Here is a 57,671-nt window from a genome sequence, read left to right as displayed (position 1 = left end):
AGCGCCGAACGATAAATCCGGCGGCACTCAGGGCCGTCTCGGCCAACACCAGATCGCTCGCCACACCGACCGGTGCTAATCCAATCCCACCGGCTTTCGTGACAGTAATCGTCGTTGGGCCGGTCGCATCAACTGAGGTGGTAATCGCACCGGAAATGATCCGGTCGGCGCCGAATACTGCCGCCAACGTCTCTTCATGACCGATCCCGTTTTGCAACGTGAGGATAGCAGCCGGATTCAGAGCTTGCAAGGACGGAATCGCGCCGGCGGTGTCGTACCCCTTGACACAGACTATCGCCAACGCCGGTCGGTGAAACGCCGATGATAATTCGGCCACCGAGCCGGCGACAGTGAGATCCGTCAATGTACACGCACCAACCCCGCTGACCGATAGTGGATGAGCGCGCAGTGCTTCGACACCCTTTGGCCGTGTCAGCAGCGCTACCGGTGGGATGTTGGCCGCTTGCGCTAACCGCGACAGGACGAGCAGCCCAATCGCACCACCACCGACGATTACGATAGCCATGCATGCCTCCAACGCGGCTTGACCATAATCCGGCGCCCGCCGGATGAACTCTTTCAACAACGGTGTAGTATACCTGAAAACAACCGGCAGACGGCACCGTTTTTTCGTGGTAGCATGATCGTGCTGGATTTGGATTGAGAAGGAAACCGAGCTATGACAATTCCACCACAAGTTGGCGATCAAGCCCCCGATTTTACCTTGCCGAACGAAGCCGGCGAACCGGTTTCGCTCAGCCAGTTTCGCGGAAAGCGCGTCATTCTCTATTTTTACCCGAAAGACGATACGCCCGGCTGTACATCACAGGCGTGCGGGTTTCGCGATTCGTACCCGCAGATCGAAGAGCAGAATGCGGTTGTGATCGGGATTAGTCCTGACAGTACCAAATCACACACGAAGTTTAAGACTAAGCACAATTTACCGTTCATCTTGCTCGCCGATGAAGAACATCGCGTGGCCGAAGCGTATGGTGTGTGGGGCGAGAAGTCGATGATGGGCAAGAAGTATATGGGCATTATCCGTTCCCACTTCGTGATCGATGAAGAGGGGCGTATTGTACAAGCCGAAGTGAAAGTTAGCCCTGCCGATAGCGTCAAACGAGCTTTAGCTGCGTTGGGTATAAAACCGTAAAACGGCTTCCCCTCAGATCGTACTTCGCCCCTGTCGGCGATATTCTTCCGGTGAGTGACCGGTCTCCTTACGAAACACGCGACTAAAATAACTGCTGCTCGAAAAGCCGACTTCTAGCGCGATATTGGTAATGCTCTTATCGCTCTCGAGCAGCAGTCGGCGTGCCTGCAACACCCGATAGCGGTTGAGATAATCAATCGGCGTGGTGCCGAGTTCTTGCCGAAAACAGTGGGTAAGATAGTCTTCACTCATGCCGACGTAACGCGCAATATCTTGCCGGGTGAGCGGGTGGTCGTAATGGCTGTGGATATACGCCATGGCCTTACGTACCAGTGTCTGCGCCTGATCACTGAGCCGTCGGCGACGTTCGAGCGCAGCTTGTAAGCGGGCGAGAGTCTCGTGCACACTGAACACACCTTTGCTCAGTACCGCAGTTACCCCTTGATTGAGACGAGCCATATCCTCTTCGCTGAGAACACGTCCGGTAATCACGATTACCGGAATCTCTCGCATCTGCTTATGGTTCCGCATTGCCACCAGCACGTCAAACCCGTCCATCTCGGGCATCATCAGATCAAGCAACACCAAATCGACACGCTGCTGTTCCATCAATTCCAGCGCTTCGCGCCCCGAACGTGCCCGCAAGACCAGTTTTGCGATACCGTGGGCCTGTATCAGGCGCGCATGCAGATCGAGCGTATCGGGATCGTCATCAACCACGAGGATGATCTGGGGCGTACCGATGGTACCGGTAACTCGCCAGTACTGATCGAGCGCACGCGACAGATCGGCCAACTCAATCGGCTTGGTCAGGTAGTTAAACTCCATCACTGCACCATGTTGCTCGGTCATGGCGTAACACAAGAGCGGCAAATCGCGTGTCGTTGGGTTGGCTTTCAACACTTGGATCGTCTGCCACCATGCCCGCTCACCTTGGGTGGCATGCAAAACGACCGCACTGTAGCTACGGTGGAGCAGTTCATTCAACCATGCAGCACTCGCGTCAATGGAAAAGACGGTCACGGTAAAGCCTCGCTGTTCGAGGTAACGCTGCAACGGTTCATCGTGGTCGGCAGAAAGGAGCAACACACGCGGCTGGACAGGCAACGCCGGTGGATTGGGTCGTCGACGTGGTGCAGGGGCGGTGATAGTCGGCAAGCGGAAGAAAAACTCTGTACCTTCACTCTCAATGCCACTCGAACGCACTCCAATCTCCCCACCGTGCATCGCGACCAACCGTTTACAGATTGCCAACCCCAGGCCGATCCCACCATAACCCTGACTGACACTCCGTTCGGAACGCTGAAACTCCTCGAAGATACGCGCCTGTTCGGTAGGCGGCAGACCAATGCCGGTATCACGCACAGTAACGGTAACCGCATCGGTTTCAGGGGTCACAATCAGGCCAACACGACCGCGAGCAGTAAACTTTATCGCATTGACAACGAGATTAAGCCCGATCTGTTGGAGGCGGGTCCGATCACCCCAAACCCACGGCCCTTCGGCAGGAATCGAGTCGTACCACGTCAACTGTTTATCGGCAGCCATTTGCCGACCGGCATCGGCCACTACTCGCATCACTTCACCGAGATCAACTATCTCACAGTTTAGCCGCAATTGGCCGGCATCGCTGCTTGCCAAATCAAGCACATCGCTAATCAACCGACCGAGATGTCGAGCATTAGCATAGATGCGTTTGAGATCATCACGGATCGATGACGGTAATGGGTTTCCACTCTGAGTAATCTCGCGCAGAAGGAGATCACTCATCCCGACGATCAGATTCAGCGGTGTCTGCAATTCGTGACTTACCATTGACAGAAAGCGACTTTTGAGTTGATTAGCCTCTTCGGCCAGCCGCTGTCCCTCGCTCGCCGCTCGGTAAAGCCGAGCAGTGTTGAGAGCGGCATTGATTTGTTGGGTAATGGTGCCGTAGAGGTCAAGGCGTGATGCATCAAACGTCACAAAACCCGCCTCACTGCCCGTCCCACCAAGTGGGATCAAGGCAAGCTGGAACGATTGGCGAGTCGGTAACCACTGACGAGGCGGAAAGGCCCGGCTGCGAATGCGCACAACGGGTTGCTGCGACGCCGTCACGGCGCGCAACCGACACCATGCCACTGAATCACTATCTTCGGCCTCAAAGAAGCCAATCCAGAGCAAGGGAATATTGAGTTCGGGGAGATGGTGGGCCAAAATTTCGTAAATATCACTTTCAGCCAGCGTATGTAACAAGCGTGCGGTCAATCGCCCTACCCGATTGTTGGTCTGTTGTTGCCGATTAAAATACTGCCAATACTGCCAACGCATGGCCGCACTTGTCGTCACCCGAGCTTCGTCGAGTAACTCAAAGGCAAGTGGTTGCAACGTCGGATCGAACATCCGCGGCACAAGATCGCGCAAGAAGGAAATAGCAATTTGCCAATCATGGGTGTCATCGCCGGCAGCAGCGACTTGCTTGAGCACCTGTGCCAACTCGGTACGAAAGGCAACCGAACGAGCAGATTGCACACTCTGCCTGAATGCCGTGATAAGCTGTTGGCAAAGTCGAGACACCTCGCTTGCTGTGAACCCATGCATTTTAGGTACCAGCATCGTGCTCATCGCTTGGGCGGCTTGTGCAGGCAAATTGGTCACAGTCGGTTCAGTTGGGTGATGAGCAATCATCTCCAGCGTATCGGCCAATACAGCACTCTGGCTACACCCACATGACTCACGGACGATCAAGCGAGTAGGCACTTGCACCAATTCGGGCAACGGTTCACGCTCACGTATATGGCGCACCATCAGCTCAAGCGCCTGATAGCCTAATTTGAAGAGAGGGATCCGTACCGTCGTCAGGGCCGGTTCTTGCAACAATCCCTCGATCCGATCATCAAAGCCGATGATAGCAATATCGTGCGGCACTTGCTTACCGGCTTCACGCAGAGCTGTGATGGCTCCAATTGCCGACTCGTCATTACTCGCCAACACCGCGGTGAACGGTACGCCGGTTGCCAATAATCGGTGCATCGCTTCATAACCACCGGTAAAGACATGCCGACCAAACACGATCAGCCGCGGATCGATTGGCAAGCCAAACTCGACCATCGCCGCCTGAAAAGCACGTAATCGATCACCCGAATCACCTTCGAGATCGGTCTGACTACCGGCAATAAAGGCAATCTGGCGATGACCATGTTCCACGATATGGCGCAGTGCTGCGTAGATCCCACCGACGTTGTCAGCGACAATGGTTGGTCCTCGTTCCCCCGACCCCACAAAGATCACCGGATGACCGGATGCACGGGTAGCCTGTACCGCCTGCGACCGTTCGGGGCGTTGCAGGGGGTTGATGATAATCAGTCCGTGGGTGTTCCATGGCCCCACCGGTACGAAATCGGTATCTTCGATCACATCGAACCAAGCCGGACGTAGTGGCTCATTGATCTGACCGGACGGACCCATACCGCAGGCCAACAAGAGGTTACAGCCGAGATCATACGCAGCCTGACGAATACCCTGATAAATCGGGCTAAGGTAGCTCATCGTCAGCATGGTGCCATAAAACTGCCAGCCAGCGATGACTCCCACCGTTGGACGTCGTCGGCGTTGCGTCGTTGCAGCAATGGTGTGCATAGGGTCTGTCTCTAAGTCGGTGAATGTCTCGTGTATGGAGAATCATAAAGTAGAATGGGCTGATCAACAAATCAGACCACGCCGCGTCATCGCCCCTCAATCAGTGCAAGCGCCGTCTCTGCCCGTCTACGCCACCGGCTTGCCGGCGCTTGATCGGCTACTGCAATGAGTGCGGCGCTACCTCCGGCCAGATCACCGGTTGCACTAAGCGCCAAGCCGTAGTAGAACCGAGCCTCAACCCCTGCACCGGCAGCAAGCGCTGTCGCTGCGGTATCCCGTGCATCGGCAAAATCGCCACAGTAGTAGCGAGTACCGGCGAGAATCGTCAGCGCCTCCGGATCAGACGGCTGCGCATTGACTGCCGCTTGCGCGGCCAGTAACCCGCTTGTACAACGCTCAAAGCCACTATCGAGATGAAAACGGGCGGCCAAGGTAACGTAGCGCGCTCGGTCGGCAGCCGGTGCTACGATCACCGCCTGTTCATAGGCATCGGCGGCGGCAACGAAATCGCGTTGTGCCAGAGCCAGCCCGGCTTGGGCCAACGCTACCGCCGGGCCGCTGATGCCGGCGTCGCGGATCCGTTGTAACCGTGCGGCGGCAGCATCGAGGTCTCCACTGTTGACATAGGCCAGTGCCAACAGTGGGCCAAGCCGTGGATCGTTCGGGTGTGCGGTAGACAATTGTTCGAGTTGCTCAACGCCTTGCTGACGGTCGCCGAGCCGGAGATGAGCATAGGCACGATAAATGGCAGCAGCTAATCCATATGGCCCTGCTGGATCAACCTGCGCAAAGAACGCGAGAGCGAGACGGTCATAGCCCAGATCGAGCGCCAATTGACCAAGCAGTTGTGGTCGCGCTGCTGGTTCTGCCGCTAACACCTCGGCCAGTGTCGCCGGATCGGGCGTCGGTAGTAACAATGGCCGTAACAGTGGATCGGACGGCACATCGGTGGATACAGCAGGGAATACCGGCGGTCGCGCCGGGTCAAGTAACGTTGTGAGCCATGCTCGTCGTATCATGATCAACGATGCCCAATCGGTAGGCAATAACTCAAGAGGTACACGGTGATAGCCGACCAACGCCTCCTGAAACCGTCCGGCAACGAGATCATCATCGGCCAGCAACACATCACGTACTGCGCAATGGATTGGCGTGCAGACGGTCAGCAACTGCCACGTGCGACGCGCCGCATCGCGGTCACCCTCCAGCAAAGCAACGTCGCCGAGATAAAGCACGGCACGCTGATAATCCGGTGGACGCAGCCCGGCCTGAATAGCGGCTGCTAATGCCCGACGCGCCGGATCGGCCTCACCTCGCACCGCATACACAATGCCACGGCGCAACGCTGCCTCGGCCAGATCGGCACTGAGCGCCGTGTACGTAGTGAGGGCAGCGTGATACGCACCAACGGCAAATTGCGCGTCGGCTGTCCGGAGCGCATCGTAAGGATCAGGACGGAGCGCGATAGAGACAGCGATATACGCCGTTAGCGTAATACCGAGCCAAGCAATGATCCGTTGCCAACGATGATTCACGGATATGTGAGTCGAAGTGGTATCAATGCAGCGTTAGGAGGAACTGCTTATCTGAGTGTCGAGCAATTCGCATGATAGCTTTGGTCAACACAACAATAAGCTTTTGTACCCAACCGAGAAGCACTGTACATAACGCAACCAGCACACCGAGTTTCCACCCTCACTCTTCCTCATCCTCCGACAGGGGGGTGGCCGCGCGCCGCCGTAAGGATGCGGCTTCTCGACGATTGCGGCACTTGGGGCAACGTGTCGGCTCGTGAAGAAAGCCTTTATCAGCGTAAAACTCCTGCTCACCCGCAGTGAAGATAAACTTCGCGCCGCAACTGCGGCAAATCAATTCCATATCGCGGTAAAAGATTATAGCCATAAGCGCTTACCGAATGTATGAGCAATAGACCGCGTTTTTATTGTACCATAAGCAACGCACCATGTGCATGGAGACCGACACTACACGGCAGCGCGTGCTTCGCACCTACTGGTACATTGATTGGCAACGACGTCTCTTCTTAAAAACTCAACTGCCCCGACTGAGCACACGCTCGTTCTACCAGACGACAACCAGGTCTAGCCTAATCCAGGCGCGTGCAGAGGCCGAAAACCGGCCTGGAAGCGCCGTACCTCTGCTGCGAGCACGAGAGCAGCCGCCGGCGTCCTTGCAGGGCCTCACACTCCCAGCCCCACGCACCTTCTCCCCTCCCCTTCATTGCGACCTCCTTGAGACAACGGTTCAGCCGTTCATGGGAAAGAGTTCACTTGATCAGATGTATGACTCCTGCGCGCTTCTGCACCAACACCTCGCCTCCTCACGGCCCCTTTACCACCAGGGGTAGGTAGAGCGGATAGCCACCTGAGGGCACGGGCGGCTGGCAGAAAACGCGCACACTGTCATTGCCCAGTACTATTTCATTGCTCGCATTATAATAGTGCCAGCGCAGACGGAACAAGCTGGCATTGCCCAGCTTGGGCGTCAGCTCAAGGGCGGTTGTTCGTGGCGCGACGGGATAACTTCCCCCAACCCACCAGTGCAGCCGCACCCAACTAGTGCTCGTGAGGATATCCATGTCGGCGATCTCAGCGTCGAAGCCGAGCATGTAGTCGGCGTAGGACACGAACACTTTCCCCCACATGCTTCGACGGAGACCCAGGGCGTGATGAGTCGTTCGTCCTGGGTTGCCCCGGGACCGGCGGCGTCCGAATCCACGATGGCAAACGGTGGTTCGAAGGGTGGGCCGAAATTGCGGTTGCCGGGGTTATCGGTGGTCCATGTGCGGGCGGCCTGATTGCCGGCGTTATTCCCCCCGTCTACAATTTCCAACGTGCTGGGGATGTCGTGGTCGAAACGCTCCTCCAGCAAGGTTATCGGCGGCGCAAACCAGGCAATACAGGTCATGTTTCGATTTAGTGGACCTATCGTGATGTCAGACGAAGAGCCGGAGCAGTCGCCCAGCCAGCGGACGGAAATGGAGCCAGGGGCAGGTGAAGCTTTCAGCGAGACGTAGTTCCTCCATGGATAACTTTCCGTACAATCCCTGAAGAAACACCTGCGGTGATCGTGCAGTTAATGGTAAGTCAAAATCCGTTACCACTCCGCTCCCAAGGCCTGTGCCGCTTATCGTCACCGTAAAGGTGGTTTGGGTCTGAACAGGCTCGTTGCGGACAGTGATGCCCACCCACAGGGCTGTTGCGGTGAGCAGAAGCCCAGGGAGAATCCGGAGAAACCTCCGAGCGTTATTACCATTGCTCTTCATATCCGTCACCTCCTTTTCAGATTGCGTACATTACTACCTACTGTGCTCGGACCACCAGCGGCAGATAGAGCCTGTGAGCCGGTCCCGACGGCGGGCACTGGTCTCCAACCATGGCGGAAGACGCGACAGGCGTAGCGGAGGAAACGCTCACGGTGGCCGAAGAAACCGCCGGCGTGGCGTTGGATGTGTATACGACGAGACCAGCCGGGGACGGCACCGCCGAGGGGGTGCCGACGATGGCCGACGCGCAGTCGGACAGATCCCCCTGCCCGTCCAGCTTCAAAACCCACGCATCAACTCCGCCGGCCCCGAATGACGCCGTGAGTCCCGCAACCACGTATCCTCCATCCGCAGTCGGATAGTTTGCCTGGGCCAAGTCCCAATCTGGCCCGCCGTAGGTCTTCTGCCACTGAATATTGCCGGAACCATCCAGCTTGAGCACCCAGAAGTCACCGTCAAAGTCGCTGAAAGATTGGGTATTGCCGGCGACGATGCAGCCCACTGGAGGTTCCCCGCATCATCTAGTTTCACCGCCAGCACATCGTCGTCCTCCAGATTCCCATTCATCCCAACTATGGTGGTCCCTACCAGCAGAACACCACCGTCGGATGTGGTCACCATATCCCCCAGGCTAATGCTTCCGAAGCTAGGATGCTTAGCTCCCAGCCCTGCTGAACCGTGCCATCCACGTTCAATTTCAACAGGACAATAGAATATGTATACTGACCTGTCCGATAGTCGTAGACGGATCGGTTCCCTCTCAAGAGGAATCCCCCATCAGAAGTCTGAACCGTGGAAGACAAGAACGCTCCTGTTCCTCTAGAAGACCCCATAGGTGCGGCTCCACTGCACGCTGCCTGAGACTTCCAGCTTGATCACCAGCGCCTGCACAGGAGAGGGGTAGCCAGGCGAAGTGCTGCCCACTAGCAGAAAACCATCGTCGGAGGTGGTCAGGATGGTTCCTGCTCCCTCAATGGCGCCGCCGTCGTAAGTGCTGGTCTGCTCCACGTTCCCGGCCGCATCCATCTTTGCCAGGTAGATGTCGCGGTCGGTGGAACCGACCAGCCAGAACCCTCCATCCGTGGCAGCCACAGCACGGCCGGTCCATTTGTTCCCGTCTCCATACGTCCGGCTCCACTAGACATTCCCGGCAGCGTCTATCTTGACGACATAAGGTCCTAGATACCAGGGTGAGTTTCGGTGGGTAAAACCGACCAATATCAACCCGCTATCAGACGTGGGTAGCACCGTAATAACTCTCTCATTGCTCCCTGCCAAACCGTAGCTTCGGTGGAAGCGGGGTCCAGCCGCGGCACCGCTCGTCGCGGCCTGGTAGACAACTGCCGGCCCACCGGCGACGCCCGTGAAGGGAATCCTCCACCACCCGCTCATCACCGACGCGAGCATAGCCACCATGATTAGCATGCCGTATCGTAGTCGCTTCCCTGTCCCTTGGTTTAGACAGCTTGACTGACCAAGATATGGGAACACCAATTTTCCTCCTGTCGGTCTTTCACGATTCTGAGCGACGTGGAATTCAACAGCATCTGTTCGCAAGCGAGCAGGCGTGGCGACGACTCATTTCCTTCGCCATCATTGCCAAGGGGTATCTATACTGCTAGGGGTCCCTATTACCCCTTCGCCGCACCCTCCGCGTTCGCGGCGCCTTGGCGTTACCCCTTCGCCGCACCCTCCACGTTCGCGGCGCCTTAGCGTTACCGCACTTTGCCTTCGCCCAGCGCAATGCCATCCGGGTGATGCGATTGTGGTATGATGAACTGCAACCTTAAATAACGAGAAGGATTCGCTACTATGTTCGACCTCGATCCTACCGTTGCCCTCCGCATGCTGGTCACTGAGGTGATGATAGTTACGACCGGCGAGGAGCTAGTTCACGGCGAACAACGCGCTTTTCGCTACCGTGGTCAGTTGTTACGCGAAGCGCAAGTAGCCCACGATGCGATTGTGACCCGTGCCCAAGCACTCGGTTATACACCATTGTTCCAAGCCGATCCGGCCGGCGCCGCTATTCTGTTTATTCCCACACCTCCCAAAGCGCCACCGTCGCGGCTCTGGTTAGCTGTGCTTCTGTTTGTCTTAACCGTCGCTTCGACAATGTTCGTCGGCGGGCAAGAGTACATCGAGAGCACAGGGCAAGTCGTCTTTAACTGGGGCTATGCACTTAGCTTTAGCGGTTCGTTATTGGCCATTCTGCTCGCTCACGAGATGGGGCACTTTATCGTTGCCCGCCGCGAGAAGGTAGCGGTGAGTTATCCCTTCTTTATCCCGATGCCGCTATTCCTTCTCGGTACGATGGGGGCCTTTATCGCCATCAAAGATCTCGTTCCCAATCGACGCTCACTGTTGGCAATCGGGATCGCCGGGCCATTAGCCGGCTTGATCGTAGCCATTCCTGTGCTTGCCATCGGCCTGAGCATCTCCGAAGTGAAGCAAGTTGTTCCGTTACCGGGCAGCTTTTCCGAAGGCAACTCATTGCTCTACGCAGCTATGAAAATTCTGATCTTTGGCCGCTTTTTGCCGAGCGGTGGTGAAGATGTCTATCTGCATCCGGTGGCACTGGCCGGCTGGGCCGGGTTACTGGTGACCGGTCTGAATCTGCTACCGGCCGGCCAACTCGACGGTGGTCATATCTTTTTTGCGTTGTTTGGCCCGCGTGCGGCCCGGATCATGAGTATGATCGTTGCCGTTGCCTTGCTCGGTTTGGGCTTTTTGTGGTCGGGATGGTTTATTTGGGCAGTGATGATTGCCCTGATCGGACAACAACGCAGCCCGCTGCGCAACGAGATTTCACCACTAGAGGGACCATGGCGCTGGTTGGCGTATCTTGGCCTCTTGACGTTTCTTCTGGTCTTTACACCCATTCCGATTACTGTCACAATGCCGTAACGCATAGGATCGTATCTCTGTGAAACTACACCGGAAGACCGCAGTATGAGAGTTTGTTGGGGAGGCTGTATGAAATTGTTGACGTACCGATACGACGGAGTTGAACGTGTAGGCGCGCTGCGCGGTGATGAGGTGATCGATCTATCGTCGGTGGCAGCATCAATGTTGGCGCTCATTGAGGGTGGACCGTTGCTGTTGGCCGAAGCGCGTAAGGTAGTAGAGGAAGCCGCCGGTGGTCCGGCATTGGCCGCCGTTGAGCTGCGCGCACCGATCCCTCGACCACGTAAGAACATCATCTGTCTGGGGATGAACTACGCTGCCCACGCAATCGAATCTTTGCGCGCGAAGGGATTGCCCGAAAAATTGCCGCAACATCCGGTTTTTTTCAGCAAGATGCCCACGGCTGTGAATCATCCGAATGCGCCGGTACCGCTGTTGGCGCACGTGTCAACGCAGCGCGACTGGGAGGTAGAACTGGCAGTGGTCATCGGACGACAGGGACGCGATATTCCGGCGAGCGAGGCTTACGAGTATGTGTTCGGCTATACCATTCTCAATGACGTGAGCGCACGTGATTTGCAGTCACGGCACCAACAGTTCTTCTACAGTAAGAGCCTCGACGGCAGCGCTCCAATGGGCCCGTGGATCGTTACTACCGATGAGATTCCCGATCCACACGTCCTTGGCATTCGCCTCCGCCTCAACGGAGCGTTGGTGCAGAACTCGGTGACCCGCGATATGATCTTCGATATTCCGACCTGTATTGCCACCTTTAGCCACGGTATTACGCTCGAACCCGGTGATATTATCGCTACCGGTACTCCCGCCGGTGTCGGTATGGGGATGACGCCGCAGCGTTGGCTGAAGGCTGGCGATGTGATGGAGGCCGAAATCGATGGCATCGGCGTATTGCGGAACGTCGTTGTGGAATAGACTTCGTCATACCCCATGTTGTCGCACAGCATTAGGGGCGGTTTTGGTCTCTCGCCCCTAATGAGCCAACTACCCTACACCAACACGCCCTAACCGACGACGCACAAACGGAAGCCGTTCGAGAACTTTGACCAGCGCATCTTTGATCAGCGTCATCTCTTCGTTCGGTAGCGCACGGAAGGCCAGTACCAACCCAATATAAACAACTGCACCAAGCGGCACACCGAGCAAGAAAAATGTAGTTGCACGCAGCCACCAAATCGCCGCAACCATCCCAATCCCGGCTACACCGGTCAATACTGCTACCCGCCAATTCTGCGCGCCGAGCGTTCCTTTCGGCAAGGTCATGATGGCAGCAACCAGAATACCCAGCTCGGTGATGGTGTAAGCCAACGCCCCTCCTAACGCACCATTATCAAATGCTTGATCTGTCCACGGCACCAACACAAAATCGAGCGGAAGGGTAGCCACCGTTGCGGCAATCATGATGATGTTCAGTACAGCCGTGCGCTCGGCAGCGATCAGTAACTGGCTCAACACCGTATTGAGATACGTACAGATCAGCACCAGACCCATCACGGCCAGCACCGCGCCGGTAGGCCGGAACGCTTCGCCGTAGAGGAGCAGCGCAATCGGTTCGGCCAGTGCCAACAATCCCAAGCCGATCGGCATACTCAGCGCCAGCATAATGTTGAAGATCGGGCGAACCGCTTGGCGCAAATAGTCTTGACCGGCGGCAAAACGTCGGGTCAGTGTAGGGAAGATCACGGTACCGATAGCAACCGGAAAAAACATCAGCGTACCGAAGAGATTGACCGCCGTACCATACCATCCTACCGCCTCTGTTGAGGCAAAAAGGGCAATAAATAGCCGGTCAACCTGTTGGTAAACCATCAAGGTCAAGGCCGTCACCAGATATTGTTTCGATTCAAGGAGCATCTGACGAGCAGCTACCAGATCAATACTCCAGCGTGGTTGGTGCTGGCGAAAGAGAAAGAAGGCATCGCCGAGAAACGCAACAAAGGCTGCTAACACGTTGGCCCAGCCGATCCAGATCACGTCAAACCCGGCAAAGAGCAGCGCGAGGCTAACGGCAGTCAACACCACCTTACTAATCACCGTCACTAAAGAAGCATAATGGGTTTGCTCGAGACCATTGAGTGCTGCGATCAAGCCGCCGCTGAGCACGGAAAAGAGGGTCATCAAACCGATAATCCAGATCAGCGCCGTTTGGGTGGGATCTGCCGAAATCACGGTTAGATCATACCCAAAGACCACCAAACAACTAACAGTCCACAACCCAACCCGCACCAGCATACTCGTCCCGATCAAAACACCGGTACGCTGCGGCTCACGGGCGACGGCTTTCATCAGGAACGTATCCATCCCAAACGTGATTAGCACACCGGCAATCATCCAGATCGAGAGCGCAATCGAAAGCTGTCCAATCGCAAGTGGTCCCAGAATACGGGGCTGAAAAATAGCCACCAGGAACGCCATCGCCCATGTCAGTAACTGGGCAGCCATCATTGCACTCGCATTGCGGGCCAGGCGCATTCCACTGATCGGTGGTGGAACCGAGTTAGTCGAGGCCTCAGTACTCACGGCAAAACTCCTCTCTGTGACCGATCACTGGATAACTGATCGAGTGGTACATAACAGCACGTAGTCCGATTCACCGGATAGTGCCAGCTCTTACTGAGGCCGACGAAGGGGTAATAGAGTTGGTCAAGACCGAGTAGTACTTTATCGCGACAATGCCATTTGATAATGCCCGACACAATCTGACGTAACCCTTGGCTCAAAAGCCACTCACCCAACAACACCAGCCCACCAAGATCACCACAGCGCACATATTTGCCGGCAATAGCGCCGGCACCAATCCCGTAGGAACGAAAACTCCGCCGCACCCCATGCCAACTTTGCCAATGGTGATGATATGCAACCGCTTGCGGTGTAAAGACAATCCAGCCACCAGCCTTGAGAGCGCGGTAGCCTAGATCACGCTCTTCCCACGCCCCCAGCGGCGCACCTGCCCCAATCAGCTCATCAAAACCGCCGAGCCGCTCAAATGCATCGCGCCGCATCCCCATGTTGTGGCCGTGACCGAAGCCCAAATTAAACCGATTGTTCCGAAACACGCGGCGCATCCCGTTGCACGTACCAAGTACTAACTCATCAGTATCGGTCAGGTGTGGCCCCGGCAGCACTGCACCAAATGCTAGCCAAACCTGTTCATCACGTAACTCGGCTACCAGACCACCGATCCAATCCGGATCGAGCACACAATCGTCGTTGGTGAACAGGATATACGGTGCGCTACCCATTGCCGCTCCGGCATTGCGCGTCGCCGAAATACCACATACTGGCCGTCGTAGATAGCGGATGCGCGGGTCGAGATCGGCGTGGCGGCGAACACACTCTTCCGTGCGGTTGTCTTCGCTCTGGTCAAGAACCCACAGGGTAAATAGGGGATACGTACTCTGGCGAATGCTGGCGATAGTAGCGTCGATTGCGGCGCCTCGCCCATAGGTCGAAATGACGACATCCACTGACGGCGTACTCATAGCCTTGCTACCTGCCTACTGCCATGGTCGTTGACGACAGCAGTGTACGCCCAAAAGCTTAAACTTCGCTGAAATGGGTATTACTCATAGTTAACGGGATCGTCACGTTCCTAAGCGGATCGTTTGATCGAAGGTTGACACATCAGTCGCTCAATCTCGCCGATCAAGTCGTCAGAATCGAACGGTTTGGTTAAGAAAGCGTTGACCCCAACACCGGCTGCCTTCACTTCATCCTGCTCTTTCGGGCTTGCGGTAATCATAATAATCGGCAATGTAGCGTAGCGCTCATCGGCACGGATCGCACGTACCAGTTCGATCCCGTCCATGCGCGGCATCGTCAAATCGGTTACAACGAGATCGACTGCAAACTGCTCAAGCCGGCGCAGCGCTTGTTCACCATCAGCAGCAGTGACCACCGTATAGCCATGCTGTTCAAGGACAAAACTCATAAGCCGATGGCTTGGCATGTAGTCATCCACGATCATAATCGTCGTCATGAGAGTTTGCTCCTTATGCAAGATGTTTCATCAGATGCCAGTGATTTCCATCAGTGCGTGATGTATAACTCACCCGATCCATCAAATGACGAATAAGAAACAGGCCATAACCGTGAATTTGTGCCTCGTTCAGATCAGGCTGTGGCACCGATTCGGGTTCAAACGTTTCGCCGGTATCGTACAAATCAATTTCTAGTCGCGGCGGCTGGGAATGGAGGGTGAGCGTGATGCGGATCCGCCCCTCACCGTCACGCCAATGCCGATAGGCATGACTGACAATATTGGTACAAACTTCGTGAGCTGCTAATTGCACATTATAGACTAGCGTCTCGTTGTGCACACCGATCTGCCGGAGCATTTCGGCAATTGTTTCGCTCAGCAAGCGCAGGTAGGCATAGCGAGCCGGCAAGTCGAGCCGGATTACTTCACTGTGTTGCAGGCTCACGGCTCCGCTCCTTTAAGCACAATAAGGGTCTGATCGTCATCTTGCGGATGACCGGCACTAAACCGATCGATAGCGCTGAACAGGCCGTCGGCAATCTCACGCGCCGATCGTTCGGCCAATTCATCAATTGCAATTAATAAACGCTCAATCCCGAACATTTCATCGTCTGCATTGCGTGCATCACTAAAGCCGTCGGTCGCAACCACAAGCAGATCACCCGGCCTGAGCGGCAGATAACGATTTTGAAAATGATTTACCGGCAAAATGCCTATCGCAGTGTTGTCGGCCAACAATAGTTCGGCGTTGCCACTGCGCGGACGGTAAATAACCGGAGCGTGACCAGCATTAGCGTATGCAATCTCTCGGTGTTCGGCTTCGTATTGTCCAACAAAAACGGTAGCAAAAACCCCAATCCGGGTAAAATCGTTGTAGAGGTCCTCGTTCGATTGTCGCATCACCGACGCCGGTGTCGGCGAAGGCATAAACTGCGCTTTACTATGTAATGCAGTGCGCGTCATTGACATCAACAGCGCCGCCGATACCCCTTTCCCACTCACATCACCAATCGTGAAAATGAACGGGTGATTGGGAACGGTTATGAAGTCGAAGAAATCACCACCGACCTGAAGCGCCGGTCGTGAATAGGCGTACAGGTCAAGACCGGGTACTTCGGGCAACGTCCGTGGCAAGAGATCGGTCTGCACCCGACGGGCCAGATCCATCTCGCTCCGCAGCCGCGCTTGCTCGATCATTTCCTGATAGAGCAAGATCCGCTCAATTTGAGCACTAGCTTGCTCGGCAATCGCCCGTCCCAACTTCAATTCTGGTGCGCCAAAATCACCACTCCGATCGATCAGGCCGATGCTCGCCATGATCATACCGCGTACCCGGATCGGAAGGAGTAAGAGATTGCGCACACCGGGTGGCCGTCGCAGATCGCCATCACTTTCATTCAATACGATGGGGCGATCTTCGGTTTGCAGTTGCCAATGTAACCGCCAAATACTCTCCGGACTCAAGCGTTGTGGCGATGATTGCACGAGCAACGGTTCACCGCCATTGGTCGGAACATACGTTGCAAACCCGGCCTGTGCTTTTACCATCCGCTTCGCTTCAACAATGACCGTATCGAGTGTCTCCCGGATTGTCACCAAATCACGCATGGCTTGGGTGAGCCGGTAGAGCGCCAACTGTTGATCTTGAGTGGCAACGAGATCGGCTGTCATACATTGCAATTCGTACTCAAGCTGCAAGATATAGCCGATCAGATTCGCTTCAGCTTGCAACCGGCGACGCGCAGCTTCATCGCGCAAACCGGTCAACCGCAACTCACCGGCGACCTCGCCGTATTGGTAAATGGGGGCCGTGATGTCGGGTGCCAAGAGCCGTTGCCCTGCCGGCCAATACGCTAATGCCCTGCCATTCGCATAAACGCCAAACGCCTGCGCACCATGTGCTAACCACGCCTCGGCAAGTGCTTGAATGCGGTCGTATTGCAGGCTGAGTAGAGGGATCAACATGGGCGCCTCATGCATTCAAAACGTTGAGCGCGTGTTCTGCATCAACAAAGATGTTAAACGCTTTATCGAGCCGTGTCAGTTCAAAAATCATGAGCACCGGACGACGCAAACCACACAGAGCAAACTCACCTTGCACCTGTTGACACCGCTTCATCGCCGAGACTAAGGTCGCCAGCGCGGTTGAGTCAACGAAGGTCGTTTCCGAAAGATCGACCAGTACCCGTGCTCGGGGGGCAGTAGTCGCCTGTTCGAGCCAATGTTGCACCGGCGGCGCAGTATTGGCGTCAAACCGACCTTCAATCGCCAGTACCGATACATTGCCGACGGTTCGCGGCTTCATTTCCATGGTTGCCAATCCTCCTTTAGCGCAAACTAAAAAAACGCTCACCAACAGTTTATCACCGGCTTTGTGGTGGCGCGAGATCGGCGGTGAAAATCCGACCGCTTGTTCGCTTCGCCTTTACCCGACGGTACCATGCAATTGGAGTGCGGATCAACAGATTCAAATCACCTTGCCAGGTATGCGTTGCGCTGTAGTATACATCGGCTATAATCACTGCATCCAGATCATCATCGGCAGCTTGGAGATACCACAAACCGGTCACCCCGGGAACAATCTCGTGCCGCCGCTGCTGCCACTCTTCGCGCAACCGTTCAGCTTCTTGCAGGGTCAGTGGTTTGACCCCAACCAGTTGTAAATCACCCCGTACCACGTTCAACAATTCAGGCAAGCGGTGGAACTCATAGGCTTCTAACCAAGCCCCAAACCAGAGATACCGTCCATCGGGGTGACGAGTGCGCCATCGCCAGAGAGTGAAGGAACGCAAGGTCGTTTGGCCGTTTGGCAACATTACCCGTTCACCAACCCGCGGTATGCCTACCAGTGGCCGGCCACCACTACCAATAGTCGCCAATAACCCCGTCAGTAACCATAACGGGCTGAGCACGATCAGGGCAATCAGAGCGCCGATCCGATTGAGCGTGCCGGCCAGCCGTCCTATCCCGGCGGTAGCCGCCGATACCCGCCCGATCAAGAATGGATCGACGATGGCTGTCTGCTCACCGGTCTCCGGATCAATAATCATACCGGGATAGACGATCCGCTGATTGATATTGACCAACTGACCAACATAAGTATCGGCCCAAATCGTGCTCGCGGTGACCGTAGCTTCATCGTCGATCATGCACCCTGCACCAATGACCGTACCGGGACCGAGTTCTGCTTCACGCCCGACCCAACAGTTGTCACCAATGTAAAGCGGTGGTGCGATGCGGACACTAGGATGGATCGAGTCGTTCCGCCCCACCCAAATCCCAGGTGCAATCTTACGCCCACCGATCGAAGGGTATCGGACCGTCTCGACCGGTCCATCGGTGATCGTCGGATCAAGGGCACGATAGGCACTGTAGAGAAAAACCTGTTGCGCTGCGTGGTAATCGGTTAGGGTATGCAAGGGATTCCAATAGCCCTGCAACAGAAAACTCTGTATCGGAATGTCTTGCTCAAGCAGACGTGGCAGGAGATCGGTGGCAATCCGATAGCGAGTACGCAATGGAATCTGGCTCAAGAGGGGCGGTTCAATAATATACGCCTCGGTCAAAGCTACGGCATGTGGTGCAGACGTATCGGGTAGGATGGCCTCAATCAAGCCATTGCCGGTTACAATCGCTCCCGGCGTTTTCCATTGCTTATGCGGAGCATGGGTAATGGCAGTGATCATTGCCCCACTCTGTCGATGATAGGTCAGTGCCTCCTCAATGGGCAAATCGATAATTGCGTGACCCGGTAGCACAAGACACGTCTCGTTAATCAACGACCCTACCCAACGTAACGCACCCCCATCGGCCCACGCTTCGTTGAGCGTCACGTATTCAATCTCCACCCCCCATCGTTTACCACTGCCAAACGCAGCCGTGATCGGCGCGCTCTGTTCGTATAAGGCTATCAGGATGCGCCTGACACCGGCACGCGCCAGTATCTCAACCGTTGTCGCCATCACCGGACGATCAACAATCGGGAGTAACACATTCGGCAAGACATCGGTCAGTGGGGCTAACCGCCGATCCTCTGCTGTCGCTATCAAGAGGGCCATTGTCATCGCTTTAAGCTCCTTCGGCAGCTACATGCGAAGTTACTACCGGTGCAGTGGTAGCCGCGCGAACATCAGGGAAAATGGCGAGTACCAGATCGAGTTTCACCAATTGCAGCGTGCGAAGAACATCTGGAGAACAACCGGCAATCCGTAAGGCACTCCCTTGCTCACGGGCGAGACGGTCAAGCTTCACGAGCGTAGCCATACCGGCGCTGGCCATAAACGTCGTCCCGCTGCAATCGATCACTACCCGTGCAGCTTTGTTCAAAGCTGCACTGACCTGTTCAAGCACGGTCGGTGCGGTTGTGGCGTCGAACAATCGTGGCGCCGGAATGATCGTCCAACCGTGATCGGAAGCCAGTACGGTGGGTACCGGCTGTTGTTGTTGAATAATCCACGCCGCGACCGACGGTAAATCAGGAAATTGCTCGAAAAAACGGTTCAGGTGGAGTAGGTCGAGAATGCGCAAAATTGGCTCCTGCACATTGAGGAAAAACAGATCTCCACCTTGGGTGCGCGCGCGTTTGGCGAGCGCAACCAACGCACCGAGCGCCGAGCTGTCGAGAAACTGCGTGGCACTGAGATCGAGGATCAGGTATGGACTGGTCTCGAGTAACTGATATGCGGCTTGGTTAAACGGCTCAAGATTACCGGCCTCAAGCCGTACACCCACGGCCAATACCGGCCACGGTACGGTAGGTGTCGGTGGTGCGGGCGGCTGCTCTGGTGCAGATGGTAACGCCACCGGGACCATGCTCAACGCCCGTCCACGCTGCATCGCCCACCACTGACGAGCAAAAAAGTATCCGAAATAGACAAAATCATGCACGTACCGTTTCCACAGTCGGCGCGGCTCTTGGATCAGCCGGTAGACCCATTCGAGACCACTACGCTGCATCCAAAGCGGCGCCCGTTTGGTCACGCCAACGATCATGTCAAACGTCCCGCCAACCCCGATAGCAATCGGCACCCGCAGCTCGTGTGCATACATGCGGATCCATTTCTCTTGCTTGGGATTACCAAACGCGACCAACAGGATATCGGGCTGAGCCGCTTTGACTGCTTCCACCACCGAACGATCCATCTCCAATACCGAACTCGGCGGTGGTGAGAGCACACCGGCCACGCGCAAACCGGGATAACGTTCTTGTAAAATTGCCGCGGCCTTGGCTGCCACTCCCTCACGAGCACCCAGGAAGAAGATGGAATACCCACGCTGCGCCGCCCGCTCGGCCAATGCCGGTACCATATCGGCACCGGTTACCCGCCCCGGCAACGGCCCACCGAGCAACCGCGAGGCCCATACCAACGGCATCCCATCGGCTGTGGCCATATCGGCCTCTTGCAGGATGCGCCGTAATTCGGGATCGTGTAGGGCATTTACGACAAAATCGGCATTAACCGTTGCAATCTGGTGAAGACGACCGGTTGAGCGACCGACAGCGATAAATTCATCACAGCGGTCGAGCGCCTCGGCCATAGTAAGGTTATCGATTGGCACACCGAGAATGACGAGAAGTTTGCGCATGGTGTATCCCTCGTCAGTATGCACCGCGGCCCAGTAAAACCGCCGGAATGGTGCGGAGCAAGATCTCGATGTCTTTCCAGATACTTTGCTCGGCGATGTATTGCAGATCAAGTTCAACCCACCGCTTGAAGTCAAGATCACTGCGCCCCGATACCTGCTGCAAGCCGGTAATGCCGGGAATAGCGTGGAGACGGCCAATCTGCTCGTAGGTGTATTTTGCGACTTCGCTCGGCAGTGCCGGTCGCGGTCCTACGAGGCTCATTTCGCCTTTCAAGACGTTAAAGAGCTGGGGTAGCTCATCGATACTCAACTTGCGGATCACACGCCCAACCCGCGTGACCCGTGGATCGCACTTCATTTTGAACACCGGCCCATCGGCTTCGTTCTTCGCTTGCAATTCTTTCAGGCGTTGTTCGGCATCGACATACATCGAACGAAACTTATAACAATAGAAATGTTCACCGTCTTTCCCGACCCGCACCTGTTTGAAGATGACCGGACCCGGTGATTCAAGTTTGATGGCTATCGCGGTTATCACCATAATCGGCGCCGAAAGGACGAGTGCCACTATAGCGACCGAAATATCTAACACACGCTTAAGCCGAGCCAATAGCTTAGTACGAATAACCCAGAGCGATAATGTGAAACGTAAGCGCTGGTTAGCGCGTGTGCGCTGAAATCGCCGTTCGGCAAAGATGATCAGCATACGCTGACTTTTCCGATCAAGCGGTTCTTGCGAAGGTTTAATCGCGCTCATAGCTAAGTTCCCCTCATGCCTTGCTCACCTGTACTATACATCAACAAGCGAACAAAAATCTTACATTGATTGACCGAACAGTGACGAATATGTCACTGGCTACCGAATCGTTTGAGGCAGTGTGCGTTACGAACATCTCCAACAGTATCAGATGTTTACTCTAAAGTCTACCTTAAATATTAAATTATTGTTTTGTAGAAGCATTCACAAACTTACTTTCATCTACAGAGCCTTGTGATGATGTACTGAATGCAATGAATCATCTGCCCCTTACAAATCAATTTGTCAACAAACTATAGGACAATCAGCTCAGGAACATTGTCCGCAGTATCGCTACCTTCGAGGTTATTCAATGATATTCCGTCATCGCTTCCTTGTAATCTGGTTCGTCTTGTGGCTCACCGCTTGTAACGCACCGGTCACCACACCCACTGCTGCGACCATCCCCGCCGCTTCGACGCCAACATCGGTTACTGCTGAACCATCAGCGCTGTCTACCTCAACGGTACTTCCCTCCGGCCCGGTGATTGTGATCGATTCGACACAGGCCCGGCCTTTTCCACGCCAACTCCTCGGGACAAATGTTCCGGCGTGGCTTAACCCTATGCGACTCGGTGATGAAACATTTATCAGCCGCACTGCCGATCTGGGCCTGAGCCTCCTCCGCATGCCCGGTGGTAGCTGGAGCAATGCGTATGCGTGGGCCGATTGCGAAACGGGAGGCGAAGGTTGCTACTGGCCTTGGGCCGCAAAACCTTCAGATTTTCTGCGCTTCGCCCGTGCGGTGAATGCTGAGATGATCTGGACGGTCTCGATCAACGGTTCGGCCCAAGAGGCAGCAGCACTGGTCGCCTTCTTCAACGGCTCCGTCGATGATGAACGACCACTCGGAGTTGACGCACGCGGGCGCGATTGGCTGACGGTTGGTCATTGGGCGCGTCTGCGGGCCGAAACCGGCAATCCCACACCTTTCCCGGTACGTTACTGGGAAATCGGCAACGAGGTGTACGGTGCGAAACGAGATGTGGGGTCTAATTGTGCAGAATGGGGCTGGGAAGATGTTTGGACATGCGATCCGGATGAGTACCTCCACGGGGCAACTGTCAATGGAATTACCTACGATGGCTATTTGGCTTTCTACGATGCGATGAAAGCCGTTGATCCTTCGATCCAGATCGGGGCCGTGGGGGTAGAAAAACCCGATGAATGGAGGAATTGGGGGAACCGGGTAATTGCCGGTGCCGGCGAGAAAATCGATTTTTATGTTGTTCACTATTACCCCTACTTCCAACCCCCAGAAAACCCAGCCGGCGCATTGCAGCAACCTCAGCGCAGTTGGTCAACGACCATGGCCGACCTCCAGGCCGCGTTTAACCGCTACAGCGGGCGGCAAATACCGGTGGCCGTCACCGAATATAACCTTGTGGCCTTTCAAGATGCCGACAACGGCCAATTGATGCGTCGGGCGGTAAACATGCTCTTCATCGCCGATACCATTGGCCAGATGGCAACCAACGGTGTTACCATCGCTAATCAGTGGGATCTGGCGAATGGCCGAGCGTATAACGGTACCGATTATGGGTTGCTCGATGCCGATACGTTTGAACCAAACCCGGCTTACTACGCTCTCCAACTCTGGAGTCGGTTTGGAGATGAATTGCTGACGACCCAAACACCGTTCGATCCGGCGCAGACCCTGAGTGTCTATGCGGGTCGCCGTACCGATGGCACACTGACGCTGCTGGCAATTAACAAAACTGCCCAACCGCAGACGGCAATTGTCGTCATACCGGCAGGTCAATGGCGCGTTACCACCACAGTCGTACAAGCCTCTGATCTACTGGCCGAATCTGTCACCCTCGATGTCCGTGATAACGGTATGACAATCGAGGAAAGTGCCAACTATGAATACACCTTTGCACCATATACGCTCACTCTCTTAACATTCACAAAACCATAGCCTCAACCAGGAGGTGTCCGATGCGATGGGAAATCGTTATCCTAATTATCGTTGGTCTGCTCAATAGTGTAGCCATCACACAACCTGTACAAGCAGCAATTACCAATATCGGGGCCGGTGGCTGCCCGGTGAATACTATCGTGGGCGGCGATAATGTGGTCCAGAACGGCGATTTTGCCCAGGGTGCGGTCGGCTTCACCTCACAACTGATCAATCGCGGTAACGGTGTCTATCCTGATGACAACAACGGTGGCGGTTTTTCGATTCAGAGTGGCACGATAGTGTACCCGCCATTTGAAACCAACCCCTATATCTACGGACGGTCATTTCCCGGTGATCCACAACGTGATGTACCGCCTACCGACACCTATTTTTATTCAAACCCAAGTGCAGCCAATTATCAGGCAGGTAATGGTCGGGTCAATCTGTGGACGCAAACGGTAGCAGTTGCCCCCAACACGACGTACAACTTCTTTGCCTATTTCGACAATCTCCTCGACCCGGTGAAGAGTGCGAACGGTGCTGCCGATCCGATCATCGAATTGCGGGTCAACAATACCTCAGTTGGCACGACCGTGATCCCCAAAACGCCAGATCGTTGGGTACCGGTGCAGTACGCTTTTACGACCGGCGATAATGTTACGGGTATCACTTTGACAATCGATAGCCTCACCAATAACACATTTGGTGACGATTTTGCAATGACACAGATCAACCTCAAACAATGCGTCAGTGGGGTGGGCGTCGCCAAATTTGCCTTCCCGCCCGAAGCTGCTACCCACAATAGTGTAGAAGGGTTTCGGCTTGAGTATTGGATCACCATCCGGAACTTAGGTGCTGATCCGGTGACCAATCTGGTCGCTATCGATGATCTGGCTACCGTTTTTGCGGCTGCTGACGATTGGGATGTACTTGAACTCAGTGCCATGAATGAGAGTGCGTTTACCGTGTTGACGGTGAATCCCGCGTTCGATGGGAGTAGTGATCGCAATCTTCTCGCTGCCAATCAGAGTCTTGGTCCTGGTCAAAGCGCACGTATACGGTTGGTTGTTTGGGTCAACCCCCCGGAAGGCCCAACCGTATTTACCAACAGCGTCCAACTATCGGCGCTGTCAGGGAACGTAGTAGTCACTGATCTATCAATGCCCGGTCTCAATCCCGATCCCAACGGTAATGGTAACCCCAAAGAAGACGGCGAGATCGGAGCTACCATCTCAATCTTCTCACCGTACCAAACGTGGGTACCGATAGTGACCCGCTAGATGATAGGCGGTGTGGCTTTATCCGGCCAAAGAACGGATCGATTTCGCCGGCACACCGCCGACTAGTGTATTGGTCGGTACCGATCGCGTCACTACGCTACCGGCAGCAACAATGCTGCCGGTACCAACCACAATCCCGGGCAGGAGCAAAGCCCGTGCCCCAATCCACGCCCCTTCCTCGATCCGCACCGGCGCCGTGGTCAAGGGTCCGGCCCGGTGCTCAGCCCCACTAATCTGATGCGAGGTCGTGAGGATCATGACTTCATGACCAAGACTAACGTGATCGGCAATAGTGATATGATCGTTCAAATCAAAGAAACAATCGGTGTTTATGACACAATTTGCCCCAATCTGTAACCGATGTTGCACCTTGCCGTAGCCATGCAGGCGCATCGGCCCCATTATCACCGTGCCATGTCCGATCTGACAACCGGCTAAACGCAACAAACGCGGGCGCAACCGAGAAGCGGTGTAACGGGGTAACAGCCGTAACAATCCGCCAATGAACAAGAGTCGCGGTTGCAACGCACCCAGCTCTTCGGTGATAATGCGGTGGATTTTCGATGAAGTAGTGTTTTGCATGGTACTTCCTGTTGACTATTCTGAGCACGCTAGCCTCTGCACGTTCGCAGCGAGCGCGACCGGCATCGTTAGCCCTATCTTTTGCCCCTGATAGCTCTATTGTGCCAGATCGGTTCGCCTAATGCGATTAGGATGGGAATAGTCTGACGAAACTGTCAAGCACTGTCGCACACGAGAGGGAAGCAATGAATAGCCCCCGCTACAATACCAAGCCATTCCAATGCGCCGTTTTTCAACTCATCACCGAACAGTTAGAGACGACATAAATGACGAATTAACAAACTACCATTCACCCAAAATCATCGCTAAAACTGGTATGATGCTATTGGTGCCATCGAGCAATGTTGTGCTATCCATGAGCATAGAGAGGTTTGCAGTATGGTGCGCTTGATCATTCTGCGCTTACTAGAAAGCTTCTTTCGCCGGCCTTTGCTGAGTGTTGCACCTTTTGTGATCGGGGTGCTCTTAGGCGCCGGCTACATCTTACTCTCCCCACCAGAATTTTTGTCGAGCGGCAAGATTTATATTGAAAAAGATAGTCTCCTTGCTTCGCTCACCTCATCCAAAAGCGACGCTTCATGGTGGGTGACACCGGCCCAAGCAACGACGAACGAACTGTATGAGTTACTCGCTACCAACGCTTTTGTACGGGCAGCGATTCAGCAAACCAAACTCGAACCGTACATGTCCGGTGGACCAGATGTCGTCTGGGAAACGTTTACCTTCTTCCGTGACACAATTAGCATTAACCCGTTAGGCGATAAACTGGTTGAAATTCGTGCCACGACCGACGATCCTGAACTATCATATCAGATGGTCGTAGCGACGATGGATACCTACTTGAAATGGAAGTTGAACACCGATTTTCAAGAGAGTGTCGCAGCCCAAAAGTTTTTTGAAGATCTGATCGCTCCGTATCAAGCCGAAGTTGATCAGGCTCGTCAGGCATTAATCGACTTTCTCAGTGCTAATCCCGAACCGGTACGCGGCGATCGCCCGCCCGGTGAGCAGTTTCAACTCGACCAATTACGGGCAGCACTGGCCCGCGCCGAAGAACGTCTGAGCACGGCCCAAGAGAACGAAGAGAGCGCACGCTTGGCGTTGGTCAAGAACGAGAGCTTGATCCGGCAGACATACCAGATCGTTGACCAGCCCGAAATCCCGCTCAGAGCCGAATTCTCGATCACGACGTTCGTCAAGAATATGATCATTTTTGTCGTGATTGGTCTATTCCTTTCAGTGAGTTTGATCGGTGGCGGTGCTCTCATCGATCGCAGTCTGCGTTTTCCGATTGACGTGCGTAATAGTCTGAATCTGCCGCTACTCGCAGTGGTACCGCTGAGCCAGGAACCGATTACACCGACACCGATTGCAACGACCGCAGAGACTGACCAATCGATGCTTCAAGCCCAAGTACAGGTGAAATGACGTAAGGGTCAGAGTGCTACCACGACGTTGTTCCTTCGTCTGCATAGAGGAATGCTATGTTTAAGCAACAGAAAAAAGCGACGGCCACTATGCCGATCGACCTCCCACTCACCATCGAGACTGCCAACGGCGCGCTGCGTCGCTCGTTTAGTGGCGAACAGATCGGTCAACTTCGTCGCATGATAACCGATTTGCTGGTCGATCAACGCTTACCAACGCGGATCGGCTTTACGGCAGCACTGCGCGGTGAGGGGGTCAGTTTTATTACGTTAGCAAGTGCAGTGACGCTGGCCCACGACACCGGTAAGCACATTTGCGCCGTTGAGTTGAACTGGTTAGCACCGGGCATGCTACATAACCTCAATCCACCACCACCGGTTAGTGGCAAAAGGCGTCGCCGCGAACCGGCCCCACCACCACCACCGGTACCCGACCTACCCGGCATTGCCGAGATCCTGCGCGGTCAGGCAACCATTGACGAGGCACTCCTGGCGACGAACCATACCGGTCTATGGCTCTTACCCGCCGGTGTCGTTACCCTCGAACAGCGACCATTGCTGGCCCGTAGTTCTGAACTGCGTACTCTCCTCGATCGGCTCGGTGAACGGTTTGACCATATTTTGCTCGATCTGCCGGCGATTCTCCAGACGAGTGATACACTGGCGTTGGCGGCACTCGCCGATGCGTATGCACTGGTAGTTCGCCATGGGGTTACCCCGATCACCGAAATCCGACAAGCGTTGAGCGACATCGAGCACGTACCGGTGCTTGGCGTGATCCTCAATCAGGCGCGAATTGCCACTCCTCGCTGGATTCACCGCCTGATTCCGCAGGAGTAGACTATGAAGTTCTTCGTCGGCTTTCTCGTGCTATGCCTGCTTATCGGCGCGCTTACACCGCACTGGCGGCTGCGCGATCTGGTGGTCATTATGATCGGGCTGAGTGCGCTCGTTGTGGCAGCCTATTACTTCTTGAACGTCATCTGACCGGCACTAATGGTCGGTGAATAACCCTATGCTTGATCTCCTGGTTCCGCGTTATCCTGATGTGATGACGGTCGCCCGGCGCAACGAACGGCGCTGGTGGCTCCTCTTTCTTGCGGTGTGCCTGCTCGTCGGCGTGGTGATATTCTTGCTGCGCCGACGGATGAGTCCCGAGTCGGTGTTGTCGTTTTTGATCTTTGGTGGTGTCCTGTTCGCTACTGCCGTTCAACCACGGTTTGGCGTGTACGCTATTCTCGGTCTTACCCTTTTTGGCGACCGTTCATTGCATCCGTGGTACCCGTTTACCAAAAACTTATCGAGCCGCGAATCGATCATGTTTGTGTCCGACTCGTTTTCGCTCAGCCCGCAAGAGATCACGATTGTTTGGACGTTAGTGGTCTGGCTGGTACGGTCGGCGACCGAGCGGCGCTTACGGATTCATTTTGGTCCACTGTTCTGGCCGGCGGCGATCTTTCTGGTCTTCAACGCGATTGGGCTTGTGTATGGGCTGGCTAACGGCGGCAATCGGGTTATTGCCCTTTGGGAAGTGCGCTCCATCTTCTATCTCCCGTTAATGTTGTTGTTAGCCGGCAACTTGATCGAGAACCGCGCCCAACTAAATACCCTGTTCTGGATTGCTACGATTGCCCTGTTTGCCAAAGGTGTAGCCGGGGTTTGGTACGTTCACGATGTGCTGAAGTGGGATTTGGAAGGTGTTGAACGGATCGCAGAGCACGCAATGTCGATCCATTTCAACTTCTTCTTCGTCTTGCTGATCGCTGCTTGGCTCTATCGCGATAGTGCGGCACGTCGTTTCTCGATGATGCTGATGGCGCCGTTCGTCCTCTTCAGCCTGGTCGCCAACTTTCGTCGGGCCGGTTTTCTCACCCTCGGCATCGCGGTTGGCTTGATCGTTCTCTTGCTCTATATCGAACATCGTCGCCTCTTCTATATTATTGCCCCGACCAGTACCATCGCAATGGCTGCTTATCTCGTGGTCTTCTGGAATAATCAGGGACCGCTTGGCATTTTAGCCCGCGCTGTCCGGTCGGTGATCGGCCAGCCGAGTGCCCGTGATGCCGCGTCCAACATCTATCGCGATTTGGAGAATATCAATATTATGTTCACCATCCGCCAAGCCCCTCTCACCGGTATCGGGTTTGGTAACAAATTTTATATCGTGGTACCAATGCCTGATATTAGTGTGTTTGAATGGTGGGAGTACATTACACACAACTCGATCATGTGGGTGTGGATGAAGATCGGCATGATCGGATTTTACGCGCTGATCCTGTTACTCGCGATCACGATGCTCTACGGCGCACGGATGGTACGACTGATGCCGCACGGTCAGATGCGGGCATTTGCCCTTACTGCCACGCTGTACATCTTTACCCACTTCGTCTACGCCTATGTGGATATGTCGTGGGAAAACGGTAGTATGGTGTTTGTCGGTACGATGATGGGTGTGATTAATGCCTTACCACAAATTGCCGCCGGCAAACCGGTCCCGATCTGGCCATGGCGAGTGTTTAGCTCGCTACCCAACAAACCACGCACGTAGCATGGTTGCGGTATACTGCCTGTGAGCTTCTAGACAGCACCGAGGTACCATGTGGTGAGAGTATGCTACGACGTTTAGCGTTGTGTTTCCTCTGTGTTGTGATTAACCTCACCGGCTGTAGTCGCCGCTCAAGCGCCGATCTACCGCCGATCGTAACTGCAACCCCAACGGTTGCGCCGGTGTTTCAGGAACGACCGACGGCAAGCCCGTTTGTACCACCACCTACCCGCACTCTATTGCCAACGCGCCCACCGGTCACAGCAACGACCGTCGGCGATGACGACCGTAGTCAGTTGCAGGTTGATCCGGTCTATCGTGATGCACTGAGCACTGGCTGGAGCATCGCCAATAGTGCGTTACTGACCAGCGTGACCCTTACCGAGACGCAGGTCGTCGCATTGGGCCGCTATGCCATCGCCGTCACACCAAGCGAAAGCACCGGTATCTTGTTCTTCACCATTACCCCTGAGAGTGGGATTGAACTCCGCCGTGATCGCGTGGCCGCGTTGCGACTCCGGTTAAGTGGCGGTAATCTACCAATCGCCAACGATGCGATGACGATTGCAGTGGTGGGAAGTAATCGTTTCTCATACTGGACGCCAAATGACGATTCGGTCACGCTGAGCGGTCGTGTTACTAACAGCACCGAACCCCTCTTCCCAGAAACCCGTCTCTATTTTCTAGGGCTTAATCGTGCCATTGCACCGGGAGAATGGGCCGAGATTTACGTCTGGCTTGACGATTTGATCTATGAACCAGAGTATACCTACGTTACCGGTTTTTATCTTAAGACGAGTAACGATTTGGTACCGCAGTATTACGTTGATCAGATAGAATGGTTGGTGCGTGCAGAGCCATCCTCGAACCCATAGAGCATCACTACGGACGTTGCGCCCGATTACGAGCCGTTCGAATCCAATCGCGCGGCTTCACGCCGAGTAACAAGCGAATGTAGAGCCAGAGCTTCCACCCTAAAAAGAAGGGGGTAAACAACAACGACCGGTAGATCGACCACGGCGCGCGTACTAGCAGCAATCCACTGAGGACATATACCACTTGCCCACCAATGATAAAACCGGTCAGTGCCAGCGCTGCCGGTTCGCGCAGTACGATTGCGATCAACGCCACCAGGACACTCATACCGGTGACCACCGAAAACGGTGGGATCAGTTGCTCAATCGCCGCATCGATCAGCAAAAAGCTGTGTCGGCGCAACCCCTCGCGCAGCAATTGCGGTACATACCGACGCACCATTTCCAGCCGGCCCCTTTCCCATCGCTCATTTTGGCTCTGGGCCGCCCGGAGACTATCGGGCATCTCGGCCCATACCACTGCATCAGGCGCAAACATTGCACGCTCACCGGCAAGAATCAGGGTCATGTGATATTCAATATCCTCGGTGAGCGATGCCGTCCAGCGGTAGCGCCGCAAAATATCGGCGGCAAAGACCATGCCATTGCCCTTCAAACCGGTCGAACCTCCCAAAACCATGCGCCCGAGCGGACGCAGGTAGTGAAGGACGATCAATGCCACCGCCCGTATCCCCGCACTCCACGCCCCTTCTGGCTGCCGTACCGCGTAATAGGCCTGTATCACCCGCTCACCCCGCGCAAGGCGAGCATCCATCACGCGCAGAAAGTTCGGTGAGACAACCGAGTCGGCGTCAAGAATAACAACGGCGTCGTGCGGTTCGTTGCGTGCCCAAATCTGATGTAATAGCCATTCGAGTGCATACCCCTTCCCGCGCAGCACCTGATCAAATCGCTCATAGGCAATCGCACCGTGGGCCGTCGCCACAGCAGCCGTGCGATCGGTGCAGTTGTCGGCAACAACGTGAATGCTGTACAGATCACGTGGATAATTGAGTTGGTTGAGATTGGTCAGCAGATCGGGCAACAGGCGCTCTTCATTATGCGCCGGAATCATGATCACGAAGCGCGTAGTCGGTTGCGCGCGCAGCGGTGTTGTGCGGCGGGCAAACAACGCAGCTCCCGTCAGTAACAGCAGATAGCCCACGATTAACGCCAGCACCACGCCGGCAACCCAGTACACGACTGTCAGCACCAACCAGACGAGCGCCATCATAATCGCTCCTTCGGCTGCAACGGTGGCAGATCAACCCCGGTCTCACTTATCGTCTCGTAGAGGATGTTGGTCAACCTCACAGCGTAATGATCAAGATTCATTGTGGTCTCTATCAGACGTCTCCCAGCTCGGCCCATCCGCGCTGCTGTGTCTGGATTGGCCAAGAGTCGTTCGATGGCAGCTCGCAATGCCTCTGGATCGCGTGGTGGTACGTACAACCCGGTTTCACCCTCAACCACCACATCGGTTTGGCCGGGCGTGCGTGTACAGATGACCGCCCGCTCCATTGCCATTGCCTCAAGAATAGCCGTGACGCCGGCTTGGAACTCAACCGGTTCGAGCGGCATGACCAAAAACCGGCTATCACTGTAGAGTTGACGTAGATCGTACTGGCTAAACTTCTGCACCTGCACGTTGGGCGGGATCGGTTGGCCTTGCGTACTATCACGTTGCTTCGACCACGGGCTGGCGGCGGCCACCACCACATCGGCGGTGAGACCGGTCACGGCGCGCAACAGGGTCGGGTAGTCGCGCCGTTCGAGACCAACAGCACAAATCTGTGGACGGTTGGTGGGACGGGGCGGCGCATAACGCGGATGAAAAAATTGATCATCAACCATGAACGGAGTGAACGGCACCCGCTGCTGCGGCACCTGCCAGCGCTCGGTGATAAAACGCTGCTGCCACGTCGAATAGACGATGAAGCGGTCGATATGACTATGTACGCCAAATCGATCAAGAAAGACCATTTTCTTGGGAACCGACAGAATATGCACGATCATCAAGTGACGGGGACGGCGATTGGGGCTGAAAAACTTGAGCAATGCCGCGAGCGGCAACCCCACCTGCTCACCGTCGGTGAAAATCGCTTGATAGCGATGGCGACGGGTAAAACACGCCCACGCCAACAGCAGATTTGGCCCACCTAACCGCTCGAACAGCCGACCGACGACACCACTCGTTGCCCGTGCCGTTCGGTAATCGAGGAGATCGGCGCCGAAATGATGGGCTAGTTCAAGATAATCGGCGCGTGGGCGACGACCGGCAGCAATCTGTTGTTCAATATTGTCTGGGATAACTCCTGAAACGGTGAGCAATACTTGATTCACGCCGGAATCCTCTCTTTGCTACGAGACAGCTCAATTTCGCCTTTGATCACATCTAATAACCGACCGGCATTATGACGCGCATCGTACATCCGTGCTACATGGGAGCGCGCTTGTTCGCCGAACCGTAACCGCTCATCGGGCCGCAACACTAATCGGCGTAACGCCTCGGTGAGTGCAGACACATCACCGGGTGGGACAAGCAGGCCGGTCTCATTATCACGCACGATCTCCGGGATGGCAGCAACGCGCGTGCTGATCGCCGGTAAGCCGGCTGCCGCCGCTTCTGACAGCACCATTGGTAAACAATCACCGAAAGTTGGGAGAACAAAGATATCAGCTTGATGGTAGAGTGCTTTAAGTGGCGCACTGTTGGGTTGCATACCATGGTACACAAAGACCCCCGGCTCGTCCGGCGCCTGATCTTTCGTCACAAGATGAAGCTCGACCCCTAACGGACGCAGCCTGCGAAACGCGTCCAACAGCAACAAACCACCCTTGCGTTCGAGATTGGCACCGACAAAGAGAAGCTTCACCGGCCCCTCATGCGGAGTACGCGGTGTGGGCCGTTGCCACTCATGCACATTCACACCGGGGGGAATGACGGTTATCTTATCTGCCGGCACCCCATACCCCTCGATCAAGCCCTCTTTCGCCCACTGACTCCACGTAACCAGATGACGAGCCAAGCAAAAACAGCGCCGGTTAAGCTGCCACTTGATCCGTTCCAGCCACGGCGGGCCGGGGTCGTGTTGGTAGAAGGAGCCGAGTTGATCGTACTGCAACGGCGTGGCGTCGAGCGAAACAACACTTGGGTAGCGGCGCATCCAATCGGCAGCCAAGACGGCAGGGACCTGGGTGTGAAAGAAAAGGGCATCAATCGTCGCATGCTTGGTCAGTCGGCTCAGTGATCGCCGTGCGCGCAATCCAGCCCGTACCGTCCAATTACTCTTGTAGAGCGGGATACGTGCAGCAAGCCCATGCGTCTCGAACGGAATAAGCGCCCAATAGGCACGCACATCAGGATCACGAATGACGTTTGTCTGTAAGTTTTTGGCGTGCGTCACATGACCGAGCGCTTGTTCAAGCACAAAACCGATGTTGTACAATGCTGTCCCATTCATAGCGATTGCCTCAGCTACGCGATCCTCACCGCTCCCCAAACTTGTCGGTTCGTTACGTTGAGTATAACAAAACGGTATAACCTTTCTGTTAACGCAAAAATAGCTTGGCTTGCAATGTTGTTATGTACCAATTCACAGCACAGTGGGTAAGAAATAGAGTATGATGATACGATTATGAACAGTACTGTCAGATCGATCACATCAGACAACTGGCACCAAACCGTCATAACCTGGTGCTGCTAAAATATTCTGTGCGAAGCTCGGCTTGACAGAGAAGGAACCGGCATGCGTCTACGTTTGCTGATCGCCTTACTCCTTACGACACTGATCAACGCTTGTGGAACGTCACCGCTCCCAACACCGGAGCCGGTAACGCCTAGTCCAACGGCAGTGATATTGAACGAAGCGACCACGTTTAGCGAATTGAATGTGCGGCTACGCTTACCTCCCGGCTGGCAGAGTCGCATCGAGGGTGGAATGTTGCGACTTGCTCCAAACAGGACAGCCCTTGAAGCCGCTGTCATCAATGAGCCGACGATCCTCCTCGATACCACATCACTCGCTACCCTAACCACGCAATACGGTTCATCGGCTGCGAACCCGGAAACCATTTTCGAGCTGGCGAGTGGTGCGATCCAATCGGCCGGTTACACCATAGCGCCTACCAAACCGGTAAGCCTTGGCAACGCACACGGGTTAGTTGCCGATATTACCGGACCGACCGGTACTGGTCGATTACTCGTCCTCGTTGACGAGACCCGCGCAGTACGCATTCTGGTGCAGGCGGCAAACGACGAGTGGGCACGATCACAAGCGCTGATCGACGGCATACTGGCAACCATCGAGCTGCTCCCCGTACCATCCCCTACACCTACCCCAACCAATCTCGCCGCCCAACCACAAATTGTGCGCTCTGGACCACCGGGCTTTGTGATGCGACTTGGTGGGCGGAGTGGCCCGGCCAACAGCCGCTTCATTGCTGCCCGCGGCTTAGCTGCCGCACCCGATGGGACGATCTTCTTGGCCGAAAGCGGACGTGGGGTCTGGGTCTTTACCCCCGACGGGACATTACGCCAGATGTTCGGCGCCGATGAGCTACTCGACGCCTACGACGTAGCCCTCAGCCCTAGCGGCGACATCTACGTCGCCGATTATGGTCGTAACGCCATCGTTCGTTTTAGCAGCGATGGCACCTTCCTCAGCCGATGGGGCGGCCATGGCGACGCACCTGACCAATTTGGGCTTTCAGCACCCCAACGGATCGCAGTGGGGAGTGACGGCAGCGTCTACGCGCTCGATACTCGTCCCGGTGCGGATGGGCTAGCCGCAAGTAGTATCGTGCGTTTCAGTGGTGAAGGGCGCTTCCTTGAACGGATCGAACTACCACCCGATGTAGCTCCGGCCGATTTAGTCGTCGCCCCCGGTGGTGTCATCTACCTGGCCGAGAATTTTGCCGGCGTGATCGTTAAGCTTGCCCCCGACGGTACAGTTATCGCCCGCTTGGGTGATCCGGCCGATCCTACGCAATTCGCCGGACCGGTACTCGATCTTGATCGGGCCGGTTATCTCTATCTTGCCACCTATACCGGCGTCATCTTACGGCTGGCGCCCGACGGAACGATTGTCGCACGCGGGGGTGGTCCGGCCACTCCCGGCAGCCTACCAAACCCCGGCGAGATCAGTCTACCCAACGGAATTGTGGCCGCACCCGGTGGTGTGGTGTGGGTGAGCGACAACAGTGGTGAGTACAGCGCAATCTCGGCATTTCGGCTTCAAACCGACGCTACGGCCCTAGCCACGGCAATGGCACTCACGCCTACCGCCCTCGCAGTGGTCGAAACGACGCAGCAGTGGGCGGTCGCGGCTGCCGCCAGCAGCTTCTACGCCCCCGACTACGATCCTGACGGCGTCATCGGCCCACCCGACGTACCTGGCTGCCAAGACAGTCCCGACGCTTGGGCGCCGGCCACCCCCGGCAGCCGTGAAACCCTCACCGTCACCTTTGCCGAGCCAACGTTTGCCAGTGCTCTGACTATCTATCAAAACCATCAACCCGGATACATCGCGCATGTCGAGCTTATCGATGAGCAGGGCACTGCACGAACGGTCTACCGCGCCGACCCAACCCCTGCGCCAGAGTGTCCATTTGCCACCACGATCACCTTCGAGCAAACACTCACACGCATTGTTAAGGCGCAAATCACGCTTGATCAGCGGGATGGCAGTTGGAGCGAGATCGATGCGGTGGCCTTAATCGGCATACCCTAACCAAAACGCTCTGTTCGGCAAAACAAGCCGCCCTGCCCGATACAAGGCAGGGCGGTAAGAGGCAGAGACCGGATGCGAGGCGCTAGGAATCAGATTGGTTGACGACCGATGATTGAGATTGAGAACGACGTACAAGCGACGGTCGTGTTCCCCACAATGACTGGAGATGTTGGCGCGCGTCGCCTGTTCGCCGATCCAACAGCATCACAAAGCGACTCGCATTAACCAAGCCCAGACGCTCAACCAACGCAGCCCATCCTTCCTCGATCAGCCGAGTCTCGGTTTGATTCATCGTATCTGCTCCTTAACTAATTGAAGGTCAGCCTCGACCATCATTTGCACGAGTTCAGGAAACGACGTGCGCGGTTTCCAACCGAGTTTTTGACGCGCCTTACTCGCGTCACCGATCAACAGATCGACCTCGGCTGGGCGCATAAAGCGCTGGTCGATGACGACATAATCGCGATAGTCAAGACCGACACACCCAAACGCCAACTCGCAAAACTCACGAACCGAATGGGTCTCGCCGGTCGCGATCACATAGTCTTCGGGCTGATCTTGTTGGAGCATCAGCCACATCGCTTCAACGTAATCACCGGCAAAACCCCAATCACGCCGGGCCTCCAGATTTCCCAAGCGCAGTTCTTTATCAAGCCCAAGTTTAATCCGCGCCACACCGTGCGATATCTTGCGCGTGACAAACTCAAGCCCACGTCGCGGGCTCTCGTGGTTAAACAGGATGCCGGAGGTTGCGTGCATCCCATAACTTTCACGATAGTTGACGGTAATCCAGTGACCATACACCTTTGCCACCCCATAGGGGCTGCGCGGGTAAAACGGTGTTGTCTCCTTCTGCGGCACCTCCACCACTTTGCCGAACATTTCACTGCTCGACGCCTGATAAAACCGGATTTCGGGATCAACAATCCGCACTGCATCAAGCAGGCGGGTCACCCCCAAGGCTGTCGTTTCACCGGTAAACACCGGCTGGGGCCACGAGGTCTGCACGAAGGATTGCGCAGCAAGATTGTAGACCTCGTGTGGGCGATGCTCGCGCAAGACGTGGATCAGCGACACCTCATCGAGCAGATCGCCGGTCACAAGGGTCAATTTATCTTGAATATGTTTGATCCGCTCGAAATTAACGGTGCTCGAGCGTCGCACCATGCCGATCACCTCATACCCTTTGGCGAGCAAAAATTCGGCGAGATAGCTACCATCTTGCCCGGTAATGCCGGTGATCAGGGCACGTCTAGAAGCCATAGATTATCTTCCTCTCACGTATGCAACGCAAAACGTCAGCAAGACCACCTTGCCGCAACGTCCATAAACGGTGCTACTATACAACGAATCGGCGTTTGCGTCTGCTAAGTGAGTTACTATTATACCCATGAAAGAACCGCTTGGTCAACGGATTGACCGCTGACGCCGCACCGTCTTAGGACGGTACACGGATGTTGTGCCCATCCGTTCGCTTCGTGTGCATCCCTCTATCGTAGGACGGCACAACGCTGCGACCTTAAAATGACCATAGCCGGACGCAGCACGTGTCAGCCGAGCGTCTTGCCAGCTCACGAATAGCGATCTCATACATCGAGTTGGGATGATAATAACCGGCGCGCACACGATCGATCTCCTTGCCGGTTTATTTCCATGTGAACCGTTGCAGCTCGTCGGCGGAACAGATCATCTTGCGGTTGCGTCGAGCGACTCCCGTTTGGGGCTTGCCGCTCCGCCGAAGTCGAGTGACAACTCGCGCGCCTCCACCGTGATCGAGAATGGATTGCTACATTAGCTTTCGCCGCCGAGCGGGCCACCGTTCTGCGGGAAGAGTGGTGTCGGCGGCTTGAACAGCTCGCACAGAAAACAGCCGGGCTACCGGCGTAAGCATTGCGCGCCGCTGCGTGGCGGGATGGTTATTAGCTCACCAATTCGCCACGGGCGGCTGCTACCGCCTTCTGAGCGCCTTCGGCCAGCGTTGCCGCCGGGATCAGCTTTGAACCGGCCAGCAGGGCGCGACCGGCCTCTTCATTGGTACCGACAAGCCGCGCCACCATCGGCACATCCGTCGGTACTTCTGCGAGGGCAGCAAGGATACCACGGGCCACTTCATCGACTCGGGTAATACCGCCGAAGATATTGAACAATACAGCCTTGACGTTCGGGTCGGAGAGAATAATCTGCAAGGCTGCCTTCACCTTCTCTTTGCCGGCGCCACCCCCGATGTCAAGAAAATTGGCCGGCTCACCACCCGACAACTTAATTACGTCCATCGTTGCCATCGCCAGCCCGGCGCCATTAACCATGCAGCCGATGTTACCGTCGAGCTTGATAAAGGTAATATCGGCCTCACGCGCACGCCGTTCGGCTTCAGGTTCGGCAGAGGGATCGCGGAGGGCAGCGAGATCGGGATGGCGGAACAAGCCACTCTCATCGAGGAGTACCTTGGAGTCGAGGGCAAGCAGGTTGCCATCGTTCTTAATAACGAGAGGGTTAATCTCGGCCAATGATGCATCCGACTCAACGAAGGCGCGGTACAGGGCGCCGGCGATCTGGGCAAACTGACGTGCCTGTTTACCATCGCGTAAACCGATGCGAAACGCCAACTCGCGAGCCTGAAAATCGAGTAAACCCATTGTCGGGTGGGCAGCAATCTTAACAATTGCAGCGGGGTTCGTCTTGGCGACCTCTTCGATCTCAACCCCACCCTCGGCAGAAGCAATCATCGTAATTCGCTTGCTTCCACGGTCAAGGATGGCTGAAAGGTACAACTCACGCTCGTAGCTAATCGCCTCGGCAACCAACACCTTCTCGACCGTTAGCCCCTTGATATTCATCCCCAAAATCTGACCGGCCACCTGTTCGGCTTCTGCCGGCGTTTGGGCTAATTTAACACCACCAGCTTTGCCACGACCGCCTACGTGTACCTGTGCTTTAACCACCACCGGCCCACCGATCTGCTCGGCAAGAGCACGGGCTTCCGCCGGAGTTACGGCAACGCCACCACCCGTCACCGGAATACCGTAGCGCGCCAACAGATCGCGGGCTTGATATTCATGCAATTTCATGCCAGCTCTCCGCTACCAAACAGGAGGTATATCGAGTTGGAACAATCGTTCCAATCTGATCTTTGCGTGATAACTTCTGGAATAGTAGCATGAGAGGAGGTGAAATGTCAAACGTTTTGCCCGTACAAAACCTGTGCAGAGGATAGATATTTCCTTGACTACATGCGTCTTTGAAGGGTCAACTAGTGCAGCAAAACGTTTGACATCTCAAGCATGCATATCGGTGTACGGAGCTGGGTTGATGCGTTCAATCACTTGCCAGCGCATAATGAACCGCCACCGCCGGAGAAAAACTACACGCGATCAACTCTTCGACGAAGCCACGGCGCGTCCCATCGCAATTGATTTTGCGACTCGCCAACACGACATCTACCATTTCCGCATCGGCATAGAGTTGGCGGGCCAAGTCCGTCGACGAATTCGACAGCATCACGTAACAATTACGTGCGGCCAGTTGATGAAAAACCCTCGCCAAGCGACGCTGTTCGGCTTCATCAAAGCCACGGCGGGTATAGCCGGTAAAGGAGGCCGTCGGGCTAACCGGGACGTAAGGTGGATCGAAGTAGATAAAATCTCCCGGCTGCGCATGATCGAGCACCGTCGCGAAATCAGCGACACGCAATTCGACGGTGCGCAGCGCACGACTCACTTCACGTAGATTATCGCTATCGACGATTTGCGGGTTCTTGTAGTAGCCGAAGGGAGCGTTGAACTGGCCTTTGTTGTTGAGCCGGTACAGGCCGTTGTAACAGGTACGGTTGAGGAAGATGGTACGAGCTGCGCGTTCGACCCGGGGACGACGCGCGAAATTGGGTTGGCGATCCCAAGCACGGATCTCATAGAAGAAATCGCGGTCGGTAGCATACGGGCGTAAGCACTGCAATAGTTCGATCAGCGTCTCCACCTCATCACGCACGGCGATATAGCAATCGATCAGCTCTGCGTTCAGATCGCTGAGGATCGCCCCTTGCCGCAAGTGACCATGGTTCCACAGGTAGAAGAAGAACGCACCACCACCCACGAATGGTTCATGGTAGCGGCCAAAATGGTTTGGAATCCGCCGGGCAAGCTCTGGCAAAAGCTGGCTCTTGCCACCAGCCCACTTGAGAAAGGGTCGCGCAGGCACACGAAACTCCCTGACCGGCACGGCAAACGCACCCGTCACCCAGCCATGATCGCAGAGCCGCATTATACCATATCGCTATACCCAGGGAACGTCGTGAATCGCTATATAATGGAAGCCGCCGACAGCCTGTGCTTTACCTATTGGTATGTACCCATCGTTAGAGGAAGTTATGCAGATCACGATCCGGCCCATCGCCACGTATGCCGAATACCTTGCCTGCGAACAACTCCAACGTCTCGTTTGGGGCAGTGATTTTACCGTGCCGTTGAACATGCTGGTCACCGTACAGCGCAACGGCGGATTGGTTTTGGGGGCCTTCGTCGGTAATGAACTCGTTGGCTTTGTGTTTGGTTTTTTGGCCCGCACTGCCGATGGCCGATTAAAACACGCCTCACATATGGCTGCTGTCCGGCCCGATCTCCGTGATCTGCGGATCGGTGAGCGACTCAAGCAGGCGCAACGTGAGTTTGTCCGATCCCAAGACCTCGAATTGATCACGTGGACATTCGATCCCTTGCTGGCTCGCAACGCCCATCTGAACATCCACAAGCTCGGTGCTATTTGCCGCACCTATATGCGGAATGTGTATGGGCCGGAGCCGGAATTGATCGATGGTATCCTGCCAAGTGATCGGTTTCAGGTCGAATGGTGGATCGTTCAATCGCCGGTTGACCGACCACCGACCGAACACGTTGTGACAGCACCTCTGATCAATCCGTCGCTCGATGCGCCACCGGCTATTGGGCACGAACCGACCGCTCGGTTGCGCATTCCACTTGATTTCAGTGCGATACAACAACACGATCCTGGGGCAGCACAAGCTTGGCGTTACCATTTCCGTGCCTGCGCCGAAGCAGCTTTTGCCGCCGGGTACGTGGTGGTCGATTTTGGTCGTATTGATACGACCTTCGGCGCGTATGTGTTGGTCAAGCTGAGCAGCTAGCCCTGAAACCGCTCAGTGAGCTGCCACCATCGGCCAATCAGTACCGCATGCAACCAGTTTGACACATGCCGCCGAGCACCGTACAATCAAATTGCAATCATACCGAACATTGTCATAGCAATCACCGACAGCCCGGACTCACGCAGTGCGTAGTGCAGGCACGACTCTTGTTGACATCTAATAACATCATAAAGAACGCAACCCGCACGTATGGTACGTATGGTTAAGGAGGAGCCATGACCGTTAAGGCGCCACGCGCTCGCTCGCGCCGCACGGAGACCCCGTCTGTACCCGACCTAGCCGCAGTTGGCGAGGGTCGGCGGCGGGTGATCATCGAAGCGGTTGAACCGATCATTGATGGCGGACGCTATCCGGTGAAGCGGATCGTCGGCGACACCATCACTGTGCGCTGTGATCTGTTTGCCGACGGTCATGATGAGCTAGCAGCCGTCGTGCGCTACCGTCCACTTGGCGCCAAGGCATGGCATGAGGCACCGCTACGCCACTTCGTCAATGATCGTTGGGAAGGACAATTTCCGCTCACGAGCATCGGTCGTCACGAGTTTCAGATTGTGGCATGGATCGACCGCTTTGCGACATGGGTACACCAGCTCGAAAAGCGGTTAGCAGCCGGTCAAGATGTGCGGGTTGATTTGCAGATTGGGGCCGCACTTGTCGGCGAAGCGGCACGGAATGCCGATGGAGCTGACGCGGCCGTCTTGCACGTTGCCGAGGCGGCACTGATTGCCGGTGATGTCGATACGGCCTTTGCCGGCGAGATCCATGCGCTGATGGCCATCCATCTCCCACGCCGTTTTGCCACCGAATCGGAGATCTACCCGATCACGGTCGAGCGGGAGCGCGCGCGGTTTTCGGCGTGGTACGAACTCTTCCCCCGCTCGACGGCGACCGAGCCGGGACGACACGGTACCTTCCGTGATGTGATCAAGCGGCTTCCCTACGTTGCCGAACTCGGATTTGATGTGCTCTATTTGCCACCGATTCATCCGATTGGGTACACCTTCCGCAAAGGCAAGAATAACAGCCTCATCGCCGGCGCCGACGATCCGGGCAGCCCGTGGGCCATTGGCAACGCCGATGGCGGACATATGAGCGTTCACCCTCAGTTGGGTACGCTCGACGATTTTCGGGCGTTGGTGGATGAAGCCCGTAAGTATGGGATTGAGATCGCCCTCGACATTGCGTTTCAATGCTCACCCGACCACCCATACGTGCGTGAACATCCTGAATGGTTCCGTGCACGCCCCGACGGTACCATTCAGTATGCCGAGAATCCACCCAAGAAATACCAGGATATTTATCCGTTCGATTTTGAGACGGATGCGTGGCGGGAGTTGTGGCAAGAACTGCGTCAAATTTTTGTCTTCTGGATCGGGCAGGGAGTACGCATTTTTCGCGTTGATAATCCGCACACCAAAAACTTTCGATTTTGGGAGTGGTGCCTCAACTCGCTGAAAGCTGAATATCCTGATCTCATCTTTCTCTCGGAAGCGTTTACCCGCCCGAAGGTGATGTATCATCTGGCGAAAATTGGTTTTACCCAGAGTTATACGTACTATACATGGCGTACCACCAAGGCCGAAATCACGCAGTACATGCGTGAACTGACGACGCCACCGGTCAGTGATCTGTTCATTCCCAACTTTTGGCCTAATACACCCGATATCCTTACCCCTCAGTTCTACCGAGGCCAACGCACGGTATTTATCACCCGCGCTGCAATGGCAGCTACGCTCACGGCCAGTTGGGGTATGTACGGCCCAGCGTATGAGTTGATGGAACACACGCCGGTACCTGGCCGTGAAGAGTACATCGACAACGAGAAGTACGAAATTCGGTACTGGAACCTTGATGCGCCGCACAGTCTGCGCGGCTTCATCGCGCAACTCAATCGGATTCGTCGCAACCACCCGGCCCTCCACCGCAACGACACCCTACGCTTTCATCGCGTTGATATTGATTTTCACGAGCACGAGTGGTTGCTGGCCTACAGTAAAACCTCGCCCGACGGGCAAGATATTATTCTGGTAGTAGTCAATCTCGACCCGGATCACACCCATCGAGGTTGGGTACAGGTACCGGTCGCCGATTGGAACCTTACCAACATCTATCAGGCCCATGACCTGTTAACCGACGCTCGCTATCAGTGGTCGGGCGAATTTAACTATGTCGAACTCAGTCCAGCAGCTCCGGTGCATATTTTCCGCATTCGCCGCCTCCGCCGCGACGAGCGAGGGTTTGAGTACTTTGCCTGACAACGTTCTCAGTTCGGTGAACGGGAAGTGGTGAGCCGCACACGGTGCGGCTTCTGGCGTCTCTGCTAGAAGGTCGTACAACCCAAGAGCGCTTTCGACGACCGGCAAGCTACGCATCGGCCGAGAACAATACTTAGCACACGCATCCGGGGGATCAGCCCCCGCTCGCCACCGGGACTTGACCTGTTTGAAAGAGGAAACCTGTATGCCTCGCACACGGCCTGCCAAGACACCGACGGTTATCGCCGATGATCCACTCTGGTACAAAGATGCCATCATCTATGAAGTGCATGTCCGCGCGTTCTGCGATAGCAACGGTGACGGTATCGGCGACTTTCCCGGTCTGACGAGCAAACTCGATTATTTGCAGGATCTCGGCATCACGGCAATCTGGTTGCTCCCCTTTTATCCATCACCGCTGCGTGATGACGGGTACGATATTGCCGACTATACCAACATTCACCCCAATTACGGCTCCTTATCCGATTTCAAGGTCTTCATACGCGAAGCGCATCGGCGCGGTTTGCGCGTCATTACCGAGTTAGTCTGTAACCACACCTCAGATCAACATCCGTGGTTTCAACGTGCCCGCCGCGCGAAACCCGGTTCGTCGGCACGTAATTTTTATGTATGGTCGGATACGCCCGACCGCTATAAAGACGCACGGATTATTTTTAAAGATTTCGAGACAAGCAACTGGACGTGGGACCCGGTGGCCCAAGCCTACTATTGGCACCGTTTTTATAGCCATCAGCCCGACCTGAACTTTGAGAACCCGGCGGTACAGCGCGCCGTGTTTAAAGCGATGGAGTTTTGGCTCGATCTCGGTGTTGACGGTATGCGGCTCGATGCCATCCCCTATCTCTACGAAGCCGAAGGTACCAATTGCGAGAATCTGCCCGAAACCCATGCGTTTCTCAAGCGCCTACGCCGGCATATGGATGAAAAATACCACGGCCGTATGTTTCTGGCCGAAGCCAATCAATGGCCGGAAGATGCGGTGGCCTATTTCGGTGATGGCGATGAGTGTCACATGGCCTTTCACTTCCCGGTCATGCCACGCCTCTTCATGTCGGTTCATCTCGAGGATCGCTACCCGATTATTGATATTATGCGGCAGACACCACCCATTCCTGAGAACTGCCAGTGGGCGATCTTCTTGCGCAACCACGATGAGCTGACGCTTGAGATGGTTACCGACGAAGAACGCGACTATATGTACCGGGTATACGCCCGCGATCCACAAGCCCGGATCAATCTCGGCATTCGCCGCCGACTCGCGCCGCTGCTCGGCAACCATCGCCGTAAAATCGAATTGATGAACGGTCTTCTCTTCTCCTTACCCGGCACACCGGTGATCTACTACGGTGATGAGATCGGGATGGGTGACAATATTTACCTCGGTGATCGCAACGGGGTACGCACACCGATGCAATGGAGCGGCGACCGTAATGCCGGTTTCTCACGCGCGAATCCGCAGCAGCTCTATTTGCCGGTCATTACCGATCCGGAATATCACTACGAGACGGTGAACGTCGAGACGCAGAGTGCAAATCAGCATTCACTCCTCTGGTGGACAAAACGGCTAATTGCACTGCGCAAGCGGTATTCGGCATTCGGACGTGGTACGCTCGAGTTTCTTTACCCCGAAAACCGCAAAGTGCTCTGCTTCTTACGCAAAACTGCCGATCAGATTTTACTCGCCGTCTTCAATCTGTCACGCTTTGTCCAAGGGGTCGAGATCGATCTCTCACCTTATCGTGGACTAATGCCGGTTGAGCTGTTTGGGCAAGTAGAGTTTCCGCCTATCGGTGATCAGCCGTACTTTTTAACCCTCGGCCCGCACAGTTTCTACTGGTTTACCCTGGCCCCGCAGCGGGTTGAAGGGGTACGGGTCACGATGCCACAGCCTGAAACCGAGCTAACTGAGATACCGGTTGATGCTATCGAGTGGGATGCGATCTTTTACGATGGTCGGCAAGTCCGTCTCGAGCAGATCTTACCCGATTACCTCCGCTACCGACGCTGGTTTGGCGCCAAGACGCGCAAGATCAAGCAAGTAAACATCATCGAGTTTGCCCGCCTTGATTATGCCAGCGGCCCGGCCTACCTGACCTTACTGAACGTGCAGTATGTCGAGGGCACCCCCGAGCTGTACATGCTGCCGATGGCTTACGCCGAGGGAGAGCGGGCCGATCAGATACTTGCCGATCAGCGGCATATGGTCATCGCCCGCCTGAGAGTTGGCCGCCGACCCGAAGCGGGTATCCTGTACGATCCGCTTGGTGAGCGTCGGTTTGCTTCGGCACTTCTCGAGTTGACGATCGGGCGACGACGACTGCGCGGCGAAGCGGGTGGGGAGCTGGTCGGCGGGACAACCCGTGCGCTGCGTAAACTGCTCACCGGCAGTGATGGTCTCGAACCGAGTTTAGTGCGCGGTGAGCAGAGCAATTCATCGATCAACTTTGGTAGTCGCCTGATTATGAAGCTCTTCCGCAAGATCGAACCGGGTCGTAATCCCGATCTCGAACTTGGGCGTTTCCTGACCGAAGAAGTCGGTTTTCCACACACACCGCCGGTAGCCGGCTTTATCGAATATCAGCGTGGTAAAGACGAACCATTGACACTTGCGATTGTGCAGGGCTATGTCCAAAATGAAGGAGACGCCTTTGATTACGCCCTCGATGTGGTGCGCCGGTATTACGATACGGTATTAACCCGCGCCGATCTGACACCACCGCCGGTGAAAGCCAGTGTCGCCGAGTTGGTTGCTGCGGCGTTCAACCCACCTTCCCCGCTCGCCGAAGAACTTATCGGCGGTTACCTTGAATCGGCACGGTTGCTTGGTCAACGTACCGCCGAGATGCATCAGGCACTGGCAAAAGGGAGCGGGCCGGCAATGGCGCCGGAACCCTTCTCAACCCTCTATCAGCGCTCGATCTACCAGAGTGTCCGCAGCCTGATCGGACGAACCCTGCAAGACCTGCGCAAACTATTACCATCGTTACCACCAGCGGTGCGTCCGGCTGCCGAACAAGTGGTACAGCGTGAAGAAGCGCTGCTCGCACGCCTCCATCGCATCACTGGCGACAAGATCGAGACGGTACGCATTCGCATCCACGGTGATTATCATCTTGAACAGGTGCTCTTTACCGGTAAAGACTACATGATCATCGACTTTGAGGGCGAGCCACTCCGCCCGATCAGCGAGCGGCGGATCAAGCGCTCACCACTCCGCGATGTCGCCGGGATGTTACGCTCATATCAGTATGCAGCTTACGCCGTGCTCTTCAGCCGTAATGGCACGACAGACCATCCCGAAGAGATCGAACGGCTGCAACAATGGGCCGACTTCTGGAGCTTTTGGGTCTGCGCTGCCTTCCTCGAGGGCTATCTATCTACGGCCCGCAATGAGCCGTTCATCCCCACCGACCGTGCAGACTTTGAAGCACTGCTCGAAACCTTCGTGATTGAGAAGGCTATCTATGAACTCAGTTACGAAATGAATAACCGACCCGATTGGCTGCCGATCCCGCTCAATGGCATCTTACGCCAATTGGAGTAACTAGACCGTTGGACACGATTTGGTACAATCAGTTGTACCCCACTGCAACCATATATGAAGGAAATAGCTATGAGTGAAGGTGAGCAAACCCGCCGTACCCGACGTAAGCAAGCGACACCGGTCACCGAAGCGACGGCACCGATGACCGCAGCAGAGGTTGAACATACGACTGCCGAAGTATCTGAACCGTCGGCAGCTACCACGGCGATGATGAAAAGTATTCTGAGTGAGGATGATATTTATCTCTTCAATCAGGGTACCCACTACCGACTTTACAACAAATTCGGCGCCCAGCCGGTGACGATTGAAGGCGTACCCGGTACCTATTTCGCAGTGTGGGCGCCGAATGCTGAATACGTCGCCGTTATTGGCGACTGGAACAACTGGGACCCCGGCGCACATCCGCTGCGCCAGCGTGGCTTTTCCGGCGTGTGGGAAGGGTTCATTCCCCACATCGGCAAAGGTATGCGCTACAAATTCCATATTGCCTCACGCTATTATGGCTACCGCGAAGACAAGACCGATCCCTTTGGCAGTTATTTTGAAGTAGCACCACAAACGGCGGCTATTATCTGGGATCGGGAGTATACGTGGTCGGATCAGCAGTGGATGAGTGAACGCGGTCAGCGCCAGCGTCTCGGTGCGCCGATCTCGATCTATGAGGTTCACCTCGGTTCATGGCGACGTAAACCGGAGGAGGATAACCGCCCCCTCACCTATCGGGAACTGGCCCACGAGCTGGTCGAGCACGTGAAAGAATGCGGCTTTACCCACGTAGAGCTGCTGCCGGTAACCGAACACCCCTTCTACGGCTCGTGGGGCTACCAATCGACCGGGATGTTCGCGCCGACCAGCCGGTATGGCACTCCGCAAGATTTTATGTACTTTGTCGATTATCTGCACCAGCACGGTATTGGTGTGATCCTCGATTGGGTACCGAGCCACTTTCCGACCGATGGTTACGGGCTGGCGTATTTCGACGGCACACATCTCTATGAACACGCCGATCCGCGCAAAGGTTATCATCCCGACTGGGGAAGCTATATCTACAATTACGGTCGCAACGAGGTGCGTAGCTTTCTGATCAGTTCGGCTCTGTGCTGGCTTGACAAGTTCCATATTGACGGTTTGCGCGTCGATGCTGTTGCCAGTATGCTCTACCTCGACTACTCGCGACGACCTGGTGAGTGGATTCCGAATGAATACGGCGGTAATGAAAATCTGGAAGCGATTAGCTTCTTGCGTGAACTGAACACCCAAATCTACAAGTATTATCCCGATGTGCAAACCATTGCCGAAGAGAGTACTGCATGGCCAATGGTTTCGCGTCCAGTCTATGTGGGTGGGTTGGGCTTTGGCTTCAAGTGGGATATGGGGTGGATGCACGATACGTTGCAATACTTCCGCCGCGATCCCATTTACCGCCGCTTCCACCACAACGAGCTGACCTTCCGTGGCCTTTACATGTTTACCGAGAACTACGTACTTCCACTCTCACACGATGAGGTCGTTCACGGCAAGGGGTCGCTGCTCGATAAAATGGCCGGTGATGTTTGGCAGAAGTTTGCCAACCTACGCTTGCTCTATTGCTACATGTTTGCCCAACCCGGCAAGAAGCTGCTCTTCATGGGCGGTGAGTTTGGGCAATGGCGGGAATGGTCACACGATACGAGCCTCGATTGGCATTTGCTGATGTTCCCTTCCCATCAAGGAGTGCTTCGGCTCATCAGTGACCTCAACCGACTTTACCGCAGTGAATCGGCTTTGCACGAACTTGACTGTGATCCGAAGGGGTTCGAGTGGATTGACGCCAATGATGCCGACGCCAGTGTGTATAGCTTTTTGCGCAAGAATCGGCACGGCGAGACGATTTTGGTGGTGCTGAATGCAACACCGGTAGTCCGCGAAGACTACCGAGTCGGCGTACCGTTTGGTGGTTGGTGGCGAGAGTTACTGAACAGCGATTCGGAATACTATTGGGGGAGTGGGCAAGGAAATGCCGGTGGTGTGATGGCTGAAGAACTACCATCGCATGGACGGCCATTCTCGTTGCGCTTGCGCTTGCCACCGTTGGGGGCGTTGTATTTTAAGCACTGTCCGTAACGCAAAGGCGCAAAGGCGCAAAGGCGCAAAGGCGCAAAGGCGCAAAGGTGCAAAGGTGCAAAGTCTATGTTCAATCTGCCACAACCCGGTGCGGTTTACCGCAGCGATGGTACAACTGCCTTTACCTTATGGGCGCCAACTGCTGCGACCGTTGAACTGATCGTTCTTGATCCGAAACCCCGGACAGTGACGATGAAACCGATCGGATATGGCTGCTGGCATGGGGTCACGGAGGCGCCACCCGACACACGCTACCGCTACCGACTCGATGGTCAACGGGAGCGACCTGATCCGGCATCGCGCTGTCAACCCGAAGGTGTGCATGGCCCATCGGCAGTTGTCGATCATAACTTCGACTGGAGTGATGCGGCGTGGCGCGGCGTACCCCTCACCGATCTCGTGATCTACGAGCTACACGTCGGCACCTTTACCCCAGAAGGAACCTTCACGGCCATCATCCCCCATTTACCGATGCTCCGTGATCTCGGCGTGACGGCTATCGAACTTATGCCGGTAGCCCACTTCCCCGGCCAACGTAATTGGGGCTACGATGGCGTCTATCTCTACGCTCCACACACGGTCTATGGGGGCGTCAAGGGTCTGAAGCAATTGGTCGATGCCGCCCATGCCCACGGTATAGCCGTTATCCTCGATGTGGTCTACAATCACTTTGGTCCTGAAGGCAACTATTTGTGGGACATCGCACCGCCGGCGTTTACCGATCGCTACCGCACACCGTGGGGATCGGCGATCAATTACGATGGTCCCGACAGTGATCTGGTCCGCTGGTTGATCATCGAGAACGCCCTAGAATGGCTGCGCGAGTATCATATTGACGGCTTACGGCTCGATGCAACGCATGCGATCTTCGATGTATCGCCGTACCACCTGCTTGAGGAGTTAGCCGACCGGGTACGCGAACAAGCGATCCGCCTTGGTCGTCCGGCGTATCTCTTCGCCGAGCACCCGCTCAACGATCCGCGCTTTGCCCGTCCTAAGGTCCTCGGTGGCTACGGTTTAAGCGGCATTTGGTCGGACGATTTTCATCACGCCCTGCATAGTTTTCTCACCGGTGAACAAAACGGGTACTACGCAGGCTTCGGTAGTTTGGCACAGATAGCGACGGGCATCGAGCGTAGCTTTGTCTTTGCCGGTGAATATTCACCGCACGCCCGCCGTCGCTTTGGTCGCGATCCTTCCGATCTTGCCCCCGAACAATTTGTGGTCTTTTTGCAAAACCACGACCAAGTCGGTAATCGTGCTATCGGAGACCGACTAGGGGCAACGTTGAGTGAAGCGCAATTACGGGTTGCTGCCGCGACGGTGCTGCTCAGCCCGTATACACCGTTGATTTTCATGGGGGAGGAGTATAACGAGCCGGCGCCTTTTCAATATTTTACCGACCACAGTGACCCGGCGCTCATTACCGGAGTACGCGAGGGCCGTAAACGTGAGTTTGCCGACTTCTTGCGCCCCGGCCAAGAAGTGCCTGACCCACAAGATCCGACCACATTTACCCGCTCGAAACTCAATCACGCTCTACGCACGGTCGGCAGGCACACGGCCCATCAGGCTTTTTACCGCGAACTGTTGGGGTTACGGCGTAAGCTACCGGGGTTGCGTCAACGGCCCCGTACCTACGTCCATGGTCAGACAATCGTGGTAGAATGGCCGCACATCCGGCTGCTGCTCAATTTCGGCCCGGATTCAGTGCGGATCGAACTGCCGGCAGCATCCTGGCAGATCCGGCTCGATAGTGCAGACCCGCCCGCAGCAATCTTAGACGGCACGAGCATCACTTGCAGCGGGCATAGCGCTGTGCTGCTAACCTCACACGATGAGTAACACTCGCGACCTCAATCCCATACGGTCAGCGAGCGATCTCACCGTGTATTGGCTGACTACCGCAACTCCGTCTGTCGTGCAACACATACCTGTAGTCAAACAACCTAACGGAGCGTCTACCATGGCCGAGCGGCTGATTTGTATTCACGGTCATTTCTACCAGCCGCCACGCGAAAATCCGTGGCTCGAAGCAGTCGAACAGCAAGACTCGGCATACCCCTATCACGACTGGAACGAGCGGATTACCGCCGAGTGTTACGAGCAAAATGCTGCCTCGCGCATTCTTGATAGCCAAAACCAAATTGTTCGCATTGTCAACAACTATAGTCGGATCAGTTTTAACTTTGGCCCCACCCTGCTAACATGGTTAGCCGCTCATGCACCGCAGGTGTATCAAGCGATCCTGCAAGCCGATCAGGAAAGTCACCATTACTTGGGAGCTGGCTCGGCGATGGCACAGTGTTATAACCACATCATTATGCCACTCGCATCGCGTCGCGATAAGGTAACGCAAGTCATCTGGGGTATTCGCGACTTTGTCCATCGCTTTGGACGGGAACCCGAAGGTATGTGGCTCCCCGAAACGGCAGTTGATCTGGAGACGCTCGACATCATGGCCGAACACGACATCAAGTTCACGATCCTTGCACCCACGCAAGCTAGTCATGTGCGTAAAATCGGCGAAATGATTTGGCATGATGTAAGCGGCGGGCGGATCGATCCGACGCAGCCGTATCTGGTGAAATTGGCGAGCGGCCGCGCTATCACGGTCTTCTTCTACGATGGGCCGGTCTCGCGTGCGGTAGCGTTCGAGCGACTTCTTAGCAGTGGGGTTGGATTTGCCAATCGGCTGGCCAGTATTTTTAACGACCAACGCTCATGGCCACAACTCGCTCATATTGCAACCGATGGTGAGACCTACGGCCATCACCATCGCCACGGCGATATGGCATTGGCGTATGCCTTACACTACATCGAAGAAACCGGTCTGGCGAAACTTACCAACTACGCGGCGTACCTACAACGCTACCGGCCAACGTATGAAGTACAGATCATCGAACGCACCTCGTGGAGTTGTGCGCACGGTGTGGGGCGCTGGTCAACCGATTGCGGTTGCAGTACCGGCAGTAATCCCGGTTGGAATCAGGCATGGCGTGCGCCGCTACGTGCTGCCCTAGACTGGTTACGCGATACGATTGCGCCACGATTCGAGGGTTATGCCCGCCGTCTGTTGCACGATCCATGGGCAGCGCGTGATGATTACATCAGCGTTATTCTTGACCGTTCACCGGAAAACGTCGCCGCTTTTATCGGTCGGCATAGCCGTGGCCGGCTGGATGATCACCAGCGGATTGCAGTCCTGAAGTTGATGGAGCTGCAGCGCCACCTGATGCTGATGTATACCTCGTGTGGCTGGTTTTTCGATGATCTGAGTGGGATCGAGACGATACAGGTCATGATGTACGCCGGCCGGGCTATCCAACTGGCTCACGAACTGTTTGGTGAAGAGATCGAGGGTGAATTCCTCAATCGACTGGCACAAGCGCGCAGCAACCTGCCGTCACGGGGTAACGGACGCGATCTCTACGAACGGCACGTGCGTCCGGCGATGGTCGATCTGCGCAAAGTCGGTGCTCATTATGCAATGACTGCCCTCTTCAACGGAGTAGGTGAACACGAACAGATCTATGCCTACACCGTTGAGCGTGAAGATTACCATCTCTTGCTAGCAGGAAAGTCGCGATTGGCACTTGGCCGCATTCGCATCATCTCCAACATCACCGGGGAATCCACTCGCCTCAGCTTCGGCGTCTTACATCTCGGCGATCACAACATATCCGGTGGTGTCCGTGAATACCAGAACGAGCAAATATACCAGCAACTGATTGAAGAGTTGAGCGAACTCTTTCTGCGCGCCGATATACCTGGCGTCATTCGCATGGTCGACCGCAATTTTGGTCAAGAACAATATTCTCTCAAACTTCTCTTCGGTGACGAGCAGCGCCAGATCCTCAATCGCATTCTTACATCGAGCCTTGCTGAAGCCGAAGCTGCCTATCGCCAAATCTACGAAAATCACGCGCCGCTGATGCGCTTTCTCGCCAGCATGGGAATGCCGGTCCCGCGAGAATTTCAGATTGCAGCCGAATTTGCCATTAATACCGAATTGCGTCGCCTCTTTGAAACGGAACCTCTCGATTTTGACCGCATTAACAGCCTCTTGCGCGAAGCACAGCGATCGGGGGTGACGCTCGATGCAGAAGGGCTTAGTTATGCACTGGCCCGTACCATTCGCAATATTAGCGAGAACTTCTATCAGAATCCGGAAGATCGCGCATTGCTGACTCAGCTCGATGCTGCGGTCGGCCTGGCGCGCAACCTCCCGTTCGAGGTTGATGTCTGGCATACGCAAAACGTGTATTACAAGTTGTTGCAAACCGTGTATCCGCAGATGGAAGCCGATACCCGTGCCGGATTTGCCGATGCTTATGCATGGATTAGGCTCTTCCGGTCATTGGGAACTAAATTGCGCTTCCGTCTGCCAGCAGGAGAGCCATGATTGATGCAGAATTGCGTATTCCCCGTGCCACGTACCGCCTACAACTGAACGCCGATCTCACGTTTACCGATGTCGCCCATCTGGTGCCCTACTTCGTTGATCTTGGAATCAGTGATCTCTACTTTTCACCAATCTTGACCCCACGAGCCGGCAGTCGTCACGGCTACGATATTACCGATCATTCACAACTCAACCCTGAACTCGGTGGCGAGGCCGGATTCACCCAGCTTGCCGAGACCTTACGCGCTCATCAACTCGGTCTGATCCTTGATGTCGTACCCAACCACATGGGGATTGGCGATCCGCGGAATGTGTGGTGGCGCGATGTCCTGGAAAACGGGCCAAGCTCAATCTTTGCCCCGTACTTTGACATTGACTGGGATCCGGTGGCGCCCGAATTGCACGGCAAAGTGCTGTTACCGGTGCTCGGTGATCAGTACGGGGTTATCCTCGAACGAGGTGAACTACGTTTGTACTACGACGACGATGGCGGGTTCAGTCTGGGCTATTGGGAGCACCGGTTTCCGTTGAATCCGCGGAGCTACGCCGACATTCTGACGCAAAAGCTTGATGATCTCCTGAGTAACCTTGGTAGCGATCACCCTGATGCAATTGAGTTGCAGAGTATCATCACTGCTATCGGTTACCTGCCTTCACGTCACGAGGTATCACCTGAACGGATAATTGAGCGCAACCGCGAGAAAGAGGTGATTAAACGTCGGATTGCGACGCTGGTCGCGAATAGTGAACCGGTACGTCAGATGATCGCGCAAGCACTGGCCGACTACAATGGTGATCCGTCCGATCCAAAAAGTTTTGACTTACTTGATGCGTTACTTGCCCGTCAATCGTACCGGTTGGCGTTCTGGCGGGTAGCAACCGAAGAGATTAACTACCGTCGCTTCTTTGACATCAACGATCTAGCCGCCATCCGCGTCGAACTTCCCGATGTCTTACAAGCTACTCATGATCTGATCATGCGCTTGTTGGCCGAGGGGATTGCGACCGGCGCCCGCATCGACCACCCCGATGGCCTCTGGCAACCGGCCACCTATTTTCGTCAATTGCAAGAGAGTTACCTACGGTATGCCGCCGCATTCCGCTTTGGAGGGAGCGCCCCTGCCGATCTCGATGAGCAGATCCGGCGACGACTCGCGCAGGCTGAGCGTGGTGAACGGCCATGGCCGCTCTACGTCGTCGCCGAGAAAATTCTGAGCCATGGCGAACCGTTACCCTCGGATTGGGCCGTCGCCGGAACAACCGGCTACGATTTTCTGAACCAGATTGGGAGCGTCTTGATCGACCGCAGTAGCCAGCGAGCAATCAACCGACTGTATCGCCAATTTGCCGGGCCGCAGCCCACTTTCGCCAATCTGGTCAATAGCAAAAAGAAAGAGATCATGCTCGTCTCGCTCGCCAGTGAAGTCAATACGCTCAGTCATCTACTTGACCGGCTGGCCGAACGCACACGACGTTACCGTGACTTCACTCTGAACAGCCTGACGTTTGCCATCCGCGAGGTGATTGCAGGGATGCCGGTGTACCGTACCTACATCAGCTCTGATGGTGTTGTGAGCCAACGTGATGAGCAGGCAATCCGCATGGCGGTGCGCGAGGCAAAGCGACGTAACCCACGCACAGCAGCGCAGATCTTCGACTTTATCGAGGATACATTGCTCTTGCGCAATCTTGACCTCTTTGCGCCGGAGGTACGCGATGATGTGGTGCGCTTCGTGATGAAGTTCCAGCAACTCAGTGGGCCGGTGATGGCGAAGGGTGTGGAAGATACAGCATTTTATGTCTACGATCGCCTGGTCGCATTGAATGAGGTAGGTGGTCATCCCGAACTCTTCGGCTGCGAAGTGAGTGAGCTACACGCCGCCGCTCAAGAACGGCAGCGCCACTGGCCGCACAGTATGGTCACCACTTCTACCCACGATACCAAGCGTAGCGAAGATGTGCGCGCACGGATCAGTGTCCTTAGCGAGTTGCCCGATGAGTGGCACCGACACGTGATCCGCTGGAGCCGACTAAACGCGGCTAAGCGCAGTACCATCGAGGGTGGGATGGCGCCGAGTCGTAATGATGAATACTTGCTCTATCAAACACTGGTCGGTACGTGGGAATCGATGGATCAGCTTGAAACCTTTACCCAGCGGATCGCTGCCTACATGGAGAAGGCAACCCGTGAAGCTAAGGTGAATACGAGCTGGATCAACCCTAACGCCGATTATGATGTTGCCGTCCAACGCTTTGTGCGAGGTATTCTCGATCCACGTCGCTCGCGTCGTTTCCTCGATAGCCTCGATGCCTTCGCCCATCGGATCGCCGTTTTTGGACGGTGGAATAGTTTGACCCAGACGATTGTCCGTCTCACCACACCGGGTGTGCCCGATCTTTACCAAGGATGCGAATTGTGGGATTTTAGTCTGGTTGATCCGGATAATCGGCGACCGGTCGATTTTCAGCGTCGAGTAGCACTCTTGGCCGATCTGCGTGCCCGACAGGCGGCCTGCGAGAAGGCTGCACTAGCCGATGAGTTGTTGGCGTCGGCGGCAGATGGACGGATCAAGCTCTACACGATTGCTACGGCGCTTGATCTCCGTCGCCAACGACCCGAACTCTTCAGTGCCGGTGAGTATCTACCGCTGATGGCAAGTGGACCTGCTGCCGAACACGTGATCGCCTTTGCGCGTCGGCATCCGAGTGCCGGTGAAGCAATCACGGTTGCACCGCGGCTTACGGCACGCCTGAGTAACGGGCATGAATTACCGCCGATCGGTGAGTTGTGGGACGAGACATGGTTGCCCTTGCCGCAGAGTACGCCAGGTAGCCGGTATCACAACCTTTTCACCGGCGAACGTCTCGTCGTGACCGAGCACTCGGCAACGCCGGGGCTGGCCCTCGCCGAGATATTGCGGCGCTGGCCGATTGCCCTGTTGGTGCGTGAAGATTAGACGAACGGCATGGTAGAAGCGATAACGCTGCACAATGGCTCATATCGGCTAAAACTTCTGTTTACCTTCATCAGCATTTTCGGCTATACTATTTATGGTTACCTGATCGCCTGATCGCCGTCGATGGGGACGGAACGTAAGCGTATGAGTGTGCGTCTTCGTTGTCGTGCCCCGCTACGGCGAACCGTGGCGGGTATTTACTATTGGCGCATAGCTAGAGGGAGGGATTCTAATGACCGTCTCGATCAATGAAATCAGCGCCAGTCCGAGCTTTGGACACGATCTACCGCCGCATACCCTTCGCGATATGCTCCGGTACATGATGTTGGCCCGGGCACTCGATGAGCGTATGTGGGTGCTAAACCGAGCCGGAAAAGCGCCGTTCGTGATTAGTTGTCAGGGGCATGAAGCTGCTCAGGTCGGCGCGGCGTTTGCCTTACAGCGGGGCAAAGATTTTATCCTGCCTTACTATCGTGGCTTAGCTACGGTGTTGGTGATGGGAATGACGCCGACGGAAGTGATGCTTGGTCTCTTTGCACGCGCCACCGATCCAAGCTCAGGTGGTCGCCAAATGCCGGCTCACTACGGATGTCGTCGTCTCAAAATCGTGACCCAATCGTCGCCGGTCGGCACGCAGATTGCGCATGCTGCGGGGATTGGTCTGGCCGAGAAGATCAAAGGTGGTGATGCGGTAGCGTGGGTATCGTTTGGTGAAGGGACCACCAGCCAAGGCGATTTTCACGAAGCGCTCAATTTGGCAGCCGTACACCGGCTGCCGGTCATTTTTCAATGCGAAAACAACGAATACGCGATTAGTGTTCACCAACGGCAGCAAATGGCTGTGGCTAGCGTTGCCGACCGTGGCCCAGCCTACAGTATTCCCGGTATTAGTGTCGATGGTACCGATGTGTTGGCCGTCTACGAAGTTACCCGCCGCGCCGTTGAGCGAGCTCGGCGTGGCGATGGTCCAACGTTGATCGAGGCCCGGGTGGTACGGATGACCGCGCACTCGAGTGACGATAACGACCGCACCTATCGCCCGCCACACGAACTAACATTGGTGCGACACCAAGATCCCATTGTGCGTTTTATCGCCCAACTGCGCGAACACGGCATCTTGAGTGAAGCCGACGAGCAAGCGATGCGCACCGAAGTGGCCGAGATCGTTGATAAAGCGACGACAGAGGCGGAACAGGCACCGATGCCCGAACCGGAGACGCTGTGTGACCATGTGTATGCGCCGGTGCGTCCACGCCGTTAACGCAGAGATGCAGAGGGGGCAACGGCGGAGTACACACAAAGGCGCAGAGACGCAAAGGGATGGTGGGGGATGGGGCAAATGCGCTTGGGGCGACCATCCAAAAAATCTTAGCGACCTTTGCGTGCTTAGCGGCTTTGCGTTAAACGTATTCACGGAGGATAGTATGCCCGAGATGAACCTGCTCGAAGCGATCCGGCAGGCCCTCGATGAGGCGGCGGAGAGGATGGTACACACAAAGGCGCAGAGACGCAAAGGGATGGTGGGGGATGGGGCAAATGCGCTTGGGGCGACCATCCAAAAAATC

Annotated in this window: 43 protein-coding genes (1 of these 43 only partly in view); 19 read left to right on the top strand and 24 right to left on the bottom strand. The window is 55.5% G+C overall.

Annotation, left to right across the window (positions count from 1 at the left end):
- Positions 1 to 526, bottom strand: partial view of a ketopantoate reductase family protein gene (locus tag ACP5OT_RS01035; protein WP_424675298.1) — the 5' portion only. Its footprint begins 509 nt before the window's first position; only the first 526 of its 1,035 coding nucleotides appear in the window; it begins with the start codon at positions 524 to 526; the stop codon falls past the left edge of the window.
- A gap of 153 nt (positions 527 to 679) precedes the next feature.
- Here ACP5OT_RS01035 and bcp point away from each other — a divergent pair, with 153 nt between their 5' ends.
- Positions 680 to 1,153 carry a thioredoxin-dependent thiol peroxidase gene (gene bcp / locus ACP5OT_RS01030; protein WP_424675297.1) on the top strand — a complete coding sequence of 158 codons (474 nt, stop codon included), beginning with the start codon at positions 680 to 682 and terminating at the stop codon, positions 1,151 to 1,153.
- A 12-nt stretch (positions 1,154 to 1,165) separates the two neighbouring features.
- Here the strand turns inward: bcp and ACP5OT_RS01025 are convergent, their stop codons facing one another.
- The 6 genes from ACP5OT_RS01025 to ACP5OT_RS01000 all read right to left on the bottom strand — a co-directional run bounded on the left by ACP5OT_RS01025 (position 1,166) and on the right by ACP5OT_RS01000 (position 9,146).
- Entirely contained in the window at positions 1,166 to 4,771 is a 3,606-nt protein-coding gene (locus ACP5OT_RS01025; RefSeq protein ID WP_428131084.1) for a substrate-binding domain-containing protein, read from the bottom strand.
- An 86-nt stretch (positions 4,772 to 4,857) separates the two neighbouring features.
- On the bottom strand, positions 4,858 to 6,306 hold the full coding sequence (locus ACP5OT_RS01020) for a tetratricopeptide repeat protein (protein ID WP_428131082.1): 1,449 nt from the start codon (positions 6,304 to 6,306) through the stop codon (positions 4,858 to 4,860).
- A 160-nt stretch (positions 6,307 to 6,466) separates the two neighbouring features.
- Positions 6,467 to 6,649 (bottom strand): zinc-ribbon domain-containing protein, encoded by a 183-nt coding sequence (locus ACP5OT_RS01015; RefSeq protein ID WP_424675336.1) that lies wholly within the window; start codon positions 6,647 to 6,649, stop codon positions 6,467 to 6,469.
- A gap of 460 nt (positions 6,650 to 7,109) precedes the next feature.
- The gene (locus ACP5OT_RS01010; RefSeq protein ID WP_428113161.1) at positions 7,110 to 7,415 is read right to left on the bottom strand and encodes a hypothetical protein; all 306 of its coding nucleotides are present in this window, start codon (positions 7,413 to 7,415) and stop codon (positions 7,110 to 7,112) included.
- Positions 7,416 to 8,091: 676 nt separating this feature from the next.
- A complete protein-coding gene (locus ACP5OT_RS01005; RefSeq protein WP_424675293.1) occupies positions 8,092 to 8,556 on the bottom strand; it encodes a hypothetical protein in 465 nt (154 codons plus the stop codon).
- A gap of 317 nt (positions 8,557 to 8,873) precedes the next feature.
- The gene (locus ACP5OT_RS01000) at positions 8,874 to 9,146 is read right to left on the bottom strand and encodes a hypothetical protein (protein ID WP_428131080.1); all 273 of its coding nucleotides are present in this window, start codon (positions 9,144 to 9,146) and stop codon (positions 8,874 to 8,876) included.
- 720 nt (positions 9,147 to 9,866) lie between these two features.
- Here ACP5OT_RS01000 and ACP5OT_RS00995 point away from each other — a divergent pair.
- Both ACP5OT_RS00995 and ACP5OT_RS00990 read left to right on the top strand, forming a co-directional pair.
- Complete coding sequence (locus ACP5OT_RS00995) at positions 9,867 to 10,961, top strand: site-2 protease family protein (protein ID WP_424676033.1); 1,095 nt, start codon at positions 9,867 to 9,869, stop codon at positions 10,959 to 10,961.
- A gap of 69 nt (positions 10,962 to 11,030) precedes the next feature.
- A complete protein-coding gene (locus ACP5OT_RS00990; protein ID WP_424676032.1) occupies positions 11,031 to 11,894 on the top strand; it encodes a fumarylacetoacetate hydrolase family protein in 864 nt (287 codons plus the stop codon).
- A gap of 69 nt (positions 11,895 to 11,963) precedes the next feature.
- On the opposite strand, the gene ACP5OT_RS00985 is transcribed toward ACP5OT_RS00990, so the two are convergent.
- The 9 genes from ACP5OT_RS00985 to ACP5OT_RS00945 form a co-directional block, all read right to left on the bottom strand.
- A complete protein-coding gene (locus tag ACP5OT_RS00985) occupies positions 11,964 to 13,499 on the bottom strand; it encodes a flippase (RefSeq protein ID WP_428131078.1) in 1,536 nt (511 codons plus the stop codon).
- Complete coding sequence (locus tag ACP5OT_RS00980) at positions 13,496 to 14,461, bottom strand: glycosyltransferase family 2 protein (protein WP_424676030.1); 966 nt, start codon at positions 14,459 to 14,461, stop codon at positions 13,496 to 13,498. Before ACP5OT_RS00980 ends, ACP5OT_RS00985 begins: the two co-directional genes overlap by 4 nt.
- Before the next feature lie 110 nt (positions 14,462 to 14,571).
- Entirely contained in the window at positions 14,572 to 14,958 is a 387-nt protein-coding gene (locus ACP5OT_RS00975) for a response regulator (protein ID WP_424676029.1), read from the bottom strand.
- Between the two features lie 13 nt (positions 14,959 to 14,971).
- Positions 14,972 to 15,403, bottom strand: a complete 432-nt coding sequence (locus tag ACP5OT_RS00970) for an ATP-binding protein (protein ID WP_424676028.1) — start codon at positions 15,401 to 15,403, stop codon at positions 14,972 to 14,974.
- On the bottom strand, positions 15,400 to 16,923 hold the full coding sequence (locus ACP5OT_RS00965) for a PP2C family protein-serine/threonine phosphatase (protein ID WP_424676027.1): 1,524 nt from the start codon (positions 16,921 to 16,923) through the stop codon (positions 15,400 to 15,402). The genes ACP5OT_RS00970 and ACP5OT_RS00965 overlap by 4 nt, the downstream gene beginning before the upstream one ends.
- Positions 16,924 to 16,930: 7 nt before the next feature.
- The gene (locus tag ACP5OT_RS00960) at positions 16,931 to 17,269 is read right to left on the bottom strand and encodes an STAS domain-containing protein (protein WP_424676026.1); all 339 of its coding nucleotides are present in this window, start codon (positions 17,267 to 17,269) and stop codon (positions 16,931 to 16,933) included.
- Positions 17,270 to 17,321: 52 nt separating this feature from the next.
- Positions 17,322 to 19,022 carry a sugar transferase gene (locus ACP5OT_RS00955; protein ID WP_424676025.1) on the bottom strand — a complete coding sequence of 567 codons (1,701 nt, stop codon included), beginning with the start codon at positions 19,020 to 19,022 and terminating at the stop codon, positions 17,322 to 17,324.
- 4 nt (positions 19,023 to 19,026) lie between these two features.
- On the bottom strand, positions 19,027 to 20,544 hold the full coding sequence (locus tag ACP5OT_RS00950) for a WecB/TagA/CpsF family glycosyltransferase (protein WP_424676024.1): 1,518 nt from the start codon (positions 20,542 to 20,544) through the stop codon (positions 19,027 to 19,029).
- Positions 20,545 to 20,557: 13 nt separating this feature from the next.
- Positions 20,558 to 21,301: an exopolysaccharide biosynthesis polyprenyl glycosylphosphotransferase gene (locus tag ACP5OT_RS00945; protein WP_424676023.1), complete on the bottom strand. Its 744-nt coding sequence runs from the start codon at positions 21,299 to 21,301 to the stop codon at positions 20,558 to 20,560.
- A 352-nt stretch (positions 21,302 to 21,653) separates the two neighbouring features.
- Here ACP5OT_RS00945 and ACP5OT_RS00940 point away from each other — a divergent pair, with 352 nt between their 5' ends.
- A complete protein-coding gene (locus ACP5OT_RS00940; RefSeq protein WP_428112789.1) occupies positions 21,654 to 23,261 on the top strand; it encodes an alpha-L-arabinofuranosidase in 1,608 nt (535 codons plus the stop codon).
- Between the two features lie 20 nt (positions 23,262 to 23,281).
- The gene (locus ACP5OT_RS00935) at positions 23,282 to 24,523 is read left to right on the top strand and encodes a hypothetical protein (RefSeq protein ID WP_424676021.1); all 1,242 of its coding nucleotides are present in this window, start codon (positions 23,282 to 23,284) and stop codon (positions 24,521 to 24,523) included.
- 18 nt (positions 24,524 to 24,541) lie between these two features.
- On the opposite strand, the gene ACP5OT_RS00930 is transcribed toward ACP5OT_RS00935, so the two are convergent.
- A complete protein-coding gene (locus ACP5OT_RS00930; RefSeq protein WP_424676020.1) occupies positions 24,542 to 25,105 on the bottom strand; it encodes an acyltransferase in 564 nt (187 codons plus the stop codon).
- A 378-nt stretch (positions 25,106 to 25,483) separates the two neighbouring features.
- On the opposite strand from ACP5OT_RS00930, the gene ACP5OT_RS00925 reads away from it, so the two are divergent.
- The 5 genes from ACP5OT_RS00925 (at position 25,484) to ACP5OT_RS00905 (ending at position 29,952) form a co-directional block, all read left to right on the top strand.
- Positions 25,484 to 26,533 (top strand): lipopolysaccharide biosynthesis protein, encoded by a 1,050-nt coding sequence (locus ACP5OT_RS00925; RefSeq protein ID WP_424676019.1) that lies wholly within the window; start codon positions 25,484 to 25,486, stop codon positions 26,531 to 26,533.
- A gap of 56 nt (positions 26,534 to 26,589) precedes the next feature.
- Positions 26,590 to 27,372, top strand: a complete 783-nt coding sequence (locus ACP5OT_RS00920; protein WP_424676018.1) for a CpsD/CapB family tyrosine-protein kinase — start codon at positions 26,590 to 26,592, stop codon at positions 27,370 to 27,372.
- 3 nt (positions 27,373 to 27,375) lie between these two features.
- A complete protein-coding gene (locus ACP5OT_RS00915; RefSeq protein ID WP_015940822.1) occupies positions 27,376 to 27,519 on the top strand; it encodes a hypothetical protein in 144 nt (47 codons plus the stop codon).
- A gap of 28 nt (positions 27,520 to 27,547) precedes the next feature.
- Positions 27,548 to 29,080, top strand: a complete 1,533-nt coding sequence (locus tag ACP5OT_RS00910; protein WP_424676017.1) for an O-antigen ligase family protein — start codon at positions 27,548 to 27,550, stop codon at positions 29,078 to 29,080.
- Positions 29,081 to 29,142: 62 nt separating this feature from the next.
- Complete coding sequence (locus ACP5OT_RS00905; RefSeq protein ID WP_428131074.1) at positions 29,143 to 29,952, top strand: hypothetical protein; 810 nt, start codon at positions 29,143 to 29,145, stop codon at positions 29,950 to 29,952.
- Between the two features lie 7 nt (positions 29,953 to 29,959).
- Here the strand turns inward: ACP5OT_RS00905 and ACP5OT_RS00900 are convergent, their stop codons facing one another.
- From ACP5OT_RS00900 to ACP5OT_RS00890, 3 genes are read right to left on the bottom strand one after another with little or no spacing between them, the layout of a single operon-like run.
- Complete coding sequence (locus ACP5OT_RS00900) at positions 29,960 to 31,165, bottom strand: glycosyltransferase family 2 protein (protein ID WP_424676015.1); 1,206 nt, start codon at positions 31,163 to 31,165, stop codon at positions 29,960 to 29,962.
- Entirely contained in the window at positions 31,162 to 32,274 is a 1,113-nt protein-coding gene (locus ACP5OT_RS00895) for a glycosyltransferase family 4 protein (protein ID WP_424676014.1), read from the bottom strand. The genes ACP5OT_RS00900 and ACP5OT_RS00895 overlap by 4 nt, the downstream gene beginning before the upstream one ends.
- Positions 32,271 to 33,434, bottom strand: coding sequence for a glycosyltransferase family 4 protein (locus ACP5OT_RS00890; protein WP_428131072.1), 1,164 nt, complete (start codon positions 33,432 to 33,434; stop codon positions 32,271 to 32,273). The genes ACP5OT_RS00895 and ACP5OT_RS00890 overlap by 4 nt, the downstream gene beginning before the upstream one ends.
- Positions 33,435 to 33,680: 246 nt before the next feature.
- Between ACP5OT_RS00890 and ACP5OT_RS00885 the strand changes: the two genes are divergently transcribed.
- On the top strand, positions 33,681 to 35,663 hold the full coding sequence (locus tag ACP5OT_RS00885; protein ID WP_428112786.1) for an NHL repeat-containing protein: 1,983 nt from the start codon (positions 33,681 to 33,683) through the stop codon (positions 35,661 to 35,663).
- Positions 35,664 to 35,745: 82 nt separating this feature from the next.
- Here the strand turns inward: ACP5OT_RS00885 and ACP5OT_RS00880 are convergent, their stop codons facing one another.
- The 4 genes from ACP5OT_RS00880 to ACP5OT_RS00865 all read right to left on the bottom strand — a co-directional run bounded on the left by ACP5OT_RS00880 (position 35,746) and on the right by ACP5OT_RS00865 (position 39,857).
- Positions 35,746 to 35,955 carry a hypothetical protein gene (locus ACP5OT_RS00880; protein ID WP_424676011.1) on the bottom strand — a complete coding sequence of 70 codons (210 nt, stop codon included), beginning with the start codon at positions 35,953 to 35,955 and terminating at the stop codon, positions 35,746 to 35,748.
- Positions 35,952 to 36,926, bottom strand: a complete 975-nt coding sequence (gene gmd, locus ACP5OT_RS00875) for a GDP-mannose 4,6-dehydratase (RefSeq protein ID WP_424676010.1) — start codon at positions 36,924 to 36,926, stop codon at positions 35,952 to 35,954. The genes ACP5OT_RS00880 and gmd overlap by 4 nt, the downstream gene beginning before the upstream one ends.
- Positions 36,927 to 37,582: 656 nt before the next feature.
- The gene (gene sucC, locus ACP5OT_RS00870) at positions 37,583 to 38,731 is read right to left on the bottom strand and encodes an ADP-forming succinate--CoA ligase subunit beta (protein ID WP_424676009.1); all 1,149 of its coding nucleotides are present in this window, start codon (positions 38,729 to 38,731) and stop codon (positions 37,583 to 37,585) included.
- A gap of 247 nt (positions 38,732 to 38,978) precedes the next feature.
- Positions 38,979 to 39,857: a DNA adenine methylase gene (locus ACP5OT_RS00865; RefSeq protein WP_424676008.1), complete on the bottom strand. Its 879-nt coding sequence runs from the start codon at positions 39,855 to 39,857 to the stop codon at positions 38,979 to 38,981.
- Between the two features lie 169 nt (positions 39,858 to 40,026).
- Here ACP5OT_RS00865 and ACP5OT_RS00860 point away from each other — a divergent pair, with 169 nt between their 5' ends.
- From ACP5OT_RS00860 to ACP5OT_RS00825, 8 genes are all read left to right on the top strand, one after another.
- The gene (locus tag ACP5OT_RS00860; protein ID WP_424676007.1) at positions 40,027 to 40,800 is read left to right on the top strand and encodes a hypothetical protein; all 774 of its coding nucleotides are present in this window, start codon (positions 40,027 to 40,029) and stop codon (positions 40,798 to 40,800) included.
- Positions 40,801 to 41,036: 236 nt separating this feature from the next.
- On the top strand, positions 41,037 to 43,076 hold the full coding sequence (locus ACP5OT_RS00855) for a maltotransferase domain-containing protein (protein WP_424676006.1): 2,040 nt from the start codon (positions 41,037 to 41,039) through the stop codon (positions 43,074 to 43,076).
- A 205-nt stretch (positions 43,077 to 43,281) separates the two neighbouring features.
- Positions 43,282 to 46,641, top strand: a complete 3,360-nt coding sequence (gene treS, locus ACP5OT_RS00850) for a maltose alpha-D-glucosyltransferase (RefSeq protein WP_424676005.1) — start codon at positions 43,282 to 43,284, stop codon at positions 46,639 to 46,641.
- 69 nt (positions 46,642 to 46,710) lie between these two features.
- Positions 46,711 to 48,744: a 1,4-alpha-glucan branching protein GlgB gene (glgB, locus tag ACP5OT_RS00845; protein ID WP_428131070.1), complete on the top strand. Its 2,034-nt coding sequence runs from the start codon at positions 46,711 to 46,713 to the stop codon at positions 48,742 to 48,744.
- Positions 48,745 to 48,810: 66 nt separating this feature from the next.
- On the top strand, positions 48,811 to 50,589 hold the full coding sequence (gene treZ, locus ACP5OT_RS00840; protein ID WP_424674606.1) for a malto-oligosyltrehalose trehalohydrolase: 1,779 nt from the start codon (positions 48,811 to 48,813) through the stop codon (positions 50,587 to 50,589).
- Positions 50,590 to 50,710: 121 nt separating this feature from the next.
- Complete coding sequence (locus ACP5OT_RS00835) at positions 50,711 to 53,149, top strand: DUF3536 domain-containing protein (RefSeq protein ID WP_424674602.1); 2,439 nt, start codon at positions 50,711 to 50,713, stop codon at positions 53,147 to 53,149.
- Complete coding sequence (locus ACP5OT_RS00830; protein WP_424674601.1) at positions 53,146 to 56,106, top strand: malto-oligosyltrehalose synthase; 2,961 nt, start codon at positions 53,146 to 53,148, stop codon at positions 56,104 to 56,106. Before ACP5OT_RS00835 ends, ACP5OT_RS00830 begins: the two co-directional genes overlap by 4 nt.
- Before the next feature lie 232 nt (positions 56,107 to 56,338).
- A complete protein-coding gene (locus ACP5OT_RS00825) occupies positions 56,339 to 57,367 on the top strand; it encodes a thiamine pyrophosphate-dependent dehydrogenase E1 component subunit alpha (protein ID WP_428112780.1) in 1,029 nt (342 codons plus the stop codon).
- Positions 57,368 to 57,671 lie beyond the last annotated feature (304 nt).

The organism is Chloroflexus sp. (assembly GCF_049970315.1).
Lineage (GTDB): Bacteria > Chloroflexota > Chloroflexia > Chloroflexales > Chloroflexaceae > Chloroflexus.
Note: the sequence above shows the minus strand (reverse complement) of the source record. Positions and strands in the feature narration are given on the sequence as shown.

What these genes read in the sequence shown, in the direction of transcription:
- bcp (WP_424675297.1), top strand. Translation starts at nt 680, where the DNA reads ATGACAATTCCACCACAAGTTGGCGATCAAGCCCCCGATTTTACCTTG.
- ACP5OT_RS01025 (WP_428131084.1), bottom strand. Translation starts at nt 4,771, where the DNA reads ATGCACACCATTGCTGCAACGACGCAACGCCGACGACGTCCAACGGTG.
- ACP5OT_RS01015 (WP_424675336.1), bottom strand. Translation starts at nt 6,649, where the DNA reads ATGGAATTGATTTGCCGCAGTTGCGGCGCGAAGTTTATCTTCACTGCG.
- ACP5OT_RS00995 (WP_424676033.1), top strand. Translation starts at nt 9,867, where the DNA reads ATGTTCGACCTCGATCCTACCGTTGCCCTCCGCATGCTGGTCACTGAG.
- ACP5OT_RS00990 (WP_424676032.1), top strand. Translation starts at nt 11,031, where the DNA reads ATGAAATTGTTGACGTACCGATACGACGGAGTTGAACGTGTAGGCGCG.
- ACP5OT_RS00980 (WP_424676030.1), bottom strand. Translation starts at nt 14,461, where the DNA reads ATGAGTACGCCGTCAGTGGATGTCGTCATTTCGACCTATGGGCGAGGC.
- ACP5OT_RS00975 (WP_424676029.1), bottom strand. Translation starts at nt 14,958, where the DNA reads ATGACGACGATTATGATCGTGGATGACTACATGCCAAGCCATCGGCTT.
- ACP5OT_RS00965 (WP_424676027.1), bottom strand. Translation starts at nt 16,923, where the DNA reads ATGTTGATCCCTCTACTCAGCCTGCAATACGACCGCATTCAAGCACTT.
- ACP5OT_RS00960 (WP_424676026.1), bottom strand. Translation starts at nt 17,269, where the DNA reads ATGGAAATGAAGCCGCGAACCGTCGGCAATGTATCGGTACTGGCGATT.
- ACP5OT_RS00955 (WP_424676025.1), bottom strand. Translation starts at nt 19,022, where the DNA reads ATGACAATGGCCCTCTTGATAGCGACAGCAGAGGATCGGCGGTTAGCC.
- ACP5OT_RS00950 (WP_424676024.1), bottom strand. Translation starts at nt 20,544, where the DNA reads ATGCGCAAACTTCTCGTCATTCTCGGTGTGCCAATCGATAACCTTACT.
- ACP5OT_RS00945 (WP_424676023.1), bottom strand. Translation starts at nt 21,301, where the DNA reads ATGAGCGCGATTAAACCTTCGCAAGAACCGCTTGATCGGAAAAGTCAG.
- ACP5OT_RS00940 (WP_428112789.1), top strand. Translation starts at nt 21,654, where the DNA reads ATGATATTCCGTCATCGCTTCCTTGTAATCTGGTTCGTCTTGTGGCTC.
- ACP5OT_RS00935 (WP_424676021.1), top strand. Translation starts at nt 23,282, where the DNA reads ATGCGATGGGAAATCGTTATCCTAATTATCGTTGGTCTGCTCAATAGT.
- ACP5OT_RS00930 (WP_424676020.1), bottom strand. Translation starts at nt 25,105, where the DNA reads ATGCAAAACACTACTTCATCGAAAATCCACCGCATTATCACCGAAGAG.
- ACP5OT_RS00925 (WP_424676019.1), top strand. Translation starts at nt 25,484, where the DNA reads ATGGTGCGCTTGATCATTCTGCGCTTACTAGAAAGCTTCTTTCGCCGG.
- ACP5OT_RS00920 (WP_424676018.1), top strand. Translation starts at nt 26,590, where the DNA reads ATGTTTAAGCAACAGAAAAAAGCGACGGCCACTATGCCGATCGACCTC.
- ACP5OT_RS00915 (WP_015940822.1), top strand. Translation starts at nt 27,376, where the DNA reads ATGAAGTTCTTCGTCGGCTTTCTCGTGCTATGCCTGCTTATCGGCGCG.
- ACP5OT_RS00910 (WP_424676017.1), top strand. Translation starts at nt 27,548, where the DNA reads ATGCTTGATCTCCTGGTTCCGCGTTATCCTGATGTGATGACGGTCGCC.
- ACP5OT_RS00905 (WP_428131074.1), top strand. Translation starts at nt 29,143, where the DNA reads ATGCTACGACGTTTAGCGTTGTGTTTCCTCTGTGTTGTGATTAACCTC.
- ACP5OT_RS00900 (WP_424676015.1), bottom strand. Translation starts at nt 31,165, where the DNA reads ATGATGGCGCTCGTCTGGTTGGTGCTGACAGTCGTGTACTGGGTTGCC.
- ACP5OT_RS00885 (WP_428112786.1), top strand. Translation starts at nt 33,681, where the DNA reads ATGCGTCTACGTTTGCTGATCGCCTTACTCCTTACGACACTGATCAAC.
- ACP5OT_RS00880 (WP_424676011.1), bottom strand. Translation starts at nt 35,955, where the DNA reads ATGAATCAAACCGAGACTCGGCTGATCGAGGAAGGATGGGCTGCGTTG.
- gmd (WP_424676010.1), bottom strand. Translation starts at nt 36,926, where the DNA reads ATGGCTTCTAGACGTGCCCTGATCACCGGCATTACCGGGCAAGATGGT.
- sucC (WP_424676009.1), bottom strand. Translation starts at nt 38,731, where the DNA reads ATGAAATTGCATGAATATCAAGCCCGCGATCTGTTGGCGCGCTACGGT.
- ACP5OT_RS00860 (WP_424676007.1), top strand. Translation starts at nt 40,027, where the DNA reads ATGCAGATCACGATCCGGCCCATCGCCACGTATGCCGAATACCTTGCC.
- ACP5OT_RS00855 (WP_424676006.1), top strand. Translation starts at nt 41,037, where the DNA reads ATGACCGTTAAGGCGCCACGCGCTCGCTCGCGCCGCACGGAGACCCCG.
- treS (WP_424676005.1), top strand. Translation starts at nt 43,282, where the DNA reads ATGCCTCGCACACGGCCTGCCAAGACACCGACGGTTATCGCCGATGAT.
- glgB (WP_428131070.1), top strand. Translation starts at nt 46,711, where the DNA reads ATGAGTGAAGGTGAGCAAACCCGCCGTACCCGACGTAAGCAAGCGACA.
- treZ (WP_424674606.1), top strand. Translation starts at nt 48,811, where the DNA reads ATGTTCAATCTGCCACAACCCGGTGCGGTTTACCGCAGCGATGGTACA.
- ACP5OT_RS00835 (WP_424674602.1), top strand. Translation starts at nt 50,711, where the DNA reads ATGGCCGAGCGGCTGATTTGTATTCACGGTCATTTCTACCAGCCGCCA.
- ACP5OT_RS00830 (WP_424674601.1), top strand. Translation starts at nt 53,146, where the DNA reads ATGATTGATGCAGAATTGCGTATTCCCCGTGCCACGTACCGCCTACAA.
- ACP5OT_RS00825 (WP_428112780.1), top strand. Translation starts at nt 56,339, where the DNA reads ATGACCGTCTCGATCAATGAAATCAGCGCCAGTCCGAGCTTTGGACAC.